We start from the raw sequence: 57,671 nt of genomic DNA on the forward strand, positions 1-57,671 counted from the left end.
CCGCATCGCCGGGGTGCCGGAACTGGTGGCGCAGGGCACCTCTGGCCTGCTGGTGGCGCCCGGTGACGTCGAGGGCCTGCGGGACGCCATCAAGGCCCTGACCCAGGACCCCCTGCGGCGCCGGCGGATGGGTCTGGAAGGCCGCGCCAAGGTCGAGACCGAATTCAACATCACGCGCGAGGCGGGCTGGCTGTCGACGCTGTTCAGCGGCTATGCCACCGGAACGCCGCCACGGGGGAAACGTCCGTGACCCCCGTCGATGTCGTCCTGATCGGCCGGAACGAGGGCGCGCGGCTGGTCGTTGCGCTGGCCTCTGTCCAGGGGCAGGCGCGCGAGATCGTCTATGTCGATTCCGGCTCTACCGACGACAGCCTTGCCGAGGCGCGCGCCGCCGGCGCAAAGGTCGTCGAACTGGACATGTCCACGCCCTTTACCGCCGCCCGCGCCCGGAACGCCGGGTTCGACGCGCTGACCGCGCCGCGCATTGTCATGTTCATCGACGGCGATTGCACCTTGCACCCCGGGTTTCTCGACGCCGCGCGTACGCATCTCGAGACGTGCCCGCAGCTTGGTCTCGTCACTGGCTGGCGGTCGGAAATCCATCCGGATACCTCGATCTACAACGCGATCTGCGACTGGGAATGGCACCGCCCCGCCGGGCCGATCCAGGCCTGTGGCGGCGACATGATGGTGCGGGCAGAGGCCTGGGCGGGCGTGGGCGGCATGAACCCCTCGGTGATCGCCGCAGAGGACGATGAATTCTGCACCCGGTTGCGCAAGGCCGGCTGGCAGCTGGAACGCCTGCCGCTGGAAATGACGCGCCACGATGCCGCCATGCTGAACTTTGGCCAGTGGTGGCGCCGTGCGGTCCGCACGGGCCACGGGTTTGCCCAGGTGGGCCATCTGCACCCAGAGTATTTCCGGACCGAACGCCGCCGCGTCCTGACCTTTGCCCTGGTCCTGCCGCTGCTCTTCCTGGCCGGGTTTTTCACCACGTCCTGGATCAGCGCACTTGTCCTGTTGCTCTATGGCTACAGCCATGTCCGCTCGATCCGCGGACTGCGCGCCGACGGATTGCCGCCCGGACAGGCGCACCGGCTGGCCCTGTTGCTGACCCTGTCGAAATTCCCGAACCTGATCGGCATGGCGCGGTTTCACGCGCGGCGGCTCTCTGGCGTTGAAATGCGGATTATTGAATACAAATGAGGATTTAACCCATGTCCACCCCCATCCGCGTCGGCCTGATCGGGGCCGGTTACATCGCAGACTGGCACGCCGACGCCCTGCGCGCGACCCCGGGCGTCGAGGTCACGGCGGTCTGCGACATGCGCGAAAGCGCCGCCCGCGCGCTGGCCGAGCCGCTTGGCGCGAGGGTGTTCACAACTGTCACCGAGCTGATCGATTCGAAGGCCTGCGACGCCGTCCACATCTTGACGCCGCCAAATATACATAAGGATATCGCGACTCAGTGCCTCACCGGCGGGCTGCACGTGCTTGTGGAAAAACCTGTGGCTGAATCCGGCGACGAGACCGATTCCATCCACAGGGCAGCGGTGGAGGCGAACCGCAAATTCCACCCCGGGCACAACTTTCTTGGCCTGCCATCCTATGTCCGCATGAAAGAGGCACTGGCGGCGGGCGACTATGGCCGTGTCTCTTCGGCAGAGATCACCTGGGCACTGCCGCTGGCGCCGCTGCGGTCGGGTCCGTTCAACCTGTGGCTCTTGCGGCAGCCGAAAAACCTGCTGCTGGAACTGGGGCCGCACCTGGTGGCCTTTGCGCAGGACCTTTTCGGTGACATGGAAATCCTGCACGCCCATGCGACCCATCCCGTGATGCTGCCGGGAGAGGACCCGCGCCCGCAGGGGTTCCGCATCCTGGCCCGCGCCGGACAGGTCGAGATCACCTTTACGCTGGCGATGGTGGAAACCATCGACGACCGCTCCGTCACCCTGCGCGGCTCATCCGCCCGGGCGCGGCTGGACTTTGCGCAGGACGTGCTGGTGGTGGAGCGGGAAAACGCCGCCGATCTGGTGGCCAACCCGCTGAAGAAACAGTTGGAACTGTCCCGCCAGCATCGGCGCGAAGGGCTGTCGAACGCCTGGACACAGCTCCGCTCGCTGAACACCCGAAATCCCTATGGCCTGTCCTTTCGGGGCATGAACGCCGCGATCTATGGCGCTCTGGCCGAGGGCAAGCCGCAGGATGCACGCTTTTCCGGCGAAAGCGCGGTCAAGGTCATGCGCACCATCGACGCGATGATCGCGAAACTGCCGCCCGAGACCCTGAAGACCACCGCCCCAGCCGTGCAGACCCGGCACCCGAAACCGACGGCGATGGTCATCGGCGGCACGGGTTTCATCGGCCGCGCCCTGACCCGGCGCCTTGTGGCCGACGGGCGTGACGTGCGGGTGCTGTCGCGCGGGACATCCGGCCCCTTCCCCGACCTGCCCGACAACGTCGAAACCGTCTCTGCCTCGCTCCATGATCTCGACGCGCTGACAGAGGCGATGCAGGGGATCGAGGTGGTCTTCAACCTGGCCAAGTCGCTGGACGACACCTGGGCCGATTGCCTGAAAAACGATGTCGGCGTGGCTCTGCGCATCGCGATGGCCAGCGAAAAGGCCGGTGTCAAACGGCTGATCTACACCGGGACCATCGCCAGCTACGACATGTCCGATCCGAACGTGCAGATCACCGAGGACACCGGCTTTGCCGAGGACATGACAGACCGCAACCTGTATGCCCGGTCCAAGGCAGAATGCGAACGCAAGCTGCTGGAACTGCACCGGGAACGGGGTCTGCCGCTGGTCATCGCGCGGCCCGGGATCGTCGTTGGCCACGGCGGACCGCTGCAACATTGGGGCATCGGGCGCTGGCACGGGGCGGGCGCGGTGCGCATCTGGGGTCACGGGCGTAACATCCTGCCCTTTGTCCTGATCGACGACGTGGCCGACGGGCTGGTGCGGATGATCGACGCGCCCGTCGAAGGGCAGAGTTTTAACCTGATCGGAGAGCCGATGCTCTCGGCCCGAGGCTATTTCAACGCCATCCACGAAACGCTGGGCGCAAAAATCCGCGTGGTGCCGGGCAACCTGAACGCCTTTTATGCCTCTGACGCGATGAAATACCTGCTCAAGAAATACGCCCTGCGGCGCCAGGGCGTGATCCGCCCCTCGCTGGCCGACTGGAAAAGCCGGGCGCATTTCTCACCCTTCGTGAACACGCGGCCAAAGGACGTGCTGGGCTGGCAGCCCGAGACCGACAAGGCCCGTTTCGTCGAAGAGGCGATCACGCGGGCCAACCTCTTTGGCTTTTGACCCCGCTGGATTGGCTGTGCTGGTCAACAATCCCGGCGTTTCCACCTTATTCTGGCCAGATTTGGCTGGTTTAACGAAAATCGACCGGGTGTCCTTGTGGCGATCCCGAACACGGAAAACTGAATCGCGCCCTGCAGATTGGCGGGGCACAAGGGTATCATGGGCCGCACGGGCGACACGCGCGGCCCGGAAGGCCGCGGAGCAAGGGGCATGAACATGATGGACAGCCCGAAATTCCGGCGCAAACGCACATCCGCCACGGGATCGGCACGCCCCGTGTCCGAACCGCCTGACCCCGTGCGCCCGCTGGACGAGACCGCGCGCGAGGCCGCCCGCAAACGCGACGCGGCCGCAGAACAGGCCCGGTCAGAGGCAGAGGCCCACCGCATTGCCGAGGCCGCAGACAAGGCGAAGGCCCGCGAAAAGGCGCAGGAAAAACTCCGCCGCCGCGCAGAACTCGAAGAACTTGCGCGCGCCGAGGCGCTGCGCCGCGTCATGGCCGCCCGCGCCCGGCGCGAAGCCGAGGCCCGCGAAGCCGCCGAACGCGCAGAGGCCGAGGCCGCATTGCAGGCCGAGAAACAGGCCGAAGAACGCCGCATCGAGGCCGAGCGCGCGGACGAGGAACGCGCCGCAGAGGCCCGGCGGAAAGCCGCGGAAGAAAAGGCCGAGGCCGAACGCCTTGCCGAAGAGGAAAAACGAGCCGAACAGGTGCGCCTGGCCGAGGCCAGGACCGCCGAAGACGCCGCGCGCCGCGCTGAGGAAGAGCGCCTTGCACGGGAGCGCGCCGAAGCAACCGAGACCGTACCCCCGCTGGCACTGACGGGCATGGTCCCGGTGACGGAGCAACCGGCCAGCACGCCCGCCTCTGCCCGGGCGCCACAAGAACCGGACCCGGTAGACAGTGCCTGGGCCAGACTGTCGGAAATGACCGTCGACAAGGGGCATCTGGACCGGAACCGCATCATCACCGCCAGCCGCGATGATCCCGCCCATGCGGCCTTTGACGTGCTGCGCACCCGGCTTTTGCAGGCCCTGCACGAGAACGGCTGGCGCCGCGTCGCGATCACCTCTCCGGGCAAGGAATGCGGCAAGACCTTCACCGCCGCCAACCTGGCCATCAGCCTGTCACGACAGGAAAACTGCCGGACCTTGCTGCTGGACCTCGACATGCGCCGGCCCAGCCTGCACAGGATCCTGGGCGTCTCGGACCCCGGCTCTCTGGGTGACATGCTGCGCGGCATGACAGCGCCGGGCGATCACCTGTTGCGGATGGGGCGCAACCCGGTCAACGCCGGGCGCAACATCGCCTTCGGTCTCAACGGCCGGCCCGAAGCCTATGCCTCGGAACTGCTGCAGGACCCGCGTGCCGAGAGCTGCCTGCAGCGGATCGAGGACGAATTCGACCCCGACGTCGTGTTGATCGACCTGCCCCCGGCCCTTTCCTACGACGACGTGATCGCGGCGCGGCCCCTGTTCGATGGTGTTCTGCTGGTGATCGGCGGCGGAATGACGACGGAAAAGGAAATCGCCGAGGTCGAACGGCGCCTGGGCGATGGCACTCCGATCCTGGGGATGATCCTCAACAAGGCCGAAGGCACCGAACTCGACCGTTACAGTTATTGAGGCCGGGCGCCCCCGTGCCCGGCCCACAAGCACGCTCTCCAGCTGCAGGGCAAGCGCACCCGTACCTCTGTTATGTCTCGCGACTAGCCTCGGATCGCCCGTGGCAGGAACCGTTCGGTGAACTCTGCCAGCACCGGTGACCGATCCCAGAGCAGTTTCAGGCCCAGGCCGAGGATCGCGAAGATCGCCAGCAGTTTGCCAAGCAGTTTCAACCCGCCGCTTCGGCGGTCCTGCCGGGTCGTCACCACCGGGATCGCGACCACCGGCTGAATGCCCAGCGCCCGCTCCATCTGGGCCGCGCTGCGGATCACCGGGTTCATCGTCTCGATCAGGAAGGCCAGGCCAAGCGCCGCTATCAGGCTGGCCACACCGCCCATCATGGCCAGCTTCTTACGGCTGCGCGACACCGGGTATTCCGGGACAAGCGCGGTTTCCAGGACCTCGAAACGGTCCGTGGCCTTGCGATCCTCCAGCAATTGCCCTAGCTCGGCCTCGGCCTTGCGCCGGGTGATCACGCCGTATTGTTCCTGCAGGCGGGTCATCTCGCGGTCCAACCGGTTCAGCTCGCGCTCGACCTCGGGCGCGCCCTCGATCTGGGCCTCGATCTGGGTGATCCGCGCCGCGATCAGGGCCTTCTGTTCCTGCAGGGCGGCGATCTGGCGTTCACGCACCTCGTCCCGGGTCCGGTCGCTGGAGGTCTGCATCGTCAGGATCTGCTGATCCAGTTCCAGGTCCGTGTCCCGCAGGCTGCCCAACTGCGACCGCAGGTCGACAACACCCGTGGGCAGTTGCTCGGCATTCAAGCGCTTGAACTCGGCGATCTCCGCTTCCAGCACGTCGATCTCGGCGCCCACGCGCGTCTCTTCGGCGACGAAGAAATCCAGCGTGTCGCGGGCGCGGCTTGCGCTTCGGTCGCGCGACTGGTCGATCACCGACTGCATCAGCTCGTTCGCCACGTCCGCCGCCTTTTGCGCGTCATCCATCTGGACGGAAATCATCAGCCCCGAGGGCGCGTTGCCACCGGGCGCAAAACTTTGCGCCTGGCCGAGAAGCTGTTGAATACGCACCGAATCCCGCAGTCGACCAACACGTTCGCTCATGGTCATGGTGGGGTCGGCACTGAAAAGGGCGTGTTTTTCCATGATCCGCACCAGGTTGTCCCGTGCCATCAGGCGCTGTTCGATCAGTCGGACCCGACGAGCGGCGTCATTGGTCGCGGCCAGCGCCCCGGCCAGCTGATCGGGCACCTGGGCATCCTCGATCTGGACAACCGCCGTCGCCTCGAACACCTTGGTCTGCCCCATCGCGTAATACAACGAGGCAAGGCAGCCCAGGAACGTGACCACCAGGATCAACAGGGCGCGACGTTTGAGGGCGGCGAAAACTTCGCCGATGGACTGGAACTGACTCATTTCAACACTCCCGCAAAACCGCCCCCGGTGCGGAGACGACACGGACCGGGCGTGCCCCGAACGCGCCATCTTCAGGTCCCAATCTAGCAAATCTGCCTAAATTTCGCCACGACTTGGCTAAGGAAAAGCCGGAAACAATGCGTGTCGCGTCTGCGAACCAGCGCCATGTTTCCGCCTTATTTCCAGCTGGATACAGGTAAACAGCGGGTAATTGCGGCAACTTTGTGTTCTGGGTTCAGGAAATGTCCGCCGGGACGGCGCTCAGAGACAGGATCAAACCGTTCCCGACCACCTGGCGCAGGGGCAGATCCCACCGCGATTCGGGCGGAATTGAGGCAACTTCGGGATGATCGGTAAACCGGGCGCAGCCCTGCCCCAGGTCAACCTGAAGCCCGTGAAAGCCAAAGACCTGCCCCGCCAGCGGGTAATGCGCCTTGTAGGCGGCCTCCTTGGCGGAAAACAGGCGCTTGGCACGGGCAGCCCGGGCCCCTGCGGGCAAAAGCCCAAGCTCTTCGGGCAGACAGATCTCGGGGATCAGGTCCTCGGCCAGCGGGTCATCCCCTTCGACGTCGATGCCAAGGCTTCGATAGTCTGCATCCCGCGCGACCACGCCCAGACAAACCCCCTCGGCATGGCTGATACTGCCGACCAGCCCCTTGGGCCAAACCGGCGCGCGGTCGGCGCCCATCGGGATCGCCGCATCTGCCAAACCCAACTGCGCCATCGCGCGGCGGGCGGCAAGGCGACCGGCGGCAAACTCTGCGCGCCGCTCCGGGCGGGCGCGGGCGATGGCCGCCGCCTCTGCCGGATAAAGTTCCCCCTCTCCGGGGACCGCCACACCCCAGCCCACACCCCGCAAAGAGCCGATCTGGCGAACCAGGTCTTCCAGATGGGCTGCCGGCACGGTTTTCAGGCCCGGCGCCGGGCGCGCATCTCACGCCGCCGCGCCATCGCCTCGCTTCGGGATTGCGCCCGGTCGGGGGTGGCAGCGGGTGCCGGGTCAGGTTTGGGCGCAACAGGCGCCGCAGGCGCGCGCACCATCCCGTCGGCCAACCCGGCCACCCGCGCCGCAAGATCCGCCAGAACCGGAAAGCGGAAGATGTCGGTGATCGACAGTTTCGCGGCCCCCAGTTCCTCGCGGATCGCCCGATGCGCCTGCACTGCCAGCAATGAATGCCCGCCGAGGTCAAAGAAATTGTCCCGGCCAGAGGCCACAACCCCCAGCGTGCGCTGCCATATGGCGGCAATCGCGGCCTCGACCTGGGCGGCATCGCCCCCGGTCGCGGGGACCACCGGGGCAACCGGCGCGGGCGCCGGTTTCGCCGCGACGGCCTGCGGCTTGGGCAGCGCCTTGCGGTCGACCTTTTTGTTGGGGGTCAGCGGGAAGGCATCGAGATGCACGAAGCGCCCCGGCACCATGATGGCGGGCAGGTCGCGCGCCATCGCGGCCTTGACCGCGGCCTCGTCCTTGGCCGCGCCGGTGTAATAGCCCACCAGTCGCACGTCGCCCGGCACATCCTCGCGCGCAAGGACCGCGCCCTGCGTGACCCCGGCGATGGCCTCGAGGCAGGCCTCGATCTCGCCCAGCTCGATCCGGTGGCCGCGCAGTTTGACCTGGTGATCCACCCGACCGACAAAGTCGATCCGTCCATCCGCACGCCGCCGCACCAGATCACCGGTGCGGTACATGCGCCCGCCGTGAAACGGGTTCTCGACAAACCGCTCTGCCGTTAGGTCGGCACGGTTCCAATAGCCGCGCGTCACACCCTCTCCACCGATCCACAGCTCGCCTTCCTGCCCGACGCCCACCGGGGCGCGGTCCTCGTCGAGGACGTAAAGCTGTTGATTGGCCAGCGGCAGGCCGATGTTGACCACCGCCTCTCCCGGTTCGGCGCGCGTGCAGGAGGACCAGATCGTCGTTTCCGTTGGCCCGTACATATTTGTAACGGTCGCCTGCGTGATCTGGGCAAACTCCTGCACAAGAGCACCGGGCAGAGGCTCTCCACCGAGGTATACATGTTGTACACTCTTGAGGGCAAAGCGCGCCTCGTCGTTCATCGCGATCATCCGGGCCATCGAAGGCGTGCATTGCAGATGCGTCACCCCGTGCCGCACGATCTGCGCGGCGATCGAGAAATCGTCCGGCGCCAGGTCCGTCGCACCGCCGCTTTGCGCAACGACCTGCGCCAGCGGCTTCAGCCCTTCCAGCACCGTCTCACGGTCGATGCCATAATCGATCAGGCAGGCGATTTCCGTGACGCCGATGGCCTGCACTTCCTCGGTGCGCTTCAGGGCGTCCTCGACCGTGCCGAACAGCCCGCTGTCGTTGAAATACCGCTCAAAGGCAAAGTCCAGGATCGCGTCCAGTTCCTCGGGCTCCAGCCCGTCCAGTTGCAGGTCAAAGGCGTTAGACACGCCCTCGGGCCGCTTGAAGGCCGGGAAGGCCCAGGCGTATTGCTTGATGAGACCGGCGGCGGAGCGCAGGTAATCCTTCATCGGTTCGCGCGCGATCTCGCGGGCATGGTCGCGGCTGTCGCTGAGAAAGCTGTGCAGCATCAGCGTGACCTTGAAGTCCGCCGGATCGTGCCCCGCCGCGCGCAGCGCCGCGTGGTACAGCTTGATCTTTTCACCGACCTCTTCGACCGACTGGCCCAGAAGATGCGTCAGCACGTTGCAGCCCGCCGCCCCGGCCTCTTGCCAGGTTTTCGGATTGCCGGCGGTCGTTACCCAGACCGGCAGTTCCTTCGACACCGGGCGCGGCTGGGTCACGACCTCGTGGATCGAACCATCCTTGCGCGGAAACCCCACGGCCTCGCCGCGCCACAGCTTTCGCACGGTCTCAAGGTCGCGCATCATGGCGGGCTTGTTTTCGGGCGGGGTATTCTCGGGGCGCAGCACAAAATCGTCGGGCTGCCAGCCAGAGGCAATCGCCATCCCCGCGCGCCCGTTGGTGAGGTTGTCGATCACCGCCCATTCCTCGGCGATCCGCGCGGGATGGTGCAGGGGCGCCACGACCGATCCGGCGCGCACGCCGATGTTTCTGGTCACACCGGCAACGGCGGCGCCGGTCACGCTGGGGTTCGGGTAGGGGCCGCCGAAGGCATGGAAATGCCGTTCCGGCGTCCAGACGGCGACAAAGCCGTTCTCATCGGCAAACTTCGCGCCGTCGAGCAGGAGCGCATATTTGTCCCGCCCGGCGCCATCGTCGTTGCCCCAGTAGTACAGGGAGAACTCCATGCCCTTGCCACGCGGCATCGGTCCCTTGGAAATCAGCGCCCGGTCCTCGTCGCCCGTCAGCACAACGGTCAGGCCGCGCGCGGTGGTCCAGAACAGCTCCAGCACGGATATGTCGAAGGACAGCGAAGTGACGGCAAGCCATGTCCCGTTGTCCTGCGGGATATGGGCGTCCATCCCTGTATAAAAGTTGCATACATTGCGATGCTCGACCATCACCCCCTTGGGCTTGCCGGTCGATCCGCTGGTGTAGATCAGGTAGGCAAGATCCTCTGGCCCGCTGGTGTCGGGCAGGTTTTCGACCGGCTGCGCGGCCAGGCGTGGCTCGGCGTCCAGTACCAGAAGCTGCGCATCATGACGCGGCAGGCAGGGGTCCACCGCGGCCTGCGTGACGATCACCTGCGCGCCGCTGTCCTCAACGAAATGTTGCAGGCGGTCCGCCGGATAGGACGGGTCCATCGGCAGGTAGGCGCCACCGGCCTTGAGGATCGCCAGCGCGCCCACCATCAGGTCGATCGAGCGGCGGCAGCAGAGGCCGACGATCTGACCCGGCACCACGCCCATCTCGCGCAGCAGGTGCGCGGCCCGGTTGGCGTGGGCGTTCAGATCGGCATAGGTGAGTTTCTGGTCCTCGAAGATCAACGCGACGGCATCGGGCGTTTTCGCTGCCTGATCCTCGAAGGCGCGGTGCATGGTCAGGTTGCGGGCATGGTTGGTTGCCGTGGCGTTCCATTGGTTCAGCACCAGGTCGCGTTCCGCCCCGGGCAGGCCCACGCCGGAGAATTCCAGCCGCGCCGCCAGCAGGTCCGCCTGTGCGGGCGGCAGGCGCCCGGAATCGTAGGACAGCACCGGCGCCTCGCCCAGGATCACGGTCATTACCGTGCCCGGCACATGGCCCGCGCCATCGACCGCAAGGCCGATCTGCGGCACATCGGGCCAGTTGAGGTCCGGCGCGCGGGCGGGCAGGTCCGTCGCCCAAGGGGTGGGTTTGGACACCGATCCCGCGCGCAATGGTGCCCAGGGAGCGACCAGACCGCTGGCGGCCAATGCCTCCAGCGCACCATCGGCCCATGCCAGGTCCACGGTCTCGCGCCCGCAAAGCACCTGCGCCCAGCGCATGACCTGCGCCACTGCCGCGTCCGGGGCCAAGGTAAGGGCGCGGGTGTCCAGTGCGCTTTCGCCCTCGGTCAGCCCGCCCAGCTCTGCCGGTTGCAGGTCGGCCAGAACACGGCGCATCACGCCGTCAACGCGCACAACTGGCGTCATGTCGACCGTTGGCACGGTATCCAGCACCTCACCGACACCCGCGATCTCTGCCACATCGACCGGCCTGCCGCAGATGCGCGTCAGCCCGGAAAGCACCAGCGCATGTTCGCCGCAGGCCACGGTCAACCGGTCGTCCGAAACGTCCAGCACCGTGCCCGGCGCGCCGTGCCCCTCTGTCAGCCGCGCATGACCGATCAGCCAGAGCGCCCCGCGCGCCCGGATCTTGGCCGCGCAGAGCGGGTTCCAGTAGGGGCCGTGATCCAGCGCCCGCACCAGCCGTTCCAGCTCTACCGCCGGGCGGGTGAAATCCAGCACGCCGTAGCCCTCGGGCCGGTCGGCCAGGGCGTGATAGCTGCGCTGTGCCAGGTCCTGCGGCACGCGGGTCAGCGCGCCGCTTTCAAGCTGGTCCAGCAGCGCCGGAAACGATCCCATCGCCGCTTCGTAGGCCTTGGTGTTCAGGGTCAGCGCCGTATCGCCGGGCCGGATGTCGAATTCCGCCTGCACCAGGATGTCGCCCTCGTCCACGCCGCCCTCGATCAGGTGCCAGGTGACACCGTGGCGGGTCTCGCCCTCGATCAGCGCCCAGACCGGCGCGTTCAGCCCGGCATGGCGCGGCAGGGGGCCATCGTGGAAATTGACCGCGCCCCGGGCGGGCAGGGCCAGAACATCATCGGGAATGATCGAGAGATTGGCGATGGAGAGCAGCCAGTCGAACCCACCGCCCAGCCGTGCCGCGAGACCCGCGCCCGGCGCCTCGACCCGCAGGCCACGCCCTTCGGCCCAGCCCCGCACGTCCGCGTTGTCCGTCACGACCGCCGCGATGGCGTTGCCCCGGTCCAGCGCCATTTCGGCACATTGCACCAGGAGCGATTCATTGCCCCAAAGAACGCAGGTCATAGCCATCTCGGTCACTCCGCTTGTGCTTTGGCCGCAACCCCGACCGGGGGCCGCACGGCCTCGCGCCGCTCCGGCAGGGGCCGGACCAGTGCCTTGGTGTCATGCAGGATCAGGTCGCGCAGGAAATGCGCCGGATCGGCGGGCGGTTTGCCTTGCACCAGCACCCGCAACCGCCAGAAAGCGCCGCCCAGCGCGTGCATCAGCGTCGCCAGCGCCGCATAGCCGCGCCCGTGGTTCTTGGAAAAATAGTGCCAGCGGCTGTCCAGCCAGAAGCCGGGGATACGTTGCCATTTCTTCATGCCGGTCGAGACAGAACCGATATGCGCCACCTCGCTGTCGCGCACGTAATGCGTTTCATACCCGGCGCGGGCGGCGCGCAGGCACAGGTCGGTTTCCTCGAAATACAGGAAAAACGTCTCGTCAAAGAGTCCGATTTCGTCCAGCACGCCTTGGCGCATCATGATCGACGCCCCGGCCAGCCAGTCCACGCGCCGCGTGGCCCCAGGCACACCGATGGGCACGGATTTCTGCCGCAAGGCACGGGACACCGGGCCAAAACGCATCGCGCCTTCCAGTTCCGACCAGATCGAAGGAAAACGGAAGGCGGTCACATGCGGCGCGCCGTCCTCGCCGTGGATATAGCTGCCCGCGAAACCGGCCTCGGGATGGGTTTCGAGGTGGTCGTAGAGGCGGCGGATCGCGTCCGGCGCCGGGAAGGCATCGGAGTTCAGCAGATAGACGTAATCCGGCGTGCTGCCGTCTCGCATCCCGGCACGGATGCCCAGGTTGTTGCCTGCGCCGAAGCCGCCGTTCACACCCGATTGCAGCAGCCGGACCGGCGCACCCTGCGCCCAGTCCTCTGTCGCCAACGCCTGTTCGATCCGTTCGAACGATCCGTCGCCGGAGTCGTTGTCCACGACGACCAGTTCCGCATCCATCCCCTGCATGGCCTGCAGGGCCGCACGGACAGAGCGCAGGGTCATCTCTGCCGTGCGATAGTTCAGCGATACCACCAGGACCCGTGCCATGCCGCTCACTCCGCCGCGTGGCCGGGAAAGGCCACCACTTCGCCGTGACCAATGCTCTCCGCCTCGGCGCTCTCGATCGCCTCGCGCATCAGCCCGGCCAGCACCCGCACGTTGGGTTCCAGCACCATGCTGTCATGGTCGCCCGGCACCTCGTGCACCTCGACCCCCGGCACCATCAGGCCCCAGTCGTTGTCAGGCGTCACATAGGTGCGTTCGCTGTTGACCAGCGCCCCGCCCGAAACCGTCCACTTGCCCGACAGCGGCGGACGGTACAGCACCACGCGTCCATCCCAGGGCCGGACCTGGTAGGCCGCGATGGCCCGGTAGAAGGCCGCCTCGATCTCGGCGTTGTGGAAGGCGTGTTCGGCGCCGGTGTCCTGCGTCTGGCGACGCTTGGCAAACTCCCAGGCGATGCGGTTCCTGCCCCAGATGAACGGATAGAGCGGGCCCTTTTCCCTGGCCTGCTGCCACTGGATCATCATCCGATCCCGGCGCGACAGGGGGCGCCGCTGCGGCAAAGGCGTGTCCAGCATCACAACCAGCGACACCTCTTCGCCGGCAACCTCCAGCTGGCGGGCAACCTCGTAGGCGCTGATCCCCCCGCCCGAGAATCCGCCAACCATGTAGGGGCCGTGCGGCTGGACCTGCCGCATCTCGGCGATGTAGTCGCGCGCGGCTTCCTCGATGCTGTCATGCGGCGCCGCGCCGCCATAGAGCCCGCGCGCCTGCACGCCATAGAACGGCCGGTCGCTGCCCAAGAGATGCGCGAGGTGGCGCAGGTTCAGCACGTTGCCGAACATGCCCGCGATCAGGAAGAAGGGCTGCCGTGCGCCGCCGTCGCCGTCATGCATGGGCACAAGATGGGTGAACCGGCGCTGCGGCGCCTTCGGCGCGGCGTAGGGATCGCCTTCGACCGGGCCGATCTGGTCCTCGATCAGCGCGGCACAGGCGCGGATCGTCGGCGCCTCGAACAGGATGGAAATCGGGAAATCGACGCGGAAGGCCTTTTTGACCATCGCAAACAGCCGCACCGCGATCAGCGAATGCCCGCCCAGGTCAAAGAAGCTGTCCTCGACACCCACATCGGTGACGCCCAGCAGATCCTCCCAGAAGCCGGCCAGCCGGGTCTCGATCTCGCCCTCGGGGGCAACGTAATCGCTTTCCAGCTGCGGGCGTTCGAAGGTCTGGCCAGAGGTCGCCTCGGCGACCGAGGCCCCCGTCTGCGCGGTCAGCGCATCCAGATCCATCGACGAGACCACGACCTGCTTTGCCCCCAGCGCCAGCGCCCGGTGGAAGGCCTCGACCCCCTCGGCGGGCAGGATGCCCTGGCTCAGGTTGTGCGCCAGCCGTTCCTCGGCGGGAGACAGGGGCTGCGTGGCGTCGCCGTCCTCGACCTCCAGTTCCGCCGCGGTCAGGCGCGGCGCGCTTTTCAGGATGTCGGCACTGGCCAGCTTGCGGATGGTAAAGCCGGAGATTTCCACCAGCACCGCGCCTTTGGGATCACACAGCGTGACGTCAAAGCTGGCCGTTTCGCCATCGGCCCGGTTGTCGGCGGCGTTTCGCACCCAGCTGACCACCCGTTTCCCCAGCGGTGCATGAACCCGCATGCGGCCATAGCGCACCGGCACCCAAAGGTGCGTCGGCTGATAGCCCGCGATCAGGTCCATCGCCCAGCCGGTGGCAATGTCCATCAGCGCCGGATGCAATGGCATGTCGGGCGCCGCGGCACCTGCGGGCAAAGACAGATCGGCGATCCCCTCTCCCTTGCCCAGCGCGCGGGCATCGAGCACCTTCCAGCTTGGACCGAAGGCCAGATGCACCTCCTGCGCCGAGGTCAGCTTGGCGCCATTGCCATCGACGCGCGCCGGGCAGCGCGCCCGGATCGCGCCCAGGTCCAGCGGTGCGGGCCGGGCCAGGGGCATCAGCGACAGCGCGCCCTGCGCGGTCAGCGCAAAACCCTGCCGCCCGTTCAGCGTGGCATCGGCCAGCACGTCAAACCCATAGCCATCGTCGGCGCGCGTCAGGCGCAGGCGCATGTCACGCGAGCCCCCGGGGGCCACCCGCAAGGGCCGCAGAAAGGCAAGGTCGCGGATTTCGAACCCGCCACTTTCGCCATGCGCCTGAAGCGCTTGCGCTGCCATCGACAGGTAGCCGGTACCGGGCAGCAGGGCGTCTCCCGCCCGCGTCCTGTGCTGGTCGATGAACCAATCCGTCTCCGCGTACTGCGCGGTGAACAACCGGTTGCCGTGGCTGTCGAAAGTCGCCTCGGCCAACATCTCTTGCGTGACGGGCGTGACGGGCGGTTTCGGCAGGTCGCCGGTCCGGGCCGCGACCGCCTCTGCCGCCATGCCGACCTCGTTCCAGATGCCCCAGTTGATCGCCACAACCCGCGTCTTGCCGCTGCGTGCACGGGCAAAGGCATTGAGGAACTCGTTTGCGGCGACATAGTCGACCTGCCCGGCGGGTGCCGTGACGGTCGAAGAAGACGAAAACAGCGCCATCCAGTCCAGGCTGCCGTCCGGAAAAACCTCTCCCAGCACCTCCGTGCCGTGGATCTTCGGTGTGAACACATCCTCGACGCTGGAGGGCGATTTGGCCAGCAGGGGCGCGTCGTCGATCACCCCCGCGCCGTGGATGACCCCGGTGATCGCGCCAAAGCACTCCTCGACCGCGCGCCGGGCCGCCTGAACCTGGCCCAGGTTGCAGACATCCGCCGCCACCACCATGACCTCGGCGCCCGCCTCTTCGAGCGCGGTGACGGCGCGGATGCGCCGGGCCACCCGGTCCTGCGGCGCATGGCGGCGCAGGTAATCGTCCCACTCCGCCCGGTCGGGCAGGGGCTTGCGCGCCATCAGCGCCAGTTTTGCCCCGCGCGATGCAAAATCCCGCGCCAGGGTCAGGCCGATCCCGCCAAATCCGCCGGTGATCAGGTAGGTTCCGCCCGGCTTCACCTCGGGCGCCTCATCCAGTGCAACGGGTTTCATCGCGCATTCAAACCGGCGACCCCCGCGCAGCGCCGCAATCCGGTCGCCCGGCTCGCTCACCAGCTCCTCCAGCACGCGGGCCGTCAACGCCGCCATCGCGCTCTCATGCGCCGCCTGGGCCCTGGCCCGGCCCCAGAAAGGCGCCTCGACTAGGGCGGGCAAAGTCACGTCCAGCGTGGCAACGCTCATGCCCGGCAATTCGCGCGGGATCACCCGCGCCGGCCCGGCAATGGTCGCCTTTTCAGGGTAGGGCAGCGCCTCATCCCGCAGTTGCGCAGCCCCATTGGTCACGATGGTGACTTGCCGGGGGCGCGGCAGGCCCTCGCCCTCGATCGCCTGCGCCAGGAACATCAGCGCGTAAAAGCCCTGTTCCTGAACCCTATGAAAAAAGCTCGACCCGGGGCGGTGGGTCTCACCCTCTGTCAGCAGCCAGAAATGCCCGATGCGCGTCGGCACCACCCCGCGCGCCGCCAGGTCCTGCACCAGCAGGTCATAGCCCTCGCGCCCACGCTCGGGCGCCAGCACATAGCCCTCGCCCACACGGGCAAAGGCATCACCGGGGCGCACCTCGACAACGGTATTCCCCGCCATGCGCAGCCGGTCCGCCAACCGCGCGGCCACTCCGGCCTCGTCCATGAACATCAGCCAGACCTGCGGCGCGGCATCGGACAGTCCATCGACCACGTCCACCTCGACCGGGGCAGAGCGTGGCCGCCAGACCGGCTGCCATCCCCATTCCCCGATCTCGTCATTGCGCATCAAATAACTGGGCGCCTTCTCCGCCGCCTCCCCCGGCTCGATGAAATACCGGCTGCGCTGAAAGGCATAGCTGGGCAGGACCACGCGATTGCGCCGTGCCTCGCCCCAAACCTGGGTCCAGTCGATCCCGACGCCCAGCGCCGCCAACCGTCCCAGCACCTCGAACATGTGCTTGTCGTCGGCAATCGGCTCGTCCGGGTGCCGCAGAGAGGACAGGACCCGGTTGCCCCCCACCTGCTGCCGCGCCAGCGAGGTCAGCGCCTTGCCCGGCCCGACCTCAAGGAAAACCCGGTTGTCCGCGTCCAGCGTGCCGATGCAATCGGCAAACAGCACCGTACCGCGCAGATGCGCGACCCAATACTCCGGATCGGTGGCCTGCTCCGCCGTCATCAGCGCGCCGGTCCGGTTCGAGGTCAGCGGCAACTCGGGCGCGCGCAACTCGATCCCCCGGAGGTAGGCGCCGAACTCCGCAAGGATCGGCTCCAGCATCCGGCTGTGCGCCGCGATGTCGATGCCGATGCGGGTGCATTGCACCTCGCGCCGCTCCAGCTCCGCCTGCAAGGCTTCCAGCGCCGCCTGCGGCCCCGAGGCCACCGAGAGCTCCGGCCCGTTCACCGCGCCAAGGTCCAGATCGTCGCCCAGCAGGGGCCGCAACATCTCGGCGGGCAACCCGACGGACAACATGCCCCCCGCAGGCACCGTATCGAACAGCCGCCCGCGCAGGTGCACCAGCCCGATGCAATCCTCGAAGCCCATGACGCCCGCGACACAAGCCGCCGTGTTTTCCCCCATTGAGTGACCAGTCAGCGCGCCGGGCGTCACGCCCCAGCTTATCCACAACTGCGCCAGCGCATATTCGGTGATCATGATCAGCGGCAGTTGCAGAGAGGGCTGCAACAGGGCCCGGTCCGCCTCGGCCTCTGCCCCGCGCGCGGGCAGCCACAGATCACGCACCCCTGGCTTCTTCTTGGCGGAAATACCCCCATCGACATCTCCGCCAGAAATTCGCTCGAGGTGATCCAGCCCCCGGTCCATCCACTCGGCAAAGACCGGCTCCGTCTCGTAGAGATCGCGCGCCATGCCCGCGTATTGCGCGCCGCCTCCGGGGAACATGAAGACGACCTCGGGCCGGTCCAGCGCGTCATGGGTAAAGACCCGGCGCGCATCACCGCCCTCCAGCAGGCGCGCCGCCTCCTCGTGGCTTTCGGCCACCACCACGCGGCGCTTCTCGAACGCGCGACGCCCTTCCTTCAGGGTAAAGGCCACATCGGCCAGGTCCTGTTCGGGATGGGCGCGCAGATGCGCGGCCACCCGCGCGGCATTCTCGTCCAGCGCCGTTTTGCTCCGCCCCGAGACGGTCAGGATCTGGAACGGCCAGTCGCTTTCGTCGCTCGGCCCGCGCTCCGGCGCCTCTTCCAGCACCACATGGGCGTTGGTGCCGCCCACGCCCAGCGAGTTCACGCCCGCCCGGCGCGGATGTCCCGCGCGCGGCCAGTCGGTCAGCCGGTCGTTCACGCGGAACGGCGAGTGTTCGAAATCAATGGCAGGGTTCGGCGCCTCGAAGCCCAGCGAGGGCGGCATCTGCCGATTGTGCAGCGCCAGCGCGGCCTTGATGAGGCTCGCCACGCCGGCAGCCGTGTCCAGGTGGCCGATGTTGGTCTTGACCGACCCGATGCGGCAGTGGCCCACGGCATTCGACGTTTCGGAAAAGGCCTCGGTCAGGGCGGCGACCTCGATGGGATCGCCCAGGTAGGTGCCGGTGCCGTGGCATTCGACATAGTCCACGGTATCGGCGCTGATCCCGGCAAAGGCCTGCGCCTCGGCCACGGCGCTCGCCTGTCCCTCGACACTGGGGGCCAGGTATCCGGCCTTTTGCGCGCCGTCGTTGTTGACGGCCGACCCCTTGATGACCGCGTAGATGTGATCGCCATCTGCCACCGCATCCGCCAGTCGCCGCAGCACCACGACGCCCGCACCGGAGCCAAAGACCGTGCCCTTGGCACGATGGTCGAAGGCGTGGCACTGCCCGTCGGGCGAGAGGATCTCGTTTTCCTTGTAGAGATAGCCGCGCCCCTGCGGCAGCTCGATGGTCACGCCGCCCGCGATGGCCATGTCGCATTCGTCGTTGAGCAGCGCCTGCACCGCGTAATGCGTCGCCACCAGCGAGGTGCTGCAGGCCGTCTGCAGGTTGATCGACGGCCCGTGCAGGTCCAGCACGTGGCTGAGGCGCGTTGTCATGAAATCCTTGTCGTTCCCGGTATGGCGCAACAGGAACATGCCGGTGTTGTCCACCAGATCCGGGTTGGAACAGACGTTGAAATAGAAATACGACCCCATCCCGCAGCCGGCAAAGACACCCACCTGGCCGTCAAAGCTGTCCGGCACGTGGCCCGCGTTTTCCAGCGCCTCCCAGGCGGTCTCCAGGAACTGGCGATGCTGAGGATCCATGATCGCCGCCTCCTTTGGACTGAATCCAAAGAACTCGGCGTCGAAATGCGCAAAGTCCTGCAGCGGGGCGGCAAAGGGCACGTAGTCTCGGTGACGCATCAGCCCGGGGTCTTCACCCGCCTCGCGCAACTCGTCCTCGGACAGGCGCCGGATCGAGGAAACGCCGTCACGCAGGTTGCGCCAGTATTCGGAGATATCGGCGGCCCCCGGCAGGTGGGCTGCCATGCCGACGATGGCGATATCGGTCTCACCGTACTGCTGCGCCGTCTCACCCGTCATGCCGGACCTCGAAAAAACATGCGCCGCCACCCGGTGTCACAGGTGACGGGGAATTGCGGCGATTTTTAGGAAAACGCACCCATGTCCGCCCGATTCCGGGCCGGACTGGCGGATAGCCTGAACTGGGTCTGGACAATGAACCAATCCTTTCGAAATTGTCGCCTTTCGGGACACCGGCCTTATCCACCCTGCTGTGACAGGTGCAGAATCGGACCCCAGTTCAACCAAATGGCGAGCCCTGCCAGAAACAGCCCGGCACAGGCAAAAACGACGTCGTGCAGCGCGTCCCAGGCGCCCATGCGGCGCGCCAGCCAGACCACCACCGGATAGGCCAGCGTAAAGGCCGCCGCCTGCCCGACAAGCGCCCCGATCAGCCCAGCCGCCTGCAGCCCGATCAGGATACAGCCCACCATCAGCACCGCACGGGCCAGCGCCAGGTAGAAGTACCGGCGCGAGTCCCCCGCCGCGAGCGCCGCCTGATCGTAGGTCATGACGATCAGCATCGGGATCTGCGCACAGGCCAGGACCACCGCTACCGCCCCCGCGGCGGCGTAACGCGCATCATACAACGTTTGTACCAGCCAAACGCCCATCAGGGCAAAGATTCCGACAAAGCCGATCAAGCCGATGGACACGGCAAAGCGCATCTTACGCAGTTTCAGGAAGTTCTCGCGGCTTTCCGTCGGTGGGGTTTCCCGGTAGACCGGGATCAGGATCTTGTGAGTCAGAAGATTTCCCAGCATCAGCGGGAAGGAGGCCCAGAAGAACCCGATGTTGTAGACACCGAAGGCATCCAGCGCGATGAACTTGCCGATCAGCATCTTGTCGGCCTGGGTAAAGAAAAAGCCGCAGACCGTGGCCAGGAACACCCATTTCCCGAAGGAAATCAGCTCGCGCGCAGCCGTGCCTTCCCAGCGCAGGCGGTTGGCCGGGCCGGGCAGGTAGCGCCAGTTCAGCACCACCTCGATCAGGGCGCCGATCACGCCCGAGATCACCAGCGCCCAGACCGAGCCCCACCACCAGGCCAGGGCCACGGCAACGGCGACGCCCGCCAGTTGCGTGGCCATGTCCAGGACAGTGACCCGGCCCATCAACAGGTGTCGGTTCGCGGTGATCATCCGCGTTGGCCTGAACCCGGTGATCAGCAGGGTCAGCGCCGAAACGGGCAGGACGTATGTCAGCAAAGGCTGGTCATAGACCCAGGCCATCGGCCAGGCCAATCCGCAGGCCACAAGCCACAGGCCGATGCCCCGTGCCACCTGTATCGTCCAGGCGGTGTCCAGAAAGTCCTGATCGTCACCGCGTTTCGACTGCATGATCGCCGGCGTCACGCCGACGTCCGAAAACTGGCCCAGCCCCATGAGAAAGACCATGACCAGCGCCATCAGGCCAAAGGCCTCGGGGAACAGCAACCGGGTCAGGATCAGGTTCGATCCCAGCCGCACCACCTGGCCAAAGCCAAAACTGCCCAGCGTGAACAGCGACGACCGCATCGCTCGCGCGGTGACGGACCCGCTTCGGAAGGCGTCCATCGCGCTCATCGTCCACGGCTCCAGTCCTGCCTGGCACGCGGAGTCAACCTTACCGCCAGCGCGACGCCCCCGTAGACCGCGAAGCCCAGCGGATCGCGCAGCGCGAGACCCAGCTTTTCCGACAGGGGAAAGCCTGGCTTGTCCTCGTTCCGGGTCAAGCCCGGGTAAAGCGCGGCAATCTCGTCCACGCCGGCGTTCTGCCGCCTGCGCACCTTGACCAGGTTGCGCCAACCCTCGGCGATGGGCCAGCGATAGGGGGCCGGCACGCCCTGGCGTTCACCCGGGCGGAATTGCAGCCGGACATAGATGTCGTCCGAGATGATCTCGGGGAAGGCGCCCCAGCGGGCCCGGCCCGCCGCATTCACCGCGAATAGGCCGCAACCCGGGACCACGTCCCGCATGAAGGGGACACGCCGCCAGATCCGCGCATAGGCCCGGCTGATCGCGCCCTCTGCGGCGATTTCGACCCGGCCGCTGGCATAACGCGGGGCATCCACGTCCAGCGCCGTGACCAACTGGGTCAACAGGTCCGGCGTCACGGTCACATCCGCGTCCAGGTAGATCCGGATCGCCCCGCTGGCCGCCGCGTCCCCGGCATTCAGCGCACCGGGCTTGCCGCCCGCCGGACGTTCGATCACCTCCAGATTCCAGCCCCGCGCCGCCATGCGCGCGGCGAATGCCCGGGCGAGTCCGGCCGTGTCGTCGCGGCAGCCATTGGCCACGACGATGACCTCGACCCCGTGATCGCCGGGCCCGTCAGAGGCCAGCAATGCTTCGAGGCAGCCGCCGATCAGCGCTGCCTCGTTGCTTGCCGGAAGAATGATCGAAACGCCCGCGTTCCGCCTCTGCATGGTTGTATCCATATCCCGCACTCACACCCGTACCACTGGGGCCACACATGAAAAAAATACACCTCGCCTTGCTCTGGAAACTGCTGCGGAACTGTGGCCAAAGCATGGAATCGATTAGGTTTGATAACGACGAACGCCCCACAAGAGGCGCGGCTGCCATCCATAGGATTATCAGGTGACGCAAGGCTTGCGTATAGGGTACATCGTCCCGCAATTCCCGGGACAGACGCACATCTTTTTCTGGCGCGAAATCCGCGCGCTGGAGGCGATGGGCCATGAGGTTCATGTATTCTCGACCCGCAAGCCGCCGCGCCGCCTGATTTCGCACGACTGGTCCGACCGGGCGATCGCGCGCACCACCTACCTGGGCCATGTCGATCCCCTGCCCGCCGCCGTGGCGCTGGCCAAGCTGAGCACAAGGGGCCTGCCCCTGTGGATACTGCGCGAGGGACCGGGATTCGCCCGGGACGCGCTGATCACAATGGCCGCCGCCGAACGGCTGCGGCGCGAGGCGGCGGCGCGCGGGCTGGATCACATCCATGCCCATTCCTGCGGGCGTGTCGCCCTGATCGCCTGTTTCGCGCACCTGATGGGCGGGCCTCGCTATTCACTGACCCTGCACGGGCCGCTGTCGGATTACGGCCCCGGCCAGCGGGTGAAATGGCGGCACGCCAGCTTTGCCACCATCATCACCCGCAAGATCCTGGCCGAGATCGAAGAGACCCTGGCCGGATCGCTGCCGGAGCGCCGGATCATCCGTCCGATGGGTGTGGACACCGAGAAACTGCAGCGCCGCACGCCCTACCAGCCACCCGAACACGGCCGCCCGATCCGCATATTCGCCTGCGGGCGCCTGAACGTGGTCAAGGGGCACCAGGACCTGATGGCCGCCACTCGCCAGCTACTGGACCAGGGCGTCGACGTGCGTGTCGAGATCGCCGGAGAGGATGACGACGGTGGCACCGGCTACCGGATCGAGCTGGAAGAGACGCTGAAGCGGCTGCGCCTGCAGGATCACGTCAAGCTTTTGGGGGCCATCGACGCGGGCGAGGTCAAGGACAAGCTGGAAGAGTCGCACCTGTTCGTCCTGGCCAGTTGGCACGAACCCCTGGGCGTCGCCTACATGGAGGCCATGTCGATGGGTGTTCCGACCATCGGCACCGACGCGGGCGGGGTGCCCGAACTGATCACCGACGGCTCCACCGGCTACCTGGTGGAGCCGAAGAACCCCGGGATGCTGGCCCGCACGATCCGCAGCCTGGTCGGCGATCCGGACGCGCTGATGCGCCTGTCAGAGGCCGGACGCCTGCACATCGTCGAGAATTTCCGCGCGTCGCTGGGCGCCGAGGTTCTGGTCGAAGAGATCGAGCGCCTGCGGACCCCGGCCACGGGCCCCGAGGCGTAAGGCGGGTTTCATCCACCCGCCCGTTTGCCCGGTTCAGGCCACAAGACGCTTGCGCAGCCTCTCCGGCACCTGCCGCCGCGACGAGATCCGCGCGCAGGCCATTTCCGGGATCACCCGCTCTGTCCCGTAGCGCTCCATGTAATCGGCAAAGTTGTCAAAGCTTCGCCGCCCCGCGTAATCGACATAGCTCTCGGCAGGCGCCCCCTCTGCCAGCAGGACCTCATGCGCCTCGGTCTCGACATGGTAGACGGTGTACCGCTCTCCCATCCGAGACAGGGGCACCTGCGCGATGCCCGCGCCATCCACCAGCGCCCCGGCGTTCACCAGCATTCCATCCAGATAAAGCGCGTGGTCCGCGGTCAACAGCAAGTCGCGCAACGGCAGGCCATTGCCCAGCGCACCGGCCCGGATGCGCACCGGCATCAACCGCTCGGCCGGTCCGAAGCGGGTCGAAACGGTGGTCCTGCCGACCCAGCGCACCGGCACATCGCGCCCGTCCAGGGTTCGCAACAGGTCACCCGGTGCCAGGTCCTCGACCGCGCGCGCGCCATCGGGGGTCGCCATCCCGGTCCCGGCCAGGAAACAGGTGATGCCGGCGTCCTGCGTGGCAAAGGTGGTGCCGCTGATATTCGGCGCCGCATAGTCCTGGTTCACGTCCGTGTGGACCCAGAAAGCCGGGTCGTCGATATCGGCGATGTCCGTACCGGCAAACAGCGCGTTCTCGTCATCCCCACTGTCGGCGGTGATATTGTCGATCACCGGGCTGGGATCGTCATTGGCAATGGCGATGTCGATATTCGTCCGGCTCAGCCCGGTTTCGGCAAAGTTCACGTCCCAGGCGCCACGGTTGGAAATCGCGGCAATCGCCTGACCGTTGGAAGAGGCGATGATATTGTCCGCCCCCGTGATCGACCACAGGTCGCCCGCCGCCGGGGTAACGGATCCGCCGGATGGATCCTCCAGCAGCGCAGTCGCCCCCTGGGCCCCTCCTACCCCTTCGGCGATCGTGACCCGGTCCAGCGGCGCCAGCCCGGCCGGGCCGACGGTAAAGGTGATCGTCGAATCCGATCCCGCCTCCGGCGCGTGCAGCACGATGACCTCACCTGCCGGGATCGGATGGACCGCGATGAAGGAAATCAGCTCGTGCGGATTGCTCGTTCCGTCGCCGTTCGGTCCCGTGAAATTTCCCGTGAAAAGAATGGCCCCCGTCGAAACCGCCATGTGATCTACCCCTTAACCTGTGCCGGATTGTCGAAATGTCGTCGGGCCGAGTGTGCCCCTTCAAAGGCGTTTTGACAATCGCGGCGCGGGCGATGGCTGTCAGCGGAGCAGGTCTGCCAGCGGGATCACGGTGTCGGGGGCGGCGTCAAAGACCACCTCTTCAATCCCTGCCATGCGAACGGGGCCGCTGTCGGCACGCGCAAGAACAGTGCCGTTTTCCCGTGTGAACTCATAGCCTGCACGCGTTCCAGTCAAGATCGCGCGATCCTGCCCAGGCCCCCCGTTCAACACGTCCGCGCCACCACCCGAGACCAGAACATCGTCCCCCGGCCCGCCGGTCAGATAGTCTTCCTGCGCGGTGCCCTGGATACGGCCCTCGGCGCCCAGCAGCCTGACACCGTTCAGAAAGGCGGCCTCGTCCCGCGCTTCCCAGCCGTTGGGGCCAGAGGCGTTGTAGGCCATCAGCATGTCCCAGCGCGGGTTCTCGTCCTCGAGATAACGCAGGGCGCCCCAGCTGCCCCACATGGACGAGGGCGCCACGTCCACGAATGCGTTGAACAGCACGCCACCGGCATCGACCCATCCGGCCAGGAGGATCTCGTACAGGCGCGCCATTTCGGGTGTATAGCTGAACACCTCGAAGAAGGCGGTCAGCCTTTCGTCATTGACCCGCGCGCCATGTCCCACCAGGTGCGTGCCGCCCTCGTACATGATCAGCCGCAGGTCATGCTTGCGGGCCACCCCGGCGTGATAGGGAAAGATCTCCTCGACCAGCTGCCGCAACGACCCTTTCTCCAGCGCCTCGGCCACGGGGGCGATGGCGGCCTCGAACTGGCGATCCTTGACGAATTCCCGCAGGGCGACCCGCTGCAGGCCCTCGGCCGCGCCCGCGTCCTGGGCAAGATCGGCGGCCGCATCCAGCCAGCCGTCCATGCGCTGCGCCATTTCCTCGCCGCCCATCTCGTAGCCGAAATAGCCGGTCACCGCGTAGGCGTCGAAACTGTCGACCGGCATGTGCCCCAGCCGCAGAAAGGCCAGGGGCGCCTGCAGGATCTCCTGTTCCAGCCCGGGCCAGCCGGTATGCGTCGCCACCACCCGCACCAGGCGATCAGTTTTTTCGCCGAAAACCTCGGTCCAGATGTCCATGACCTGCGCTGCCCGCAGCCCGTAGAATTGCGCCCATCCCTGGTCCGTCGCGCCCCAGAGCGCCTCTGCCTGGCCGCGCGCCCAGGCCGCCTGCGGGAAACCGGGGTTCCAGACCTCGTTGGACAGTTCGACATAAGCCCTCAGGCGGGGATCAAGGTCACGTTCGACGATCTCGGCAAAGCGGCGGACGTAATCGTCATCGGCCAGGTGGGGCATGTTGAACCAGGCATCCGCACCCACAAGATTGGCCAGCCGCACCATGACCTCGACCGGCACCCCCCATTCCGACCAGCTGGCCGTTGCCATCGTCGGCCGCGTGTCCCATCCCGTCACCGGAGAGCCGTTGGTGATCATCCAGTCCATGAAGCGCAACACGCGCACGTCCTCGATCCGGGCCAGGAAATCCGGGTTGAACAACGCCCCGGCGCGGTACAGCGCCTCGTGCTCTTCGCGCAGGATGACGATGTTGCGGATCGGGTCGGCGGGGTCGATCGCGGTGATCGACAGCGCCACCAGCCCCTCGCCCGGTTCATAACTGAAGGTCATGCGGCCCGGCTCGTTCCGAACGCGCCGGGCCCGGCCGACCAGCTTGAACTCGGCCTTGCCGTCATAGGTCAGGACATAGTCACCGCGCAGGGACACCGCGTCCCTGGGCTGGTTCGTCAGGATCACGGTTTCGATGGCGTCGACCCCTTCGGGCATCCGCAAGGGCCAGTCGTCCTCGTCCAGATGACCGCCGGCGCGCAACTCCTCGGTGCTGACGGCGCCCCATCGGTCACCGATGTTGCCGACCCAGCCGCGCGAGGATTTCATCAGGTCGAGAAAGGGATGCTGGGTCGACCAGTCGGAAATGCCGTTCAGGCCAATCCCCAGCGCCGGGGCACCCTGGGGCCTGACACCACGCGGCGGCAGCGAAATCGGCTGGCGTTCGGGCAGGTCCGGCGCACGGGCCTCCTCTGTCGGCGGATCGCCGGGCGCGGGGGCCGTGGCCTCGCGCTGCGGCACCTGTTGCCAGATCGCCTCTGCCAGTTGGGCATAGTTGGCCACCACGTCCGGATGCAGCGTCGCGGGGGGCAAGAACCCCTCCGGCGGCGGCGCGTCGTAGATCCAGGCATAGGTGACCATCGCCGCCAGCATGTAGAGCGTCGGCGTCCCGTGCGGCGCGTTATCGGTATAAAGCGCCTCTGCCGGCAGCCCCTCCAGCAGGCCGCCCCGCTGAAAGAACCCGGCCAGGATCGAGGCCACCGGGATCACCTCGACCTGCGTGTCGGGACGGGTGACGGACATCACGTTCAGCAGGTCGCGATACCACTGGTGGTATTCGCCCGCGTTGAAATCGTGATACCGGCGCAACTGCCGGTTCGAGGGCGGGAAGTTGCGCGAGAAACTGGCCATGTCCGACCAGCCCTCGTAGACAAACAGCCGCGTGCCCGGGCTGTTGACCTCGACCCAGTCAAAGATCCGCTGCAAGGCGCCCAGCGGGCTTTCCCCATCCGGATTGTCGCCGTCATAGGGCACGTCGGGCAACTGGTACTGGATAAAGTTCGCGGGCGTCGCGATTACCGCGTCGTAGCGCCCGTCGCGGAACGGCCCCTGCCCCGGCGACCAGGCGCCCTGCACCCCCGGAAAGGACCAGTTCGCCGTTGGCGGCAGGCTGTCGGCAAAGTTCCTGAGAAACCCCCATTGCCCGTCCAGAGCCAGCGACCGCCCATCCGCCCTCGCCATCTGGTTCATCCAGTGGGGAACGTTGGTATGGTCCGATGTCTCGCTCTGGTGATGGACCAGCGAGTTGCCAAAGACGTAGACGCGCGCCGAGTCCCGGCCCTGCGCCGATGCGGCCCCTGCATACAGCACCAGCAGTGCCGCCAGAATTCTTATCATGGCTCTGCCCCGATTATCTTGCCTCGGGGCAAGTATGCCTGATGTGTGCCACAAGGCAAACGCAGCATTGCAGGCGAACGGGGCGCCCAAGGGCGCCCCGTGGTTTCAGGCGGGAACGCGTGGCATCACTCTGCCGCAGCGTCTTCGTAGGTGCAGACCGTGCACAGTTCGTCCGCGCAATATCCGGGGATGCAGGCCGGACCCACGTAGTCCCCGGGCGCGTCACCGACACAGAGATATTCCGCCGTGAAGGTCGCCCCGTCACAGGTTCCGGATTCCAGGCATGTCTCGCCGGTCCCGGTCGAGAATTGCCACAACGCGCGGCTGGAATATTCCCCGCTGGGATCGCAGGTCGCGGTGTAGTTCTGCGTCACCGATTTCGACAGCGCCGAGGTGAAGGCGAACGAGGCCGCGTAGGACTGCGAGATCGAGGCCGAGGCCTTGACCCCGGTGCCCAGGATGGTCAGCCCCGCTTCCATCGATTCCGTGACCGTGATCCCCCATTGCTGGGTCGTGGTCCAGCTGTTGGTCTTGGTTGTCCCGACCGAAATTTCATGGCTGATCGGGCAGTTCTTGCCATCGCAGGAAATCACCTTTTCCCAGCGCCCGACGGTGTTCACCGACAAGGGCTTTTGCGCCTGGTAGTAGCAGCGCTTGCCGGTGTGGATCGGGTCGACCCCGAAAAAGTTGTTCTCGCAGGGGAAGGCATTTCCGGTGTGGTGGACGAACCGGATGTCATAGCGATCCTCGGCCCCGTAACGGACCATGACGACGTCACCCACGTTCATCTGGCATTCGCGGTCCTCGGTGGCGCATTCGATCACGTCGCCGTAGCCCAGGGTATAGGCATCACCCATCTGGCAGACCTTGTCGCTGCCCTTAACCGGATCGAACCCGAAATAATCGTTGGTGCAGGCGATCTTCTGGCTGTTTGATCCGCCAATCAGCGTGTAGGCCCACTTGCCCCCGGTGCCGTAGCGGACCCAGCGGAATTCCCCGTTCGGATTGCTGAAATCCTTTCCTTCGTCCGCGACCTTGGCAAAGGTTTCATCCGGCGGCACACCAAACAGGTTCTCGCGGATGTAGGCGCATTCCTTGTCTGTCCCGCGCGACGGGTCGCCCCAGAAGTTCTTGCAGGGAACCTTTTCCAGACCCTTGGTGATGAAAAAGGTGAAATCCTCGCTGATGCCGTAACGAGTGATGACCAGGTCGCTGGTCCCGGGTTCGCATTCCTTGCCCTCCTTGGCGCAATTCACCCATTGCTGGGACTGAACGCTGGCGTATTGCGTCACGCCATCGCTGTAGATCGGTTGCGCCGCGGCTGGCGACGACAGGCATAGCGCTGACAACAATAGAAAAATTCTGTTCATAACGAGGGCCTCCAAACCCGGGGAATCAACTTTTGAGGGTGCAGTGTTGAAGAAAATCCCCCTCAAGTGAATTCTTGACTTCTATTTTAAATAGCGAAACTTATAGACGAATCGTCTTTAGGTTGTTTTTCAGAGTGTCGAATTTTCCCGTCGAAACCGGGTTTTCATTTGGAATTTGCTCCGTATATTGGCCGTCATGATCACGACCCGCCATAACGCCCCTCAGACCCGCCTTTCGGCGGTCTTTGCGCTTGGCGCCGGTCTACTGCTAACTCGCCTCTGAGCGTGGCCCCCTCGGCGCGCGTGCTCAGAGGAGATGTGTGACGCGCCGGGACCTGCACGCACACGAGTTGGGACCTTTCCGATGACAGACACATCAGGCCAGAACCGGGGCCGTCATCCTTCCGCTTTCGCGGACCCGGCGCGCGTGCCCGCAGGTCACCCCCCAAGACAGTCCGGACCGCCCCGGCGGCCCGCCCGCATAGCTGAGGAAAGACCATGAGCACCGAAAAAGACCGCGTCGTCATCTTCGACACCACCCTTCGCGACGGCGAACAATCGCCCGGCGCCACCATGACCCATGACGAAAAGCTCGAGATCGCAGAGCTGCTCGATGACATGGGCGTCGACATCATCGAGGCCGGTTTTCCGATCGCCTCCGAAGGCGACTTTCGCGCCGTTTCCGAAATCGCCCAACGGTCCAAACAGGCCGTGATCTGCGGCCTTGCCCGCGCGCAGCTGCCCGACATCGACCGCTGCTGGGAGGCCGTCAAGAAATCCGCACGGCCGCGCATCCACACCTTCATCGGCACCTCGCCGCTGCACCGCGCCATTCCGAACCTCACGATGGACGAGATGGCCGAGCGCATCCACGAGACCGTGACCCACGCCCGCAACCTCTGCGACAACGTGCAATGGTCGCCGATGGATGCGACCCGGACGGAATGGGATTACCTCTGCCGCGTGGTCGAGATCGCCATCAAGGCGGGCGCCACCACGATCAACATTCCCGACACGGTGGGCTATACCGCCCCGGTCGAAAGCGCCGACCTGATCCGCAAGCTGATCGAAACCGTGCCCGGCGGTGACGAGGTGGTCTTTGCCACCCATTGCCACAACGACCTTGGCATGGCGACGGCGAACGCCCTTGCCGCCGTCGCGGGTGGCGCACGCCAGATCGAATGCACCATCAACGGCCTTGGCGAAAGAGCGGGCAACACGGCCCTCGAAGAGGTGGTCATGGCGCTCAAGGTGCGGGGCGACATCATGCCCTACTACACCGAGATCGACACCAAGAAGATCATGCATATCTCGCGCCGCGTCTCGACGGTGTCGGGCTTCCCGGTACAGTTCAACAAGGCCATCGTCGGCAAGAACGCCTTTGCCCACGAAAGCGGCATCCACCAGGACGGGATGCTGAAGAACGCCGAGACCTTCGAGATCATGCGCCCCGAGGACGTGGGCATCGCGGGCACCTCCTTGCCGCTGGGCAAGCATTCGGGCCGCGCCGCGCTGCGGGCCAAGCTCAAGGACCTTGGTGTCGAGGTCGGGGACAACCAGCTCAAGGACATCTTCGTGCGGTTCAAGGATCTTGCCGACCGCAAGAAAGAGGTCTTTGACGACGACATTCTGGCGCTTGTCACCGCAACCACCGACGGCGATTCGAACCGCCTTGAACTGGTGAACCTGCGGGTGGTCTGCGGCACCGGCGGTCCGGCCGAGGCGCAGCTTGAAATGGAAGTCGATGGCCAGGACCAGAGCGCAACCTGCCACGGCGACGGCCCCGTGGATGCCTGTTTCAAGGCCGTGCGCGAACTGCACCCCAACAAGGCGCGGCTGCAGCTCTATCAGGTGCACGCCGTGACCGAGGGCACCGACGCCCAGGCCACCGTTTCCGTGCGGCTTGAAGAGGACGGCATCATCGCCACCGGCCAGTCTGCGGACACCGATACAGTCGTCGCCTCCGTGCGTGCCTATATCCAGGCGCTGAACCGGCTCATGGTGCGCCGCTCCAAGATGGGACCGGGCGCCGACACGCGCGAAATATCCTACAAGGAAATGGGCTGACCCAGGCCCCGTGCTCCGTCGACGTCCCATTCGCCGGCGGAGCCCCCCCCAAATGAGCGAGTTGACGAGTCCGTGAGCGCGTGAACCCAGGTTAAAGATTTACTGCATTTTAACCTTTTTGATGTTCTGTTAACCGAGTTTATTCGTTTGCTGGAGGCCCCGATGGCCCCGACGCCCCCGAAGTCCGACATCGACGACCTCAATCCCAAGGGTTTCTTCGCGGATATCGTCGGGGCCTTGTCCGGCACCCTTCAGGAAGTCGTGGGCATGGATGAGGCTTCGGCCTTTGTCGCGCGTGTCGGCGACGACATGGGCCGCAGCATTGCCGACCGCTACCGTGATGATGACGGCGCACTGCCTGGTGAACCGGTCGAAATCGGCCGCATCCTGTGTGATCTCAAGCAAAAGATCGGCGGGCATTTCGAACTGGTCGAGGCAGGGCCGGACAAACTGGTATTCACCGCCTCCAGTTGCCCCTTTGGCAAGCGGGTCGAGGGCAGGCCCTCGTTGTGCATGATGACCACCAACGTTTTTGGCCGCATCGCTGCCGAAGCGAATGGCTATGCCTCGGTCGAGATCGACGAGGCACTGTCGATGGGACATTCCCGTTGCCATGTCACGGTCCACCTGGTCCGGAGCGAGGATGGCGACATCTACGAGTTTTTCGCATGAAGGGTCTTTTGCGCGCAAACAGCCAGGACCGGGGTCAGGGCTTCACCCTGTCCCGGAGCCGGGCAGCGGGATGACCGTGACCGACGCCGTGCTGGACGCGGCCCTGGGTGCTATCGGCCAGGCAATCGAGCGTGCTCCTCGCGCGATGATGCTGCTGGATGACCAGTGGACCGTCCTTCTGGCCAACCGCCACGCGCGCGACCTTCCCGGGCTGCAGGTCGGCCTGCAACTGGCCAGCCTGGCCCGCGAAGATGCCGGCACCATGACAAAGGGGCTGAAACAGGCGATTTCCACCTCGCGCGGGATTCCGCTGCGTCTGACCTTTACCGAGGAACCGATGACATTCCAGGCCTGGCGGATCGATCCCCTGCCCGGCATGGAAAATCCCTTGGTAATGCTGAAATCCGACCCATCCAACCTTTTTGCCGCACGGCTCACTTCGCTGGAACGCCAGCAGGACAGCACGCGCCGCCGGTTGAGTCAGACGGAAGAGGAACGCGACAGGCTGCGCCATACGGCGCGGCGGCTGTCCAGCCTTGCCATGACCGATCCGCTGACCGGCCTGATGAACGCCCGCAGTTTCCGTGAAGAAGGACAGCGGCTGCTGGCCAGTCCTCAGGGCACTGTCGGGCTGATCTACATCGACCTCAACGGATTCAAGCCGATCAACGACCAGTACGGCCATTGCGCCGGCGATGAGGTCCTGAGCCGGGTCGCCCGACGGCTGCGCGAAACCCTGCGCAACGACGCCAGCGCCGCCCGGCTGGGCGGCGATGAATTCGGCATCTGGCGCCCGGACACAACCCAGCGGGCGATGCTGACCTGTGTCAACGACCTGCGCGCGGCATTGGCCCGGCCGATGACATTGGAACGGCCGGGCGGTACGGATATCGTCCTGCCCGGCATCGACGCCGCCTTTGGCCGGGCCACGGCCCCGCATGACGGCAGCGACGTGGACATGCTGCTGAAAAGGGCGGATGCGCGGATGTACGCAGACAAGTCCCGCCACCGGGGGGCTTGCCTGCGCCTGTCCGGCTGAGCGGCGTCACTCGCCCAGCGCGATCCCCTCGCGGCGCGGATCAGCGCCACCCTGCAGACCCTCCGCCCCGATGGCGATGGCATGCAGGCCGGAATTCAAATCACGCACATCGGTGTTGAACCCCATCTCTGCCAGGGCGGTCGCCATGTCGGCCATCGGCGTTCCGGCCTCCAGGTCGAAGGTGCCGAAACGGTTGACGCCATGCGGCATGGCCACCGCCTGCTGCACATCCATGCCCCAGTCCACATGCGCGATGATCGCCTGCGCGACATAGCCAATGATCCGCGACCCGCCGGGTGATCCGATCACCAGCACCGGCTTGCCCTCTTCGCGCACGATGGTGGGCGACATCGACGACCGCGGCCGTTTGCCCGGCGCCACCGCGTTGGCGATGGGCACCCCGTCCTGGTGCGAGCGGAACGAGAAATCCGTCAGCTCGTTGTTCAGCAGGAAGCCGTTGGTCATCAGGCGCGAGCCAAAGCCGTTCTCGATGGTCGTCGTCATCGACAGCGCGTTGCCGTACTGATCGACGATCGAGATATGCGAGGTCGAGGGGAACTCGATACTCTCGTCATCGGCCCAGAGCATCGCGTGATCCCAGGCCGGCATCCCCGGCGCCACTTCCGGAAGGGCATCGTCGCCTTCCAGCAGGCGCGCGCGTTCGCCCAGGTAAGCCGGATCGACCAGCCCGTCGGTCGGCATCGGGACAAAATCGCTGTCCGCCATGTAGCGGCCCCGATCGGCAAAGGCGAGACGCGAGGCATCGCCGATCTTGCGCCAGGTCTGCGGATCATCCGCGGCACCTGGATCAGAGGCATCCAGCATCCCCAGGATCTGCCCCACGGTCAGCGCACCGGACGAGGGCGGGCCCATACCGCAGACTTCCAGCCCCCGGAACGGCGCACAGACCGCCGGGCGTTCCTTGACCTCGTAGGCGGCGAGGTCGGCAAGGCTCATCACGCCGGGGTTGGGCTCGAACCCGCGCACCGTGTCGACGATGTCCTGCGCGATCTCGCCCTGATAGATCACCTGCGCGCCTTCGCTGGCCATGCGCCGCATGACATTGGCATAATCCGGGTTCTTCAGCACGGTCCCGGCCACGGGCGGCATGCCGTCCGGCAGGAAGTAGTTGGCGGAAGGCTCGTAGCGGGTCAGCGCGGGGACATTGGCCAGCACCAGCTGGCTGAGACGGGGAGAGACCTCGAACCCCTCGTCCGCCAGCCGCGTGGCCGCATCGAACAGCCCGGCCCAGTCGGACTTGCCCCATTTCTCATGCGCGGCCTGCATCAGCGCGGGCGTGCCCGGCACGCCGACAGAACGGCCCCCGATCACCGCGTTCCAGAATCCCATCGGCTCGCCATCCGCCGTCTGGAACAGGGTGGGTGTGGCCGCGAAAGGTGCGGTTTCGCGCCCGTCCAGCGTGGTGATCTCGCCCGTTTCGCCGTCGTGCCAGACGAGAAAGGCCCCGCCGCCGATGCCCGAGCTTTGCGGCTCGACCAGCCCCAGCACGGTCTGCACGGCGATCATGGCATCCGCCGCCGTGCCGCCGGCGCGCAGCACCTCGGCCCCGGCCTGCACCGCATGCGGGTTGGCTGCCGCCACCATCCATGTCTGCGCCTTGACCGGTTGACCGGCCTCCTTGGCCTCCAGCGCTGCGGCGACCTCTGGCGACAAGGCGGCAAAGCCGCCGCCATCCACCGTGGCCGCCTCGGGGGCGACGGTATCCGTGCTTTGCTGTGCCAGCCCCGCGCCCGCCGTCAGCATCAACAGCGTGGCTATCTGCGCAATCCTCATCATACACACTCCCTGGTTGCGTCTACTAACCGGCAGTCAATCAGCAGAAACGAGTCGGGGATAGGCCTGATGTGCGGGTGAGCAATCTTAGGCCTTCTTGACGTACTTCGTCAGGATCACGATCCGCTGTCCTTCGACCCGGCCCGAGATATGGTCTGCGTTGTCCGGCTCCAGCGAGATCTTGCGCACCGCCGTCCCCTGCTTGGCGGTGAACCCGGCGCCCTTGACCGGCAGCGCCTTGATCAGCGTCACCGTGTCCCCGTCCGACAGGACCGCACCGTTGCAGTCGCGGTGAACGACACTCTCGGCAGGCGCGGCCTCGGCCTGCGCCCAGTCCAGCACATCGGGTTCAAGGTAGGCGATGTCCAGCAGGTCCCGCGCCCAGGCCGCGTTCAGCCGGTTCAGCAGCCGCCAGGCCAGGACCTGTTCGGCGGGTTCCGTGCTCCAGATCGCCTCGTTCAGGCATTGCCAGTGCGGGCCGTCCTCGGGCCCGTTTTCCACACCCGCGCGGCAGGTCGCACAAAGGGCCACCTCATCGGGTCGCGGGGCCACCGCAAAGGGCGTGGCCTCCTCGGCCTTGCAAAGCGCGCATTGGGTCATGGCGGGGGCCTTTCCGATTGGTATCCGCCCCCGCCTGATGCGCGGCGGGCCGCCCCAAGTCCATGCGGCGGATGGGCGCCCTACAGCATCGCGGGCACGACCTGGTCCGGCGGACGGTGACCATCGTCGAAGGTCTTGATGTTGATGATGACCTTTTCGCCCATCTCGATCCGCCCTTCTTCGGTGGCCGATCCCATATGCGGCAGCATCATCACGTTGGGCATGTTGCGCAGCTCGGGGTTGCCCTGGATACCATGTTCGTAGACGTCCAGCCCCGCACCGGCCAGTTGCCCGGTCTTGAGCATCCGGGTCAGCGCGTTCTCGTCGATGACCTCCCCGCGCGAGGTGTTCACGATCACCGCGCTGGGTTTCATCAGTTGCAGGCGCCGGGCGTTCAGCAGGTGGTAGGTGCTGGGCGTCGACGGACAGTTCACGCTGATCATGTCCATCCGCGCCACCATCTGGTCGAGGCTTTCCCAATAGGTGGCCTCCAGCGCCTCTTCGGTCTCGGGGCGCAGGCGGTGGCGGTTGTGGTAATGCACCTGCATCCCGAAGGCGGCGGCGCGCCGCGCGACCGCCTGGCCGATGCGGCCCATGCCCAGGATGCCCAGGCGGCGCCCGCCCAGGCGCTGGCCCAGCAAAGCGGTGGGCGCCCAGCCAGCCCAGTCGCCGCCCTGCATGACGGTCAGACCCTCCTGGATGCGCCGGGTCACACCCAGCATCAGCGCCATGACCATGTCGGCGGTGTCCTCCGTCACCACACCCGGCGTGTTCGACACGAGGATGCCGCGCGACCGCGCGGTGGAGACGTCGATGTGATCGAAGCCCGCACCGAAATTGGCGATCAGTTTCAGCCGTTCACCGGCCTGGCCGATCAGCCCGGCGTCGATCCGGTCGGTCAGCGTGGGCACCAGCACGTCGGCCTCCTGCACCGCGTCGATCAGTTCGCCACGGGTCATCGGCGTGTCATCGGCACGCAGTTTCGCGTTGAACAACTCGGTGAGCCGTGTCTCGACCACTTCGGGCAAGCGTCGCGTCACGACAACACTCAGACGTTTTGATGGCATTCAGCCTCTCCCCAAACTTCCCCTGCGGGTCCCACGGGCGGTAGACTGCGACAGGAAAGGACGGGGCACAAGAACCCCGCCGGAAAAACTGAGCAGGACCTGAAAACCATGTTCAAACAAGCGATCGCCGCCGCGGTGGCGCTGCTGATTCTGGCCGGTCCCGGCACGGCGGGGCAAGACCGGGGGCCGGTGACGAACCTGCCGCTGCCGCGTTTCGTCTCGCTCAAGGCGTCCGAGGGCAATGTCCGTCGGGGGCCTTCGCTGACGCACCGGATCGACTGGGTCTACAAGCGGCGCGGAATGCCGCTGGAAATCACCGCCGAACACGGCCACTGGCGCCGGGTCCGCGACCGGGACGGCGCCGGCGGCTGGGTGCATTACTCTTTGTTGTCGGGCGCCCGCACGGTGATCGTGGAACAGGACATGCTGAGCCTCTACCGCCGTCCCGACCCGGACAGCGTGGTGGTGGCCCGGCTGGAACTGGGGGTGATCGCGCGGCTGGGCGATTGCGGGCCGGACTGGTGCCGCCTGACCGCCGACGGCTATCGCGGCTGGGTCGACAAGACCGCGCTTTGGGGCGTGGGACTGGAAGAGATCCGCGAGTGAGCGCGCCAGGGCAACGGGCGTAGCCTAGCGGCCCGAGGTCCCGGGCCAAGCCCGGTACGGGGTCACGCGGACCGTCTCAGGCCGCCTCGTGCATCAGGATCGCCGCCTCGGAGGCCGAGAGGTTGCGCCGCGCATAGGCGCCATAGCCCTGCGGGTTCGAAGCCACGCCCGGCAGGGTCCGCAACAGGCGCTTGCGGTCCTCGGCATCCAACGAGGTGAGCGCCGTGTTCGCCGGGTGAAAGCTCTCGGTCTCGACCCCATCGGCAAAGAGCACCTCGTGCCGGGGCAGGAGAAGGTGGACATAGGTCACCTCCTTGACGGTGCTGTCCTGCACCACACCCTTGCAATCGACCAAGTCCCGCGCCGTTACCAGCACCTCGGGCGTGTTGAACAGCGCCTGCGCGGGCGCACCGCGCACCACCATGCGGTGATCCGGAGAGACCAGGATATCGCTGTTGGGCTGACCCAGCCCCAGCGCGCCGGTCCGCAACCGGATCGGGCGCAGCGCAGGCATGGCAAAAAGACGGGCACCGGACATCCGGCGGCTGCCGATCCAGCAGATCGGCTGGGCACCGCTGTCCTTGGTCTGCACCAGGTCGCCTTCGCACAGCAGGCCGACCGGCACAGGCCCGCGCGGCGTCAGGATGCGTGTCCTGGGCGTGAAACAGATCACGCCGCCCGGGTCGGACCTGGCGGCCAGCGTCTGCGCCGACCGGACATGGTGCACCACCCAGAGATCGACACCGGCGGGCGGCAGTTCATCCAGGCACATCAACAAGGGCGGCACATGTGGCCCCACCGGGATCAGCGTCACGGTATAGCCCTTGCGCCCGTCCGTGACGACAAAGGTCGAGTCGCCGCCGCGCGCCTCTTGCCCGGCCTCGCGCAGGTCGGCCCTTCGGGGACGTTCCGCCGCCAGGGCTGCGCCCACCAGCCGACGCACCATGCGCGCCGCGCGTGGCCTGATGTCTTCGCCCTGGTCCGCCCTCTCGCCCAGCGGAAGGAGGGACGCCGGACCGTCCACCCGGACCGGCTCTCCGGACCAGGACCATGCGGCCCCGACCTGCAATGCCGGTTCGGGCGCATCCCGCACCCCGTCGATTTCCGTCTGCGCCCAGGAGATGACGAACGTGCCGCGATAGCCCGTTCCCATGCCTGCTCTGCCTCTTGTCATTTTTTCGGAAAGTGTAGTCGACGGGCGGGGTTGCGCAAAGCCATGCACAGTGTGAGCAGCTCTACCCGGCCCGCCTTGGCGCCGCGCCTGTGGCCGACAAGCAACAAGTGCCAGGCGCCAAACAACCGCGACGTGCATAAAGAAACGCCACCCCGGGACAGGGCGGCGTTTCAGGATCAATCGAAAGGATCAGCCAGCGTAGCCAGCTCGCCCTATGCTCTCATATCCGGTGAAACCGGCGGCCTCTGCGTCGGCAGGGGCATAGATGTTGCGCAGATCGGCCATGCGGGCCTGCGCCATGCTGCCTGCGATGCGCGACAGGTCCAGCGCGCGGAACTCGTTCCACTCGGTCAGGATCACCAGCAGGTCGGCGCCTTCGGCGGCGGCATAGGGGTCATCCATCCAGCTGACGCCGGGCAGCAGCTGTTCGCCTTCGCGCTTGCCCTGCGGATCGACCACCCGGACCTTGGCGCCGCCGCCCACAAGGGCAGGCACGATGGTCAGCGAGGGCGCATCGCGCATGTCGTCGGTGTTGGGCTTGAAGGTCACGCCCAGCACGGCGACCGTCTTGCCGTTGAACCGGCCATCGCAAAGGTCGCTCAGCTTGTCGAGCATGCGGCGCTTGACGTCCTCGTTGACCTTGATGACCGTCTCGACGATCGAGATGGGCGAGGCGTGTTCCTGCCCGATGCGGGCCAGTGCCTTGGTATCCTTGGGGAAACAGCTACCGCCGTAACCCGGACCGGCGTGCAGGAACTTGTTGCCGATGCGGCCGTCCATGCCCATGCCCTTGGACACCGATTTCACGTCGGCGCCGACCTTTTCGCACAGTGCCGCGATCTCGTTGATGAAGGTGATCTTGGTCGCGAGGAAGGCATTGGCCGCGTATTTGATCATCTCCGCCGATTCCAGGTCGGTGGTGACGATGGGGAAATCACGCAGGTAGAGCGGGCGGTAGATCTCGGCCATCACGGCGGCGGCGCGGTCGGTTTCCACGCCCACGACCACGCGGTCGGGCTTCATGAAATCGTCGATCGCGGCGCCTTCACGCAGGAACTCGGGGTTCGAGGCGACGTCGAAATCAAGCGCCGGGTTGGCGGCGGCGACCGTTTCCTTGACCTTGCGGTTGGTGCCAACGGGCACGGTCGACTTGGTCACGATCACCACGTAGTCCTTGGCAGCCTTCGCGATTTCCTCGGCCGCGGCCATGACGTAGGTCAGATCGGCGTGGCCATCGCCCCGGCGCGTCGGGGTGCCCACGGCGATAAAGACCGCGTCGGCGCCATCAATTGCGCTGGCCAGGTCCAGGGTAAAGCTGAGCCGCCCGGCCTCGACGTTCTTGTGCATCAGCACGTCCAGCCCCGGCTCGTAAATCGGGACCTCTCCGCGCTCCAGCATCTCGATCTTGCGGGGGTCCTTGTCGACACAAACAACTTCGTGACCGAAATCCGAAAAGCAAACTCCGGAGACGAGGCCGACGTAGCCCGTTCCGATCATGGCAATCTTCATTTTGGCGATCCCTAGCCTGGTATCCAATGCCGCCGTCATGCGGGCGAGTCCGGGGAAATGTCAACGCGGACCCCTTGCAGAGCGGCAAACTGTTGCGCGATTGGACAAGCTTTCGCAGAGCCGCTAAGGCAGGCGGCAGAATGTTACCCGAGCAGAGCCGCATGACAGACAGCCCCTCCGCGGTCGCCCGCACCGTCCTTGCCACCGAAAGCGCGGCGCTGGCGCGCCTGGGCGATGAACTGCCAGAGAGTTTCGATGCCGTCGTGGCGCGGCTGTTGCAGGTGCAGGGGCGCGTGATCGTCTCTGGCATGGGCAAGTCCGGCCATGTCGCCAACAAGATCGCCGCCACCTTCGCCTCGACCGGCACGCCCGCGCAGGGCGTCCATCCGGGCGAGGCCAGCCACGGCGACCTGGGCATGATCACGCCGGCCGACGCGGTGATCCTGATTTCCAATTCCGGCGAGACCAGGGAACTGGCCGACATGATCGCCCATTGCGCGCGCTTCTCGGTGCCGCTGGTGGCCATGACGAAGGGGGCGGACAGCACCCTGGCCCGCGCCGCCGATCACGTCCTGCTGATGCCCGACGCGCCCGAGGCCTGCGCCATCGGCATGGCGCCCACCACGTCCACGACGATGGCGATGGCCCTGGGCGATGCGCTTGCGGTGGCGATGATGCAGCATCGCGGCTTCGACCGGACCAGCTTTGCCGCCTTTCATCCGGGCGGCACGCTGGGGGCGCAACTGCTGCGGGTCTCCGCCGTGATGCACCGGGGCGAGGAGCTGCCCGTCGTTGGCGCCGATACGCCGATGTCCGAGACGCTGCTGGTCATGAGCCAGAAGGGATTCGGCGTCGCGGCCCTGGTCGAGCACGAACGCCTGACCGGCATCATCACCGACGGCGACCTGCGCCGCAACATGGAGGGGCTGATGGAGCGCCGTGCCGGCGAGGTCGCGACGCGCGGACCGCTGGTCACCGCCCCCGACACGCTCCTGATCGAGGCATTGGGCATCATGAACACGACGAAACGCACCGTGCTTCTGGTCACCGAGGGCGAAACCCTGGTCGGTCTCCTGCACATCCATGACGCGCTGCGGGCAGGTGTCGCATGAGCGCGGTCATCTTCATCCCCGCCCGCTATGCCTCGACCCGCTACCCCGGCAAGCCGCTGGTCGAACTCAAGGGCGCGACGGGCCAGGCAAAATCGCTGATCCAGCGCAGCTGGGAAGCGGCGCAGTCGGTCAAGGGCGCCGATGCGGTCTATGTGCTGACCGATGACGCCCGCATCGCCGAGGCCGCGCGCGGGTTCGGCGCCGAGGTGCTGATGACCTCTGAAACCGCCCGCAACGGCACCGAACGCTGTGCCGAGGGCCTGGCGCAACTGTCGCAAGCCCCTGACTGCGTGGTGAACCTGCAGGGCGATGCACCGCTCACCCCGCCCTGGTTCGTCGATGCGCTGATCGACCGCATGCAGGACTCTGCCGTGCAGATGGCAACGCCGATCCTGCGCTGCGATGCCGAGACACTGGCCAACTTCGTCACCGACCGCCAAAACGGCCGCGTCGGCGGCACAACTGCCGTGGCGCGCGCCGATGGCACCGCGCTCTACTTCTCGAAAGAAGTGCTGCCCTTCGTGGCCTCGCTGGAGCGCCCGCCCGAGGTCTGGCACCATGTCGGCGTCTACGCCTATCGCCCCGCGGCGCTCTCCGCTTACATGGGGTGGCAGGAGGGCCCGCTGGAAAAGGCCGAGGGCCTGGAACAGCTGAGGTTTCTCGAAAACGGCGTGCCTGTGACCTGTGTCCCGGTCGAGGCGCGTGGCCGGGTGTTCTGGGAACTCAACAACCCCGTGGACGTGGCCCGGATCGAGGGCGTCCTTGCAAAGGAAGGCATCGCATGACGGATGTGTCCATCGGCACCTACACGGTGTCCAACGCCGCCCCCTTCACCCTGATCGCGGGCCCCTGCCAGATCGAGAGCCTGGACCACGCCCGGATGCTGGCGGAACGCATCGCCGAGGCAGCAGAAACGGCGGGCGTGAACTGGATCTTCAAGGCCAGCTACGACAAGGCCAACCGTTCGTCCCTGTCCGGCAAGCGCGGGATCGGCATGGAAGAGGGGCTGCGCGTCCTGTCCACCATCCGCAAGGAGTTCGGCGTGCCGGTGCTGACCGACGTGCACGGCCCGGAGCAATGTTCGGTGGTGGCCTCGGCGGTGGACGTGCTGCAGATCCCCGCCTTCCTGTCGCGCCAGACCGACCTGCTGCTGGCCGCCGGCGAAACCGGCGCCGCGATCAACGTCAAGAAGGGCCAGTTCCTTGCCCCCTGGGACATGGCGAACGTCGCGGCCAAGATCGCGTCGACCGGGAACGAGAATATCCTGCTCTGCGAGCGCGGCGCCAGCTTTGGCTACAACATGCTGGTCTCGGACATGCGGTCGCTGCCGATCATGGCCGAAACCGGCTACCCCGTGGTCTTCGACGCCACCCATTCCGTGCAGTTGCCGGGCGGGCAAGGCACCTCTTCGGGCGGCCAGCGCCAATTCGTCGAACCACTGGCCCGCGCCGCAGTCGCCGTGGGCTGCGCGGCGGTCTTCATCGAAACGCATGAAGACCCCGACAATGCCCCCAGCGACGGGCCGAACATGGTCCCGGTCGACGACCTCACCCGCCTGCTCAAGGGGCTGGCAGCCGTCGATGCCCTGACCAAGGGGGCTTGAGGTCCCGGCCGCGCAAAGGCGTCACGGTCGGATTGGGTATTTGAGACCAAGAAGAAACACCGGATCATGCTTCTTCTTGGCAAAAATACCCCTGCGACGGTCCGGTCCGGGCGGTCGCTCAGGCAGAGAGCGTCTCGCCCAGTTTCGCCAGGTAGCTCTCCACCAGCGCCGAGGCAGTCTCGCGTGTGCTCGCCTCGGCATAGCAGCGGAATTCGGGCGCGTTGCCGGAGGGGCGCAGGTGGACCACGTCTCCAGTGGCAAAGGTGACACGCAACCCGTCTGTTTCGTCCACCTCCGCAATCTCACCTGTGTCCGCAAAGAAAGCGGCGCGCGCGGCGGCATCGCCTGAAAGCGACGCGATAAAGGCCTTCGAGATTTCCGATTCGATCCCCTGAATACGGTCGGCGGCGGTGAAGCGCGGCGGCAAGGCGTCCAGCAGGGCGGACAGCGGTTTGTCCGCGGCGCGGGCGGCGCCCAGCGGGGCCAGGATCGGCAGCAGGCAATCGCGGGTCATCAGCGGGGCCAGCCTGCCCGCAGGGCCATCCGCCTCGAACCCCAGCAGGAAGCCGCCGTTGGCCTCGTAACCCACGACGCGGGCGGCGGGGTTGTCCCGCAGCGCCTCTTCCATCGCGGCGATGACGAAGGGCGAGCCGATCTTCGTGCGGTGGATGGCGTCGAAGGCAAAGCCGCCCTCCGCCTCGATCATCGTGTTCGACGAGACCGGCGTGCAGATCACCCGGGCGCCCAGCGCGCGGGCGGTCATGGCGCCCAGCACATCGCCCGGCACCACCTGTTGCGCGTCATCCACCAGCATCGGCCGGTCGGCATCGCCATCGGTGGAGATGAGGACATCCAGGCGATGATCTGCGAACCAGCCAGCGAAGAGTTTCCTGGTCTCCGGGTCCAGTGCCTCGGTGTCGACGGGAATGAACGTGTCCGAGCGCGCGATGGGAAGCGCGGTGGCGCCCAGCGCCTCGACCACCTCGACCATGATGTCGCGGGCGACCGAACTGTGCTGGTAGACGCCGACGCGCAGGCCCGCCAGCGCCTCGCGGCCAAAGGCCTGGGTGTAGCGGGCGACATAGGCGGCGCGGGCGTCGGCCCTGGTCGCCATGCCTTTTTCCGCCACCTTGGCCCCCTGGCCAAGCGCCGCGTTGATACGGACCTCGTCCTCCTTCGAGATTTCCCCGGTGGGGACGTAGAACTTCAGCCCGTTGCGGTCGGCGGGGATGTGGCTGCCGGTGACCATGACGGCGCCGGCCCCGGCCTCCAGCGATGACAACGCCAGCGCGGGCGTCGGCACCACGCCGCAGTCGACCGCATCGACGCCCGCATCGCGCACGGCGGCGATAACCCATTCCGCGATCTGCGGCGAGGAGGGGCGCAGGTCACGACCGACGTGCACGGCGTCCCCGTAGGGGCAGGCGCAGAGAAAAGCGGTGACGTAATCGCGCACCAGCTCCTCTGTCAGCTCCACCACCAGGCCGCGCAGGCCGCTTGTGCCGAATTTGGGGGCCATCTTCACTATCCTTGCCTTGTCAAATGCCTGTGCACGCCGGGGCGCGCGGCTGTTTTCCCGTCTCGGGACGCGGATGGCAAGGGCGGGTTTCGCAGCGGCGGCGACCGGCCTATCCTGTCACCATGAAACGCCTGTTTTTCCTGCTGGCCCTGATCTGCGCAGCCCCCCTTGCCGCCGCCCCTTACGCCGAACATCAGGCCCGCCGGCCCGAGCTGTTCGATCCGGAAACCGGCTATCGCATCGGCCGCCAGCGAGCGCCGACGCCGGATGACATTCCCGCGCCCGCCGTGCTGGTCACGCCTCAGGAGGCGCGGGCATTGCTGGCGGAGGGTGCGCTGGCGCTGGATGTCTTTGCCGCACAGCAGTCACGCTTTGACGAGCTGGAAGGGACCTGGCTGGTATCGGAACAGCGGCTGTCGCTGCCCGGCGCGGTCTGGCTGCCCGAAGTGGGGCGCGGGCGGCTGTCCGACATCATGCAGCGCTACCTGGAGGACAACCTCACACGGATGACGGCGGGCGACCGGGCGCGGGCGCTGCTGGTCTATTGCGTGGCGGATTGCTGGATGAGCTGGAACGCAGCGCAGCGGATCGCGGCGATGGGGTACTCCCGCGTCTACTGGTTCCGACTGGGGACCGATGGCTGGCTGGACATCGGCGGCACTCTGGAGCCTGTCGACCCGGTGGCCGTGGATGTCGACTGAGCGCGGCGATGGGTTTGGAAAACCCATCCTACACCGTCCGATCAGTTGCCGCGCGGCAGTTCCTCGCGCTCGATCCCGGGAAAGAGATGCGCGACCGACCGCTGGTATTCCTGCGGCTGCGCGCCCATCCCGGCAAAGCGGTCTGGCAGGGGCGTTTCCATCAGCTCCACCATGTCCAAGCCCGCGCGGGCACCTTCCCGCAGGGTGCGGTCCAGCCAAGAGAGGTAGTCGCGGGTCTGGGTGATCGAGTCCCCGGTCGGGTCCGCCGGGCCATGACCGGGAATGACCAGCGCGGGCTTTGCCGCCTGCAACGCGTCCAGCGCCTGTTGCCAGCGCGGCAGATCGGCGCTGGGCGTCGTGGGCGCGCGGTTGTAAAAGACAAGATCCCCGGCCACCAACGTGCCGCTGCGGCGATCCATCAGGGCCAGATCCGCACTGGTGTGCCCGCCCAGCGGCAGGGCCAGGAAATCGCGCCCGTCCAGCGTCAGATCGCCACCCGCGATCACGTCGCTGGGCGGCACCACTTCGGTCCCGCGCATCCAGTCCCCCAGAAGCCGGTACATGTTGTCCGCAAAGGCGTCGCCCTCGTCCAGGGCCGCCTGCCGGGTGCCGCCCAGCGCATGAATTGGCCTGTCGGCAAAGACCTGGTTGCCAAAGAAATGGTCCGGGTGGTGATGGGTGTTCACCACGGTGGAAATACCGCGAATATCCAGGCTGCGCGCCAGCGTGTTCAGCGCCTCGCCATAGCGGCGGGATGACCCGGTATCGACAAGGATCAGCCCGCTATCGCCCTTCATCAGGGTGATGTTGACGATGGCACCGCCGTTTTCCATCGAGAAGTAATCGGTCGCCCCTTCGACCATCCATATTCCATCGGCCAGCGGCTTGGCGGTCAGGTCATAGCTGAGACGGGGCTGGGCAAAGGCACGCGGGGCCAGCGGCAGACTTGCCAGCAGGCCAAGGGCGGAACGGCGGGTCAGCATCAGTTCAGTTCGCCCTCGCTCAGGACACCGCGAATGCGGTTGCCGTTGTTGTCGCGGCCCATGACCTTGACCGAGGCGGGCAACGCACCAGCGTCGAAATAGAAGGTAAAGGCAGGGTCCTCGTTCACCGGCTCGTGCAGTTCCAGCCGCGCCAGCGGGGTGCCGTCCTCATCCTGCAGGGACAGGTCCTCGATGATGAAGACGGGGATGCCATCGGCCAGCCCGGTGTCCATCGGGTGATCCACCACCAGCCGGGCGCGCCCCGAGGCGGACCAGAGCCGCCCGTGCACCTCTCCCAGCTTTTCCTCCCAGTCGTCGCTGGCATAGGCATGGGCGGGTGCGGTACAGCCGCCCCCCGCCGCGTCGATATAGGTCGACCCGATGTGCCAGCTGCCGGAATGAGTCTCGACGCTGGCGCGGATGGCCGTGGCCTGGTCGATCTTGAACCGCAGGGCCAGCTTGGCTTCGGCCTGTTCGGGGTAATAGGTCAGGATGTGGGGGATGGGGCCATAGTCGGCGCTGACCACGATACGTTTCACGTCGGGGATCGCCGTGGCATCGACCAGAAGGGGGACGTTCAGGCTGTCCTCGGCAGAGGCCGGCGCGCGCAGCACCACCCGGTCGTCGAAACGGATGTCGGCGGGATCGCCCAACAGCCCTTTCTGGTGGTAGTTCCACATGCCCGATCCCATCGGATCCTGCAGCACGGTCTGCGGGTCGTCCAAAGCGGCGGCAGCACCGCCCGCAACGGCGATCAGCGCGGCAAGCGCGGTTCGGATGAGCATGGCGGACCCTCCCTGTCGTACCATGACACAAAGGCTAGCATGACGGGCGCGGGCGGATCACTGCGCCTAAGGTCGTAGATGGATCACCATTGCGTCAGGCGCGCCCCATTGGACCAAGGTCGCATAGGGGCGCGCCCGGGCCGGGCCTAGGGTCTCGCCCATGCGCGCGATCCTCTGCATCCTGGCCTGTCTCTGCCTGCTCACCGGCACCGCCCGGGCAGAGATGCTGAGCCGCGAGGCGCTGGCGGAGCGGGTCATACCGCCCTTCCTGCTGGGCGAGCCCGTCAACGACAAGGGTGTCTGGACGCTGGAAAACGCCGGCGGCCAGACCGCCGGTTACATCTTCGAGACCGAGCCCCTGGCCCCCCTGCCCGGCTTTTCCGGGGCGGCGATCAACGTCCTTGTGATGCTGGACCTCGAAGGCCGGTTCGTCGACGTGCAGCTGATCGACCACAACGAGCCGATTTTCGTCTCTGGCCTCGGTCAGGCTGCCTTTGAACAGTTCTTTACCCAGTACCGGGGGCATTCGATCTCTGCCCCGATGGTCGTGGGCACCCCCTATGGCGAAACGCAGGGCAGCAGCGCGCTGGTCTACCTGGACGGGGTGACAAAGGCGACGGCCAGCGTGCGGATCGCACATGAATCCATCCTGGCCGCCACCCTGCAGGTGGCGCGGGAAAAGATGCAGGGCGTGTCCAGCGGCCCGCCCGCCTACCCCGATCCCGCGGTGGACGAGGCCCTGACATGGGACGACCTGGTGGCGCAGGGGCTGGCGACCCGCCACCGCGTGAGCAATGCCGAGGTGAACGCGGCCTTTGCCGGAACACTCTGGGAGGATGACGATCCAGAGGCGCAGGACGACCCCGAGGGCGCCTACCTGGACCTCTGGATCGTGGATATCGGCCCGCCCTCGATCGCACGGGCGGTTCTGGACGCGGAGTCTCTGGCCGAATTGCAGGCCTTCCTGACGATCTCGGACCATGCGGAACCGATCCTGCTGGTCGAAACCGGGCGGCACGGGCTGATCACCGAAGAATTCGTGCGCAACACCGCGCCCGACCTCGTCAGCGCGGAACAGTTCGGCCTGCCCGTCGCCCTGCGCGACAGCGACCTCTTGTTTTCCCTGCGCGCCGACCTGCCGGACACCCTGCAAGAGGGCACCGCGATGATCCTGCGCACCGACCGGCGGCTGGGCTTTGATCCGACAGAACCCTGGACCCTGTATGTCGAGGCAGTGCGCGCGCACGGGTCCTTCATGCCGCAGGTGGGCAGCGTGACGCTGTCCTCGACCCAGTCGACCGACGCCCGCTTTTTTGCCCGCGCCGAGGCGCCCCGGTCGCTGCCCCCCTGGCGGGCGGCACTGCGAGAGCGGCAGGCGGACCTGATCGCCCTGGCGCTGGGGCTGGCGGTGCTAATGCCGGTGCTGTTCTGGCGTCAGTCGGCTTTGGCGGGGCTGGCCGGGTTCACGCCGGTCCGGCTGGGCATCCTTGCGGTCATGACCGGCTTTGTCGGCTGGTGGGGGCAGGGACAACTGTCCATCGTGACGGTGATCGGGGTGATCCGCACCGCCTGGGAGGGCGGCAGTTATGCCTTCCTGCTCTACGATCCCTTTTCGCTGCTGGTCTGGGCGGCGGCGATCCTGGGCTTTGTCCTCTGGGGGCGCGCGCTGTTCTGTGGCTGGCTCTGTCCCTTTGGCGCGATGCAGGAATTTGCCCATCACCTTGGCCGCTTGCTACGCCTCCCCGAGGTGACGGTGTCGGCACGCTGGGACAGCCGGCTGAAACGGGTGAAATACCTGGTGCTGGCCGGGCTGGTGGCGCTGATCTTCGTGGCGCCGGACGCACTGGACACGGCGGCAGAGGTGGAACCCTTCAAGACCGCCGTGACCACCTATTTCATCCGCGAATGGTACTATGTCGCCTATGCGGTGGGGCTACTGGTGCTGTCGGCGGTTCTGTTCAAGGGGTTCTGCCGCTATCTTTGTCCGCTGGGCGCGCTGATGGCGCTGGGCGGGCTGCTGCGGGGGCGCGACTGGATCGCGCGCCGCGCGGAATGCGGCAGCCCCTGCCAGCTGTGTTCCGTCCGATGCAAGTACCAGGCGATCCCCAGGTCGGGCCAGATCGACTATGCCGAATGCTTTGGCTGCCTCGATTGCGTGAAGATCCACGACGATGCAGCGCAATGTGTGCCACTGGTGCTGAAGGCGCGCGAAAGAAAGAGGGCGGCATGAAACGGCGGCGATTTCTAACCATCAGCGCGGCGATGGCGCTTGTTCCCCGGGGGGTGGCCGCCGAAGGGCGCCGCTGGACCGGGCAGGCGCTGGGCGCCGAGGTGTCGATCACGCTGTTTGGCCCGGTTGCGCAGACCGAGGCCGCGCTGACCACCTGCACCGCCCTGCTGCAAGAGATCGAGGCGGAGTTCAGCCTGTACGATCCCGCATCGGCCCTGTCGCGGCTGAACCGCGACGGCGAGCTGCCCTGGCCCTCGCCAAACATGCATTTTCTCATGGGACTGGTGGGAGAGATGCACCGGATGACGCGGGGCCGGTTCGACCCGACGGTGCAACCGCTCTGGCAGGCGCTGGCCGGTGGCGGTGACGTCACGGCGGCGCGGCGTGCCATCGGCTGGCAGCGCGTTCGCGCCTCGGTGGACCGGATCGCACTGGCGCCGGGCCAGTCCCTGACCCTGAACGGGATCGCGCAGGGCTTTGCCACCGACCTGGTGACCCGGGTGCTGGAAGTGCATGGCTTTGAACGCGCCCTGGTACAGGTCGGAGAGATGCGTGGGCTGGGCGGGCCGTGGAGGGTCGGCATTTCCGATCCGGACGCGGGCCTCGTCACGACACGGGACCTGAGGAACCGGGCCATCGCAACCTCCAGCCCCTCGGCTCTGATGCTGGGCGACATGGGCCATATCCTGGACCCGCTGGGTGAGGCCGCGCCGCACTGGTCGACGGTGAGCGTCGAGGCAGGCTCCGCCGCGCTGGCTGACGGGCTGTCCACGGCGCTGGTCTTGGCCGACCTGGACGAAGTGCGACGGGTCAAGGCAGAGACGCCCGGGGAAATCCGCGTGCTGCTGGTCGATGCCGAGGGCAACCTGCGGACAGTGTAGAGGGGGCTCTGCCCCCGTCTCCCTTCGGTCGCCTCCCCCGGAGGTATTTTTGGCCCAAAGAAACATCTGGCATGAAAAAACCCCCGGCCAGGGACCGGGGGTTCGAAGCTCTTGCAGCTGGATCAGCTGGCCGCGGCAACCGCGCGCTTGGTCATCACGCCAACCAGGTGGGCACGATAGGCCCCCGTGCCGTGCAGGTCCGAGATCATGCCATCGGCGGGCACCGACAGGCCGGCCACCGCGTCGGGCGAGAAGTTGGACGACAGCGCCTGTTCCGCCTCGGTCCAGCGGAAGACGCCGTTTTCCGACGCCCCCGTGACCGCGACGCGCACACCGTCGGCGTATTTGGCCACGTAGACAGCCGTCAGCGCAAAACGCGAGGCGGGCTGTTCGAACTTGGCGTAGCCCGCCGCCTCCGGCACCGGGAACCGGACCGAGGTGATGATCTCGCCTTCTTCGAGGGCGGTGGTGAACATGCCCTGGAAATAGTCGTCCGCCGCGATCTCGCGGGTGTTGGTCACGATGGTCGCGCCCGACCCCAGAGCCGCCGCCGGATAGCAGGCGGACGGGTCGTTGTTGGCCAGCGACCCGCCGATGGTGCCGCGGTTGCGGACCGCGGGATCGCCGATGCCACCGGCCAGCTTGGCCAGCCCCGGGTAATGCGCCGCCGCCTCTGCCGCGACGGTGGCATGGGTGGTGCCGCCGCCGATGGTCAGGTCGCCGTTGTCCTCGCGGCAGACGCCCTTCATCTCTTCGATGCCGGACAGGCTGACCAGCACGGACGGCATCGCCAGGCGCTGTTTCAGGGTCGGGATCAGGGTCTGGCCGCCACCGAGGGCCTGCGCCTCGTCCTGGCCCAGGGCCGAAACCGCATCGGCCACGCTGGTGGGCCGTACCATGTCGAATGAATACATCTCATATCCTCCTGTTGATCTCCCCCGGCCCTGCATCCAGGGCCGGGGGCGGGGATTATCCGTTCATCGCCGCCCAGACGCGCGAGGGCGACACGGGCATGTCGATGTGCTCGACCTTGTGACCGCCGGACTGCAGCGCGTCGATCACCGCGTTGACGACCGTCGGCGGCGAGCCGATGGCCCCGGCCTCGCCGCAGCCCTTCACACCCAACGGGTTGTGCGTGCAGGGCGTCTGGCAGGAGTGGTCCACCGTGTAGTTCGCCATGTGCGGCAGGTCGTCGGCGCGCGGCATCGCGTAGTCCATGTAGGACGCGCTCAGCAGCTGGCCGTTCTCGTCGTAGGCGCAATTTTCCAGCAGCGCCTGGCCGATGCCCTGGGCGATGCCGCCATGCACCTGGCCTTCGACGATCATCGGGTTGATGACATTGCCGAAATCATCCGCCGACACGAACTTCTCGATGGTCACTTCGCCGGTCTCGGGGTCAAGCTCGACCTCGCAGGCATAGGCGCCCGCCGGGTAGGTGAAGTTCGAGGGGTCGTAAAAGGCGGTTTCCTCGAGGCCCGGTTCGATGTCCTCGAGCGGGTAGTTGTGCGGCACGTAGGCGGCGAGCGTCACATCCCCCCAGGCCACGGATTTATCCGTGCCCGCGACCGAGAACTGACCGTCCTTCAGCTCGATGTCCGTTTCCGCGGCTTCGAGCAGGTGGGCGGCGATCTTCTTGGCCTTGTTGATGATCTTCTCCGTGGCGCGGACCATTGCCGAGCCGCAGACCGCGATGGAACGGGACCCGTAGGTGCCCATGCCGAAGGGGATCTTGCTGGTGTCGCCATGCACGATGTCGATCATCGATTCGTCGATGCCCAGCATTTCCGCGACCACCTGCGGGAAGGCGGTTTCATGGCCCTGGCCGTGGCTGTGTGCACCGACCATGACGCTGATCGAACCGGTGGCATTCACCCGCACGGTCGCCGCGTCATACAGACCCGCACGCGCGCCCAGCTGGCCCACGAGGTTCGACGGCGCGATGCCGCAGGCCTCGATGAAGCAGTTGACGCCCAGGCCGCGCAACTTGCCTTTGGCCTCCGATGCCTTGCGGCGCTCGGGGAAGCCGGGGATGTCCATCAGCTCTTCCATCTTGGCCATCGTGGCCTCGTAGTCCCCGGTGTCATAGGCCACCGCAACGGGGGTCTCGTAGGGGAACTGGGTGATGAAGTTCTGGCGGCGCAGAGCGATGGGATCGACGCCCAGCTCACGCGCGGCCTTGTCGATGACACGCTCCAGCTGGAAGGTCGCCTCGGGGCGGCCGGCGCCGCGGTAGGCATCGACCGGAACCGTGGTGGTGAAGACCGCCTTGACGTTCACCTGAACCGCGGGCGTCTTGTAGTTGCCGGCCATCAGCGTCCCGTGCAGCCAGGTCGGCACGGAGGACGAGAAGGTCGACAGGTAGGCGCCCATGTTGGCGTAGGTGTCGGTGCGCACGGCGGTAAAGTTGTTGTCCGCATCCAGCGCCAGCTCGATCTTGGTGACGTGGTCGCGGCCATGCGCGTCCGACATGAAGGCCTCGGAGCGCGACGAGGTCCACTTGACCGGGCGGTTCACCTGCCGCGCCGCGAAGGTGCAGAAGGCCTCTTCCGCGTAGTGGAAGATCTTGGTGCCGAAGCCGCCGCCCACGTCGGGCGCCACGACGCGCAGCTTGTGTTCCGGGATGCCAAGGACGAAGGCGCCCATCAGCAGGCGGATCACATGCGGGTTCTGCGAGGTGGTGTAGAGCGTGGATTCATCGTTGGCGCGGGAATAGTCGCCCACGGCCACGCGCGGCTCCATCGGGTTGGCCACCAGGCGGTTGTTGACCAGCTCCAGCGTGGTCACATGCGCCGCCTCGGCAAAGGCCTTGTCGGTGGTTTCCGTGTCGGTGCCGAACTGCCAGTCATAGCAGAGGTTGTCCGACAGATCGTCGTGCACCTTGGCGGCGCCATCGGCCAGCGCGGCCTTCATGTCGACGACGGCGGGCAGTTCCTCGATGTCCAGCTCGATGGCCTCGGCGGCGGTGCGCGCCTCTTCGAGGCTCTCGGCCACGACGGCGGCGATTGGGTCGCCGACGTGACGAACCTTGCCCTGGGCCAGGACCGGGTGGGCCGGTTCCTTCATCGGGTCGCCGTTCTTGTCGGTCACCTGCCAGCCGCAGGGCAGACCGCCGATGCCTTCGAAATCGGCGCCGGTAAAGATGCGCACGACGCCGGGCATCTTCGATGCCTCTTCGGTATCGACCTTGTTGATCTTGCCATGCGCCATGTCGGAACGCAGGAAGTAGACATAGGCCTGTCCGTGCAGGTTGATGTCGTCGGTGTAATTGCCGGCGCCGGTCAGAAAGCGGACGTCTTCGCGCCGTTTCTGGCTTGCTCCAATGCCATGATCCTTGGGCATGTGGATTCCTCCCTAAAGTCGATGGGCCGATGACCCACCTTGCGGAAATCGGTTGCGCGGCAGGTCATCCTGCCACGGGGTCAATTCACTCGGCGGCGATGCCCGAGACATCCTGCCCGGACGCGGCCAGGATCGCCTTGACGATGTTGTGGTAGCCGGTGCAGCGGCAGATGTTGCCTTCGAGATAGTCGCGCACCTCGGCCTCGGTCGGCTTGGCATTCTGCTTGAGCAGCGAGGCCGCCGCCATGACCATGCCCGGGGTGCAGAATCCGCACTGCAGGCCGTGATGGTCCTGGAAGGCCTGCTGGATCACGTTCAGCGAGCCGTCCGCGTTGGCCTGGCCCTCGATGGTCGAAACCTCGGCGCCGTCGGCTTCGCCGGCGAACATGGTGCAGGCCTTCACGAGGTTGCCGTTGACGTGGATGTTGCACGCGCCGCACTGCGAGGTGTCACAGCCCACGTGGGTGCCGGTCAACCGCAGTTCGTCGCGCAGGAATTCGGTCATCAGCGTGTTGCCCTTGACCGACTTGGTGACGGATTTCCCGTTCACCGTCATCGTTACTTCTGCCATCGCTATCCTCCCTGGATAAAATGTCTTGTCTGGGTATCTCGATGTCGCTGGGTCAGCCCTTCACGAGCCGCTTGAACCAGCCTTTCTTGTGGGTTTCGTCGCCGTCCGCGCCGGGCTCGGCGGCGTCCGGGTCGGCCGGGCCTTCGACCGCGTCCTGGAAGTTCTGAAAGAACTGGTCGGCCATCTTCTTGGCGAAACCGTCGATGATCCGGCTGCCCAGCTGCGCCAGCTTGCCGCCGACCTTGGCCTCGACCTCGTAGCTGAGCAGGGTGCCGCCGTCGGCGGTCTCTGCCAGGTCGACCTTGGCGCCGCCTTTGGCGAACCCCGCGGCGCCGCCCTTGCCTTCGCCGTTCAGCGTGACCGAGTTCGGCTTGTCCATGTCGGCCAGCGTGACCTGGCCCTTGAAGGTCGCCTTCACCGGGCCGACCTTCTGCACCACCGTCGCCTCGAAACCCTCTTCGGCCGATCCGGTCATCTCGGTGCAGCCGGGCACGCAGGCCTTCAGCACCTCTGGATCGAGGATCGCCTGCCACACCACGTCGCGCGGGGCCGCGATCTCGCGGCTGTCACTCATCTGCATCTCTCAACCCTCTTCCTTCTGACGGGCGCCCACGGGCAGCCCCGTTCCTGTGCTCGCTATGGATCACTCAACGCTCAGGTGGCGTGAAACTCAACCCGTAGCTTTCGAAAATCGCCGCGATACGCCCATCGTCGAGCGCCGCATAGATCGCATCGTCCACCGCGTAACCCAGCGGACGATAACGGAAATTAACCCCCAGCCCGATGGTCCACTTGCCCACCGCGAAGCCGGGCAAGGGCGGCTGGTGCACGGCCAGGTCATCCGTCAGGCCGTATTCCAGCTGGGCCATCGGGCCCATCGCCGCCTTCACCTCGCCCGCCGCCAGCGCCGCCATCGCCTGCGCGGTGGTCGGGAATCGCCGAATATTGGCGTTCAACTGCCCGCCCGCCAGCGAGGTCAGGTAGAAATCGGCAATCGAGTCGTTTTCCACCGCCACGGTATCAAAGCGGAAATAGGCCGGAACAGGTTTTTCCTCGGGATAGGCCGCCTTGTCATAGGCAATGGCGATCCCCTCCGTCTGGTACTGGCCGGTAAAGGCCACCTGTTCGACCCGGCAGGTAAAGGCGCTGTCATAGGGCACGCGCAACATCACGTTGGACACGGCGCCGCCCACCACGGGCCCCTTCCAGAGATAGTTACGCAGGTCGGCATCCAGGTTTTCACCCGCCGACACGAACTTGAAGCGCGGCGCGACACCGAGATCCTCGGCGATCAGGCGCCCGATCTCGATGTCGACGCCGCGCGGCTTGCCGTTTTCTTCGAAGGAATAGGGCGGGTAATCCTCGTAGACGGCAAATTCGATCCAGCCGCGCTCCATGATCTGGTCGATGTCCTGACCGACGATGTCGCGGCTGGCGTTCTGGGGTTTCGGTTGCGGCACCCAGTCCTCGCAGCGCGCCTCGACGGCGCCCGCGATGCCGGCCCAGAGGCCAGCCACCAGGCACAGTTTCAGCAGGGGGCGCGCTGCAATCATGTCAGTGCGCCGCCGACAGGCCGATGGTCAGCGCCTCGGCAGCCAGCCGATAGCCATCGGTCGTGCCGTCGATCAGCGCCGAGGCCCGGTAGGCCGCGCTGTCGGCAACGGGCGCGCCGCTCAGCGTCTCGATCCCGGCGGCGATCTCATCCAGCTTGGCCTTCATCCCGTCCGGGTCGGCACCCGAGGCATCCTCGGACCAGGCCGCCAGCTGGTCGCGCAGGCCCTTCAGTTCGGGCGTCAGCTCTGCCATCTGTTCATCGTCGGGCCGCGCCTCGATGTAGGTGCGGATTGCCCAGGCCGCCTTCTGGCCCAGGAGTTCGCCAAAGGCCGGCATCTTGGTGGTGCCGTTCTGGGTATAGCCGTGGATGAACCGTTCCATGTACCATTCGTCGCCGTATTCCTCGGCTTCGAGAAAGCGCAGGTCGGGCGCCAACCCGCCCGAGATCACCTCGAGCCCGTGGCAGCGCGCGCAGTTCTGGTTGTAGCCGGATGCGCCGATCTCGACGGCGGTCCAGTAAACGTCGTCTCCCTGGTCGCGGTAGGGGTTTTCGGTCAGCCATTCCTCGCCCACTTCGGGCAGGGCATCGGTGTTGACGGGCTGGGGGGCAACGTCCCCATGCGACAGCGCCATCGTGGCGCCGAACATCAAGGCCAGGCTCAGTGCAGTGGTCTTGCGGGTCATGTGCGTGTTTCCTCCTCGGTGCGATTGCCCTTTTCTTAGGGGGCCGTCTCGCACCGAAGCTATTGGACCTAAGTCCCAAGCCGCGCGGAACCTCGACCATGGTCCTATTCCGCTGGCAGATACGCTGCCTACTCTCCTGTCAAAGGGAGGATTTCACGATGGTGCTGCGCCTGGCTCTGGCCCTGTGTCTTGGCGCGTCGGCCGCTGTTGCCGACGTATCCGTTACGATTCACTACCTCCGGCAAGAGGTCGAACAGCCCCCCGTCCTGTCCAACCTCGATCCGATTCCCGAGGACCTCGGCCTGAAGGGGGCCGAGCTGGGCCTCGCCGACAATGCCACGACCGGCCGGTTCATGGGCCAGACCTGGACGCTGGAGGTGACAGAGGTGCCCATCGGCGGCGATCTGGCCGCGGCGGCGCGCGCCGCACTGGCGACCACCGATCTGATCGTGCTCGACGCCCCCGCCGATGCGGCGCTGGCGCTGGCGGACCTGCCCGAAGCGGCGGGCGCGCTGATCTTCAACAGCGCCGCCCCCGATGACCGCCTGCGCGGCGCGGACTGCCGGGCAAACCTGCTGCACACCCTGCCCAGCAATGCCATGCGCACGGATGCCCTGGCGCAGTTCCTCCTGAACCGCCGCTGGGACGACCTCGCTTTGATCACCGGCACCCACCCGGATGACAACGCCTTCGCCACGTCCCTGCGCGCCAGCCTGACCAAGTTCGGAATGCGCCTGACCTCGGAAAAGACCTGGGCTTTCGACGCCGACATGCGCCGCAATGCCAGCCAGGAGGTGCCGCTCTTCACCCAGGACCTCAAGGCACATGACGTGCTGCTGATCGCCGACGAGATCCATGATTTTGGTCGCTACATCGCCTACAACACCTGGATACCCCGCCCCGTTGCCGGCTCGGAGGGGCTGGTACCCGTGGCCTGGGCGCAGGTCGTGGAACAATGGGGCGCGGCACAGCTGCAATCGCGGTTCACCGACCTGGCCGCGCGCCCGATGCAATCGCGCGACTACGCCGCCTGGGCCGCCGTGCGCGCCATGGGCGAGGCCGTCACCCGCACCGGTGCCGCCGACACCGCGACTCTGCGCGCTTACCTGCTGGGCCCCGACTTCGAACTGGCCGGCTTCAAGGGCCGCCCGCTGTCGTTCCGCGACTGGAACGGCCAGCTGCGCCAGCCGATTCCGCTGGTCACGCAACGCGCCGTGGTGGCACAGGCCCCGCTCGAGGGTTTCCTGCACCAGGTCAACGAACTCGACACGCTGGGCCGCGACGCCCCCGAATCCGATTGCACGGCATTCGGCAATTGAGGACCGACATGATGTTTCTTCTTGGTAAAAATACCCACAAGACCCTCACCGCTTGCCTTGCCGCCTGCCTGCTGGGCGCGCCTGTCACCGGCGAGGAAATCTGGGTCACCAACGAAAAGGACGACACGATCAGCGTGATCGACGTCGCCACGCTCGAGGTGGTGCGCACCATTCCCACCGGCGACCGCCCGCGCGGCATCACCTTCAGCCACGATCACAAGGTGGTCTATATCTGCGCCTCGGACAGCGACACGGTGCAGGTCATGGACCCCGATACCGGCGAGATCCTGTTCGACCTGCCCTCGGGCGAGGACCCGGAGCAATTCGTCCTGCACCCGGACAACCGGCACCTCTACATCGCCAACGAGGATGACGCGATCACCACCGTCGTCGACGTGGTCAGCCGCACCGTCGTGGCCCAGATCGACGTGGGGATCGAGCCAGAGGGCATGGCCGTCTCGCCCGATGGCAAGCTGGCAATCACCACCTCGGAAACCACCAACATGGCGCACTGGATCGACACCGAGACCCGCGAACTGGTCGCCAATACGCTGGTTGATTCGCGCCCCCGCCATGCCGAGTTCGCCGCCGGGGGGACGCAGCTCTGGGTGTCTGCGGAGATCGGCGGCACGGTCAGCGTCTTCGACGTCGAAACCAAGGCAGAGCTGGCCAAGATCGACTTTGCCGTCAAGGGCGTGCACCCCGACCGCGTGCAGCCCGTGGGATTCGAGTTCGACGGCGAGGAAAAGACCGCCTTTGTCGCCTTGGGGCCGTCCAACCACGTCGCCGTGGTCAACGCCGAGACCTTCGAGGTCGAGCAATACATCCTGGTCGGGCGCCGTGTCTGGCACATGGCCTTCAACAGCGACAAGTCGCTGCTGTTCACCACCAACGGTGTCTCCGGCGACGTGACGGTGATCGACGTGGCCAAGCGCGAGGCGATCAAGACCATCAAGGTGGGCCGTTTCCCCTGGGGCGCGGCGCTGCGGCCCTGATCGCAGAATGTCGAGCGGGTGATGGCCACGCCGCTCCGACACGCTAGGTCAAATCACATCGCGGCGGAGCAGACCGCCGCGATCCCTTGAAAGGAGGATGCGATGCGCATCACCATCCTGGCGATCTGCACCGTGATCGCCACCCCCGCCTGGGCCGAGGAAGACCTGGGCACCCTCAACCCGCCCGAGATGGGCGTGGACCGGGTGATCG

At 66.4% G+C, this 57,671-nt stretch carries 42 protein-coding genes (2 of these 42 only partly in view); 18 read left to right on the top strand and 24 right to left on the bottom strand.

The genetic code is table 11. The features are described 5' to 3' along the window. From BLQ71_RS12825 to BLQ71_RS12840, 4 genes are all read left to right on the top strand, one after another. Positions 1-250, top strand: partial view of a glycosyltransferase family 4 protein gene (locus BLQ71_RS12825; protein ID WP_074621994.1) — the 3' portion only. It extends 980 nt beyond the left edge of the window; the window shows 250 of its 1,230 coding nt (coding positions 981-1,230); the start codon falls outside the window, past its left edge; the stop codon is at positions 248-250. Further along, entirely contained in the window at positions 247-1,206 is a 960-nt protein-coding gene (locus BLQ71_RS12830) for a glycosyltransferase family 2 protein (RefSeq protein WP_074621995.1), read from the top strand. The genes BLQ71_RS12825 and BLQ71_RS12830 overlap by 4 nt, the downstream gene beginning before the upstream one ends. Positions 1,207-1,217: 11 nt before the next feature. Then, a complete protein-coding gene (locus BLQ71_RS12835) occupies positions 1,218-3,320 on the top strand; it encodes an NAD-dependent epimerase/dehydratase family protein (protein WP_074621996.1) in 2,103 nt (700 codons plus the stop codon). 210 nt (positions 3,321-3,530) lie between these two features. Then, a complete protein-coding gene (locus tag BLQ71_RS12840) occupies positions 3,531-4,943 on the top strand; it encodes a CpsD/CapB family tyrosine-protein kinase (RefSeq protein WP_229754854.1) in 1,413 nt (470 codons plus the stop codon). An 83-nt stretch (positions 4,944-5,026) separates the two neighbouring features. Here BLQ71_RS12840 and BLQ71_RS12845 read toward each other — a convergent pair whose 3' ends face one another. The 7 genes from BLQ71_RS12845 to BLQ71_RS12875 all read right to left on the bottom strand — a co-directional run bounded on the left by BLQ71_RS12845 (position 5,027) and on the right by BLQ71_RS12875 (position 21,633). Next, positions 5,027-6,355, bottom strand: a complete 1,329-nt coding sequence (locus tag BLQ71_RS12845) for a GumC family protein (RefSeq protein WP_074621997.1) — start codon at positions 6,353-6,355, stop codon at positions 5,027-5,029. Positions 6,356-6,590: 235 nt separating this feature from the next. Then, the gene (locus BLQ71_RS12850; protein ID WP_083342237.1) at positions 6,591-7,259 is read right to left on the bottom strand and encodes a 4'-phosphopantetheinyl transferase family protein; all 669 of its coding nucleotides are present in this window, start codon (positions 7,257-7,259) and stop codon (positions 6,591-6,593) included. A gap of 5 nt (positions 7,260-7,264) precedes the next feature. Further along, the gene (locus tag BLQ71_RS12855; RefSeq protein WP_074621999.1) at positions 7,265-11,758 is read right to left on the bottom strand and encodes a MupA/Atu3671 family FMN-dependent luciferase-like monooxygenase; all 4,494 of its coding nucleotides are present in this window, start codon (positions 11,756-11,758) and stop codon (positions 7,265-7,267) included. A 5-nt stretch (positions 11,759-11,763) separates the two neighbouring features. Continuing rightward, a complete protein-coding gene (locus BLQ71_RS12860) occupies positions 11,764-12,780 on the bottom strand; it encodes a glycosyltransferase family 2 protein (protein WP_074622000.1) in 1,017 nt (338 codons plus the stop codon). A gap of 5 nt (positions 12,781-12,785) precedes the next feature. Continuing rightward, positions 12,786-19,250, bottom strand: a complete 6,465-nt coding sequence (locus BLQ71_RS12865; RefSeq protein WP_074622001.1) for a type I polyketide synthase — start codon at positions 19,248-19,250, stop codon at positions 12,786-12,788. Positions 19,251-19,429: 179 nt separating this feature from the next. Continuing rightward, complete coding sequence (locus tag BLQ71_RS12870) at positions 19,430-20,791, bottom strand: oligosaccharide flippase family protein (protein ID WP_043140304.1); 1,362 nt, start codon at positions 20,789-20,791, stop codon at positions 19,430-19,432. Then, a complete protein-coding gene (locus BLQ71_RS12875; protein ID WP_074622033.1) occupies positions 20,788-21,633 on the bottom strand; it encodes a glycosyltransferase family 2 protein in 846 nt (281 codons plus the stop codon). The genes BLQ71_RS12870 and BLQ71_RS12875 overlap by 4 nt, the downstream gene beginning before the upstream one ends. 175 nt (positions 21,634-21,808) lie before the next feature. Between BLQ71_RS12875 and epsE the strand changes: the two genes are divergently transcribed. Continuing rightward, positions 21,809-23,038 carry an exopolysaccharide biosynthesis GT4 family glycosyltransferase EpsE gene (gene epsE, locus BLQ71_RS12880; RefSeq protein WP_229754855.1) on the top strand — a complete coding sequence of 410 codons (1,230 nt, stop codon included), beginning with the start codon at positions 21,809-21,811 and terminating at the stop codon, positions 23,036-23,038. A 33-nt stretch (positions 23,039-23,071) separates the two neighbouring features. On the opposite strand, the gene BLQ71_RS12885 is transcribed toward epsE, so the two are convergent. The 3 genes from BLQ71_RS12885 to BLQ71_RS12895 form a co-directional block, all read right to left on the bottom strand. After that, the gene (locus BLQ71_RS12885; RefSeq protein WP_074622002.1) at positions 23,072-24,259 is read right to left on the bottom strand and encodes a Hint domain-containing protein; all 1,188 of its coding nucleotides are present in this window, start codon (positions 24,257-24,259) and stop codon (positions 23,072-23,074) included. A gap of 99 nt (positions 24,260-24,358) precedes the next feature. Beyond that, entirely contained in the window at positions 24,359-27,286 is a 2,928-nt protein-coding gene (locus BLQ71_RS12890; RefSeq protein WP_074622003.1) for a calcium-binding protein, read from the bottom strand. Between the two features lie 125 nt (positions 27,287-27,411). Further along, positions 27,412-28,656 (bottom strand): hypothetical protein, encoded by a 1,245-nt coding sequence (locus BLQ71_RS12895; protein ID WP_133066154.1) that lies wholly within the window; start codon positions 28,654-28,656, stop codon positions 27,412-27,414. Positions 28,657-29,154: 498 nt separating this feature from the next. Between BLQ71_RS12895 and BLQ71_RS12900 the strand changes: the two genes are divergently transcribed. From BLQ71_RS12900 to BLQ71_RS12910, 3 genes are all read left to right on the top strand, one after another. Beyond that, positions 29,155-30,723: a 2-isopropylmalate synthase gene (locus BLQ71_RS12900; protein WP_069210451.1), complete on the top strand. Its 1,569-nt coding sequence runs from the start codon at positions 29,155-29,157 to the stop codon at positions 30,721-30,723. A gap of 162 nt (positions 30,724-30,885) precedes the next feature. Then, positions 30,886-31,395, top strand: a complete 510-nt coding sequence (locus tag BLQ71_RS26015) for a methanogen output domain 1-containing protein (protein WP_043140295.1) — start codon at positions 30,886-30,888, stop codon at positions 31,393-31,395. Between the two features lie 70 nt (positions 31,396-31,465). Next, positions 31,466-32,434: a GGDEF domain-containing protein gene (locus tag BLQ71_RS12910; protein WP_074622005.1), complete on the top strand. Its 969-nt coding sequence runs from the start codon at positions 31,466-31,468 to the stop codon at positions 32,432-32,434. 6 nt (positions 32,435-32,440) lie between these two features. Here the strand turns inward: BLQ71_RS12910 and ggt are convergent, their stop codons facing one another. The 3 genes from ggt to BLQ71_RS12925 all read right to left on the bottom strand — a co-directional run bounded on the left by ggt (position 32,441) and on the right by BLQ71_RS12925 (position 35,895). Further along, positions 32,441-34,231 carry a gamma-glutamyltransferase gene (ggt, locus tag BLQ71_RS12915; protein WP_373286037.1) on the bottom strand — a complete coding sequence of 597 codons (1,791 nt, stop codon included), beginning with the start codon at positions 34,229-34,231 and terminating at the stop codon, positions 32,441-32,443. 84 nt (positions 34,232-34,315) lie between these two features. Next, the gene (locus tag BLQ71_RS12920; protein WP_074622006.1) at positions 34,316-34,828 is read right to left on the bottom strand and encodes an alkylphosphonate utilization protein; all 513 of its coding nucleotides are present in this window, start codon (positions 34,826-34,828) and stop codon (positions 34,316-34,318) included. An 80-nt stretch (positions 34,829-34,908) separates the two neighbouring features. Then, entirely contained in the window at positions 34,909-35,895 is a 987-nt protein-coding gene (locus BLQ71_RS12925) for a 2-hydroxyacid dehydrogenase (RefSeq protein WP_043140292.1), read from the bottom strand. Between the two features lie 108 nt (positions 35,896-36,003). On the opposite strand from BLQ71_RS12925, the gene BLQ71_RS12930 reads away from it, so the two are divergent. Further along, on the top strand, positions 36,004-36,501 hold the full coding sequence (locus BLQ71_RS12930) for an SH3 domain-containing protein (RefSeq protein WP_043140290.1): 498 nt from the start codon (positions 36,004-36,006) through the stop codon (positions 36,499-36,501). Positions 36,502-36,577: 76 nt separating this feature from the next. On the opposite strand, the gene BLQ71_RS12935 is transcribed toward BLQ71_RS12930, so the two are convergent. After that, the gene (locus BLQ71_RS12935) at positions 36,578-37,654 is read right to left on the bottom strand and encodes a Hint domain-containing protein (RefSeq protein ID WP_074622007.1); all 1,077 of its coding nucleotides are present in this window, start codon (positions 37,652-37,654) and stop codon (positions 36,578-36,580) included. A gap of 210 nt (positions 37,655-37,864) precedes the next feature. Further along, a complete protein-coding gene (locus BLQ71_RS12940; protein WP_043140287.1) occupies positions 37,865-39,184 on the bottom strand; it encodes a UDP-glucose dehydrogenase family protein in 1,320 nt (439 codons plus the stop codon). A 161-nt stretch (positions 39,185-39,345) separates the two neighbouring features. On the opposite strand from BLQ71_RS12940, the gene BLQ71_RS12945 reads away from it, so the two are divergent. From BLQ71_RS12945 to kdsA, 3 genes are read left to right on the top strand one after another with little or no spacing between them, the layout of a single operon-like run. Further along, positions 39,346-40,296: a KpsF/GutQ family sugar-phosphate isomerase gene (locus tag BLQ71_RS12945; protein WP_083342239.1), complete on the top strand. Its 951-nt coding sequence runs from the start codon at positions 39,346-39,348 to the stop codon at positions 40,294-40,296. Continuing rightward, positions 40,293-41,081 carry a 3-deoxy-manno-octulosonate cytidylyltransferase gene (locus BLQ71_RS12950; protein ID WP_074622009.1) on the top strand — a complete coding sequence of 263 codons (789 nt, stop codon included), beginning with the start codon at positions 40,293-40,295 and terminating at the stop codon, positions 41,079-41,081. Before BLQ71_RS12945 ends, BLQ71_RS12950 begins: the two co-directional genes overlap by 4 nt. Next, positions 41,078-41,899, top strand: coding sequence for a 3-deoxy-8-phosphooctulonate synthase (gene kdsA / locus BLQ71_RS12955; RefSeq protein ID WP_074622010.1), 822 nt, complete (start codon positions 41,078-41,080; stop codon positions 41,897-41,899). Before BLQ71_RS12950 ends, kdsA begins: the two co-directional genes overlap by 4 nt. A gap of 118 nt (positions 41,900-42,017) precedes the next feature. Here kdsA and BLQ71_RS12960 read toward each other — a convergent pair whose 3' ends face one another. Continuing rightward, a complete protein-coding gene (locus BLQ71_RS12960) occupies positions 42,018-43,418 on the bottom strand; it encodes a phosphomannomutase (protein ID WP_074622011.1) in 1,401 nt (466 codons plus the stop codon). A gap of 122 nt (positions 43,419-43,540) precedes the next feature. On the opposite strand from BLQ71_RS12960, the gene BLQ71_RS12965 reads away from it, so the two are divergent. Further along, entirely contained in the window at positions 43,541-44,119 is a 579-nt protein-coding gene (locus tag BLQ71_RS12965) for a rhodanese-like domain-containing protein (RefSeq protein WP_074622012.1), read from the top strand. Positions 44,120-44,160: 41 nt separating this feature from the next. On the opposite strand, the gene BLQ71_RS12970 is transcribed toward BLQ71_RS12965, so the two are convergent. Further along, positions 44,161-45,102, bottom strand: coding sequence for a quinoprotein relay system zinc metallohydrolase 1 (locus tag BLQ71_RS12970; protein ID WP_083342240.1), 942 nt, complete (start codon positions 45,100-45,102; stop codon positions 44,161-44,163). Continuing rightward, positions 45,102-45,887, bottom strand: coding sequence for a quinoprotein dehydrogenase-associated SoxYZ-like carrier (locus tag BLQ71_RS12975; RefSeq protein ID WP_074622013.1), 786 nt, complete (start codon positions 45,885-45,887; stop codon positions 45,102-45,104). Before BLQ71_RS12975 ends, BLQ71_RS12970 begins: the two co-directional genes overlap by 1 nt. Before the next feature lie 160 nt (positions 45,888-46,047). Between BLQ71_RS12975 and BLQ71_RS12980 the strand changes: the two genes are divergently transcribed. Together BLQ71_RS12980 and BLQ71_RS12985 are read left to right on the top strand one after the other, a co-directional pair. Continuing rightward, the gene (locus tag BLQ71_RS12980; RefSeq protein WP_074622014.1) at positions 46,048-48,117 is read left to right on the top strand and encodes a 4Fe-4S binding protein; all 2,070 of its coding nucleotides are present in this window, start codon (positions 46,048-46,050) and stop codon (positions 48,115-48,117) included. Beyond that, positions 48,114-48,998: an FAD:protein FMN transferase gene (locus BLQ71_RS12985; protein ID WP_074622015.1), complete on the top strand. Its 885-nt coding sequence runs from the start codon at positions 48,114-48,116 to the stop codon at positions 48,996-48,998. Before BLQ71_RS12980 ends, BLQ71_RS12985 begins: the two co-directional genes overlap by 4 nt. A 122-nt stretch (positions 48,999-49,120) precedes the next feature. Here BLQ71_RS12985 and BLQ71_RS12990 read toward each other — a convergent pair whose 3' ends face one another. The 6 genes from BLQ71_RS12990 to pedF form a co-directional block, all read right to left on the bottom strand. Beyond that, on the bottom strand, positions 49,121-49,912 hold the full coding sequence (locus BLQ71_RS12990) for an FAD binding domain-containing protein (protein WP_069210436.1): 792 nt from the start codon (positions 49,910-49,912) through the stop codon (positions 49,121-49,123). 55 nt (positions 49,913-49,967) lie between these two features. Continuing rightward, positions 49,968-52,337, bottom strand: coding sequence for a xanthine dehydrogenase family protein molybdopterin-binding subunit (locus BLQ71_RS12995; protein WP_074622016.1), 2,370 nt, complete (start codon positions 52,335-52,337; stop codon positions 49,968-49,970). Between the two features lie 85 nt (positions 52,338-52,422). Continuing rightward, the gene (locus BLQ71_RS13000) at positions 52,423-52,908 is read right to left on the bottom strand and encodes a (2Fe-2S)-binding protein (RefSeq protein ID WP_074622017.1); all 486 of its coding nucleotides are present in this window, start codon (positions 52,906-52,908) and stop codon (positions 52,423-52,425) included. Between the two features lie 52 nt (positions 52,909-52,960). After that, positions 52,961-53,488, bottom strand: coding sequence for an SRPBCC family protein (locus tag BLQ71_RS13005; RefSeq protein WP_043140260.1), 528 nt, complete (start codon positions 53,486-53,488; stop codon positions 52,961-52,963). Between the two features lie 67 nt (positions 53,489-53,555). After that, entirely contained in the window at positions 53,556-54,461 is a 906-nt protein-coding gene (locus tag BLQ71_RS13010) for a substrate-binding periplasmic protein (protein ID WP_052244411.1), read from the bottom strand. A 1-nt stretch (position 54,462) separates the two neighbouring features. Next, a complete protein-coding gene (gene pedF / locus BLQ71_RS13015; protein ID WP_069210433.1) occupies positions 54,463-55,146 on the bottom strand; it encodes a cytochrome c-550 PedF in 684 nt (227 codons plus the stop codon). Between the two features lie 158 nt (positions 55,147-55,304). On the opposite strand from pedF, the gene BLQ71_RS13020 reads away from it, so the two are divergent. The 3 genes from BLQ71_RS13020 to BLQ71_RS13030 form a co-directional block, all read left to right on the top strand. Beyond that, positions 55,305-56,465 carry an ABC transporter substrate-binding protein gene (locus BLQ71_RS13020; protein WP_074622018.1) on the top strand — a complete coding sequence of 387 codons (1,161 nt, stop codon included), beginning with the start codon at positions 55,305-55,307 and terminating at the stop codon, positions 56,463-56,465. A gap of 8 nt (positions 56,466-56,473) precedes the next feature. Continuing rightward, positions 56,474-57,460 carry a YVTN family beta-propeller repeat protein gene (locus BLQ71_RS13025; protein WP_373286038.1) on the top strand — a complete coding sequence of 329 codons (987 nt, stop codon included), beginning with the start codon at positions 56,474-56,476 and terminating at the stop codon, positions 57,458-57,460. 102 nt (positions 57,461-57,562) lie between these two features. Further along, on the top strand, positions 57,563-57,671 hold the beginning of the coding sequence (locus BLQ71_RS13030) for a tetratricopeptide repeat protein (protein WP_074622019.1). 428 nt of this gene lie beyond the right edge of the window; only the first 109 of its 537 coding nucleotides appear in the window; it begins with the start codon at positions 57,563-57,565; its stop codon lies off the right edge, out of view.

Source organism: Antarctobacter albus (assembly GCF_900101505.1).
GTDB lineage: Bacteria > Pseudomonadota > Alphaproteobacteria > Rhodobacterales > Rhodobacteraceae > Antarctobacter > Antarctobacter albus.

Excerpts from the sequence above, each read along its gene's own strand:
- BLQ71_RS13025 (WP_373286038.1), top strand. The coding sequence starts at position 56,474 with ATGATGTTTCTTCTTGGTAAAAATACCCACAAGACCCTCACCGCTTGC.
- BLQ71_RS13010 (WP_052244411.1), bottom strand. The coding sequence starts at position 54,461 with ATGATTGCAGCGCGCCCCCTGCTGAAACTGTGCCTGGTGGCTGGCCTC.
- BLQ71_RS12975 (WP_074622013.1), bottom strand. The coding sequence starts at position 45,887 with ATGCTCATCCGAACCGCGCTTGCCGCGCTGATCGCCGTTGCGGGCGGT.
- BLQ71_RS12885 (WP_074622002.1), bottom strand. The coding sequence starts at position 24,259 with ATGGCGGTTTCGACGGGGGCCATTCTTTTCACGGGAAATTTCACGGGA.
- BLQ71_RS12940 (WP_043140287.1), bottom strand. The coding sequence starts at position 39,184 with ATGAAGATTGCCATGATCGGAACGGGCTACGTCGGCCTCGTCTCCGGA.
- ggt (WP_373286037.1), bottom strand. The coding sequence starts at position 34,231 with ATGATGAGGATTGCGCAGATAGCCACGCTGTTGATGCTGACGGCGGGC.
- BLQ71_RS12960 (WP_074622011.1), bottom strand. The coding sequence starts at position 43,418 with ATGGCCCCCAAATTCGGCACAAGCGGCCTGCGCGGCCTGGTGGTGGAG.
- BLQ71_RS12900 (WP_069210451.1), top strand. The coding sequence starts at position 29,155 with ATGAGCACCGAAAAAGACCGCGTCGTCATCTTCGACACCACCCTTCGC.
- BLQ71_RS12910 (WP_074622005.1), top strand. The coding sequence starts at position 31,466 with ATGACCGTGACCGACGCCGTGCTGGACGCGGCCCTGGGTGCTATCGGC.
- BLQ71_RS12845 (WP_074621997.1), bottom strand. The coding sequence starts at position 6,355 with ATGAGTCAGTTCCAGTCCATCGGCGAAGTTTTCGCCGCCCTCAAACGT.
- BLQ71_RS12995 (WP_074622016.1), bottom strand. The coding sequence starts at position 52,337 with ATGCCCAAGGATCATGGCATTGGAGCAAGCCAGAAACGGCGCGAAGAC.
- BLQ71_RS12950 (WP_074622009.1), top strand. The coding sequence starts at position 40,293 with ATGAGCGCGGTCATCTTCATCCCCGCCCGCTATGCCTCGACCCGCTAC.
- BLQ71_RS12970 (WP_083342240.1), bottom strand. The coding sequence starts at position 45,102 with ATGCTGACCCGCCGTTCCGCCCTTGGCCTGCTGGCAAGTCTGCCGCTG.
- BLQ71_RS13005 (WP_043140260.1), bottom strand. The coding sequence starts at position 53,488 with ATGCAGATGAGTGACAGCCGCGAGATCGCGGCCCCGCGCGACGTGGTG.
- BLQ71_RS26015 (WP_043140295.1), top strand. The coding sequence starts at position 30,886 with ATGGCCCCGACGCCCCCGAAGTCCGACATCGACGACCTCAATCCCAAG.
- BLQ71_RS12865 (WP_074622001.1), bottom strand. The coding sequence starts at position 19,250 with ATGACGGGTGAGACGGCGCAGCAGTACGGTGAGACCGATATCGCCATC.
- BLQ71_RS12935 (WP_074622007.1), bottom strand. The coding sequence starts at position 37,654 with ATGGGAACGGGCTATCGCGGCACGTTCGTCATCTCCTGGGCGCAGACG.
- BLQ71_RS12855 (WP_074621999.1), bottom strand. The coding sequence starts at position 11,758 with ATGGCTATGACCTGCGTTCTTTGGGGCAATGAATCGCTCCTGGTGCAA.
- BLQ71_RS12980 (WP_074622014.1), top strand. The coding sequence starts at position 46,048 with ATGCGCGCGATCCTCTGCATCCTGGCCTGTCTCTGCCTGCTCACCGGC.
- BLQ71_RS13000 (WP_074622017.1), bottom strand. The coding sequence starts at position 52,908 with ATGGCAGAAGTAACGATGACGGTGAACGGGAAATCCGTCACCAAGTCG.
- BLQ71_RS12860 (WP_074622000.1), bottom strand. The coding sequence starts at position 12,780 with ATGGCACGGGTCCTGGTGGTATCGCTGAACTATCGCACGGCAGAGATG.
- BLQ71_RS13020 (WP_074622018.1), top strand. The coding sequence starts at position 55,305 with ATGGTGCTGCGCCTGGCTCTGGCCCTGTGTCTTGGCGCGTCGGCCGCT.
- BLQ71_RS12945 (WP_083342239.1), top strand. The coding sequence starts at position 39,346 with ATGACAGACAGCCCCTCCGCGGTCGCCCGCACCGTCCTTGCCACCGAA.
- BLQ71_RS12870 (WP_043140304.1), bottom strand. The coding sequence starts at position 20,791 with ATGAGCGCGATGGACGCCTTCCGAAGCGGGTCCGTCACCGCGCGAGCG.
- kdsA (WP_074622010.1), top strand. The coding sequence starts at position 41,078 with ATGACGGATGTGTCCATCGGCACCTACACGGTGTCCAACGCCGCCCCC.
- BLQ71_RS12985 (WP_074622015.1), top strand. The coding sequence starts at position 48,114 with ATGAAACGGCGGCGATTTCTAACCATCAGCGCGGCGATGGCGCTTGTT.
- BLQ71_RS12835 (WP_074621996.1), top strand. The coding sequence starts at position 1,218 with ATGTCCACCCCCATCCGCGTCGGCCTGATCGGGGCCGGTTACATCGCA.
- BLQ71_RS12965 (WP_074622012.1), top strand. The coding sequence starts at position 43,541 with ATGAAACGCCTGTTTTTCCTGCTGGCCCTGATCTGCGCAGCCCCCCTT.
- BLQ71_RS12925 (WP_043140292.1), bottom strand. The coding sequence starts at position 35,895 with ATGCCATCAAAACGTCTGAGTGTTGTCGTGACGCGACGCTTGCCCGAA.
- BLQ71_RS12890 (WP_074622003.1), bottom strand. The coding sequence starts at position 27,286 with ATGATAAGAATTCTGGCGGCACTGCTGGTGCTGTATGCAGGGGCCGCA.
- BLQ71_RS12840 (WP_229754854.1), top strand. The coding sequence starts at position 3,531 with ATGAACATGATGGACAGCCCGAAATTCCGGCGCAAACGCACATCCGCC.
- BLQ71_RS12895 (WP_133066154.1), bottom strand. The coding sequence starts at position 28,656 with ATGAACAGAATTTTTCTATTGTTGTCAGCGCTATGCCTGTCGTCGCCA.
- BLQ71_RS12920 (WP_074622006.1), bottom strand. The coding sequence starts at position 34,828 with ATGACCCAATGCGCGCTTTGCAAGGCCGAGGAGGCCACGCCCTTTGCG.
- BLQ71_RS12990 (WP_069210436.1), bottom strand. The coding sequence starts at position 49,912 with ATGTATTCATTCGACATGGTACGGCCCACCAGCGTGGCCGATGCGGTT.
- BLQ71_RS12875 (WP_074622033.1), bottom strand. The coding sequence starts at position 21,633 with ATGCAGAGGCGGAACGCGGGCGTTTCGATCATTCTTCCGGCAAGCAAC.
- BLQ71_RS12930 (WP_043140290.1), top strand. The coding sequence starts at position 36,004 with ATGTTCAAACAAGCGATCGCCGCCGCGGTGGCGCTGCTGATTCTGGCC.
- pedF (WP_069210433.1), bottom strand. The coding sequence starts at position 55,146 with ATGACCCGCAAGACCACTGCACTGAGCCTGGCCTTGATGTTCGGCGCC.